Origin of the sequence: Aliivibrio fischeri, from assembly GCF_009727955.1 — a bacterium.
GTDB classification, from domain to species: domain Bacteria; phylum Pseudomonadota; class Gammaproteobacteria; order Enterobacterales; family Vibrionaceae; genus Aliivibrio; species Aliivibrio fischeri_A.
The window spans coordinates 172114-225328 of the sequence record NZ_WOBR01000007.1; the positions used below are offsets into that span (position 1 = coordinate 172114).

Consider the following 53215-nt stretch of genomic DNA (forward strand, 5'->3'; position numbering starts at 1 on the left):
GGCCACGCTGTATCAAAAGCAAACTGCGCATCTTTTAAGCCAACTTTAACCTGAAAAATACCATCATATTTAGTGTAAGGAAAATCATCCAACTCACCATACCAAAGCAGTTGAACGGTTTTAGCATTACCACCTTGCACAGCCGCAGACAAATAATCAGTAAGATCTTGGCCTAATGCTAATGTTGGCAAATAGCGCCACGTCTGATCTGCATTAAATGCATCTGCTTCAGCATAAAAAGAAAGTACAGATGGTTTATCTGTTGGGAAATCTAAGCGGAACTCCCCTCTTGCTTGTAAGTCAGGTGTAGAAACATAAATGTAATCAGACCATAAACGCCAGCCGTCATTATTCACTTCCCAATAAGCGGTAACATCACCGTCTTTAATATTTAATGGCGCTTGGAAAACATCACCATAAGGAAGAGTATCATCAACCAAAGACAGTTTTGCTTTACCTTTCTCTTCGTTGCCAGTAATTAACACATCCAACTTATGAAACCCTGGAAGAAGCTCCCACTGGTTCATTCCAGCAGATAAAATCGATGCTGAATAATTCAATCCCGTTGTTTTATCCAATTCCACGCGGATATCATTCACGCTGCCTTTTGGATTTAACGTTGTCAGTAGATCTGTCACATTATCTTGAGAAGGCGGCAATAATGTTTTCAACCCTAGCGCACTTTGCAAATCAATATGAGCTAAATTTAAAACCCATTTTTCAGGTTGCCAAGAAAAACTGCCGGTAATTTCAGGCCATTTATTTCCTTGATGCTTAACCTGTACATCCGTTGCAAAAACATTCCACCCTTTATTATCAGGTTGAAGCTCAAACACGCCGCCTTCTACACTAACCTGATGAATACTTTTATCTTCAACCCAATTTAAATACGAAGGAGACGCTTCAACTAATGCATCAATTGGTTGGCCATTTTTAAAAGAAAACCAAGCATTTACTGATACTTCACCTTGCGTTATTCCATATTCTTTTTGGATAGAATCAGTGATCCAAGGCGTCACTTGAATATTTTTAGCTTCAACATAAAAGTGACCATCTAAACTTTTAAATGATCCTTTTTCTTTGAAATTAGCAATGACTTTAAGTTGATTGATTTCACTACCAATAACACTGACGATGCCTTCTGCTAAGTGTTTTCGACGTTCATTACGCCATTGAAGAGAGTCAATCTGAATGGTTTTTTCGTTACCATCAAGCGCCATGAAAGCAACTTGAGAACTTTTTATGGAGAAGTGATTTAAACGAACGAGAAATAAGTCTTCTAAACGTTTAGCTAAAGACTCATCACTCTCTTTTTCTGCTTTTATATCTTCCTCATTTTTCCCTAAACTTGAAGGACCTAACGAAGTAAGATCTGCAGTCAACTTATCAATTCTTAAATCAGCAAATTGAGGTTGCTGTGCCCATAATGAAGATAAAATATTAAGTTGAATCTCAACCGCTCCCACTGAAATTATTTCATCGCCAGTGCTTGGATCAACTGCGGTCAATTTTCTAAGATTTAATGACGGGTTGGTATTTCTCCAACGTCCTTTAACTTCACCAATAGAGATAGAAAACCCTGTCGTTTCTGAAAGGAAAGTTTCAATTTCGGGCTGATATTGGTTGAGAGTAGGTAGAAAAAGGCGCAGGCTGGTAATGACTAATGCTGCTAGTAAAAATACCAGCAGCAATAATCCCATCAAGCAACGTTCAAAACGAATTAACTTAGTGGTCACTTATTTTTCTCTTACATCATAACGACGTCAAACTGCTCTTGAATATAAAGAGGTTCAGCTTGAATTTTAACTTGTTTACCAATAAAAAGTTCGAGTTCAGCTAGCGCATGAGACTCTTCCCCTTCAAGAGCATCAGCAACAGCTACCGAGGCATAAACAACAAACTTATCAGAGTCATACGCTCGGTTTACACGCGTGATTTCACGTAAAATTTCATAACATACGCTTTCCACGGTTTTCACTGCTCCACGACCTTCACAAGTAGGGCATTGACCACATAAGATATGTTCAATACTTTCTCGAGTTCGTTTACGCGTCATCTCAACTAAACCAAGTTGTGTAAAACCATTGATATTGGTTTTTACACGATCTTTTTCTAAAGCAGTACCTAAAGATTGGAGAACTCGGCGACGATGCTCTTCACTTAACATATCAATGAAATCAATAATGATGATTCCACCTAAATTTCGTAAGCGAAGTTGACGAGCTATCGCTTGTGTAGCTTCAATATTGGTATTAAAAATGGTTTCTTCTAAATTGCGTCGACCAACAAAAGCACCAGTATTTATGTCCACAGTGGTCATAGCTTCGGTTTGATCGATAATCAGATAACCGCCAGATTTTAATTCAACTTTACGATCAAGTGCTCGTTGAATTTCATTCTCAGTTTCATACATATCAAAGATAGGCTTATCACCTGAGTAATATTCCAATTTCTTTGTTAATTCAGGTACGAATTCTGTTGTAAATTCTTTTAGCTTCTCAAATGCTAGCTTTGAATCCACACGGATAAGGTCTAGCTCTGTACCAACAAAGTCACGTAAAATACGTTGGTCCAAACCTAGCTCACCATAAAGCATTGATTTTGTTTTATTCTTTTTACGACGTTCAATTACTTTATGCCATAAACGTTTTAAGAAAGCAGCATCTTGTGAGATCTCAGCCTCACTCGCACCTTCAGCTGCGGTTCGAATAATAAACCCACCAAACTCATCACAATAATCAGAGACGGTGTCTTTTAAACGATTACGCTCTTTCTCGCTTTCAATACGTTGAGATACACCAACGTGACTTGCTCCTGGCATAAATACCAAGTAACGAGAAGGTAGAGTAATATCTGTTGTCAGACGAGCACCTTTTGTACCAAGCGGATCTTTTACTACTTGTACAACGAGATCTTGTCCTTGGTGGACAAGCTGTGAAATATCCCTTACTTGGAATTGACGTTTTTCATTTTCAGAAACACATTCTGTATGAGGGACAATATCTGAGGCGTGAAGAAATGCGGCTTTATCCAAACCGATATCAATAAACGCAGCTTGCATGCCCGGTAATACTCGGCTTACACGGCCTTTATAAATATTACCAACAATACCGCGCCTTGCTTCTCTTTCTACATGAACTTCTTGAAGCACACCGGCTTCAATCATCGCAACTCGAGTTTCGCTCGGAGTTACGTTTATTAACAACTCTGTACTCATTTGGAGCACCTCACTAATTTTACAAAAATTGGTGTAAGAGCTGATCTGTTTCCATCAAAGGCAGTCCCATGACAGCGTGATAGCTGCCATCAATACGCGAGACAAATCGCCCACCACTACCTTGAATACCGTATGACCCTGCTTTATCGCAAGGTTCACCACTTTCCCAATATTGTTCTATTTCTTGTTCAGAAAGCGTTTTAAACCATACCTGAGTAATTACTGTTTTGGTTCTTATTTTTTCAGGTGTGGCAATCGTTACAGCAGTCATTACTTGATGTTGACGACCAGACAGTGCCAAGAGCATTCTCTTAGCATCTTCAAAATCTTTTGGTTTTTCTAAAATAACACCATCGATAACAACGATGGTGTCAGAGCCCAATACTGGGGTATATTTACTCTTTGTTTTTTCTATCGCTTTAACGCCAGCTTGAGCCTTATCTTTAGATAAACGCTCAACATACATCAATGCCGTTTCATGTTCTTGATGTATCTCTTCAACATCCACCGATAACACATCAAATTGATAACCTAATTGCGTTAACAACTCTTTTCTTCTCGGAGAACCTGACGCTAAGAAAACTTGCGCTTCCATTCTTGCTTTCCTATCGAATTGACCAATGACGGCGAACTCTTCGCATTAATAAAAACAACCAAGGCCATAGTAGGAAGTTTAACACGCCTGCCCATAAAAAATGTGCGTTAAAAGACACATCATGAACTAAAAACTCCCCCATAAACTCTAATATTTTCCCTAATAGGGTTAAACCAGAGAATATTGCAGCTTGTTGCCATAAGGCTAAGTTTCTCAAGACCTTAAAGTTAGCAGCAACCAAATAAACCAATATCGCCATGGTCATACCACGGATGCCTAATGTTGTTCCTAGTAATAGATCCCATAAGATCCCAAGCACCATTGCCGTTCCCACATTCACTCGATGTGGTAGAGCTAGCACCCAATAAAAGGTCACTAAAATGATCCACGACGGTCTTAGAACCTCTAAAGCACCAGGCCAAGGAGCTGCTTGTAACGTCAATGCGATTAAAAAAGAAAGCCAAATAATGACCCTTCCACGCATTAAATGACTACTCGCCATCAGACATCTCCTTTGGTGCTAGTTCATTTCCTGTTGGCCATACAAGTAATAAATAACGTAATTTATCAAACTCAACCGTAGTTTCTATATCAATAGAAGCAAATGGGCGTTTATTATCATTATCTATTTTAGAGATATACCCAACCGGATACCCTTCAGGGTAACGTTGACCTAAACCAGAAGTTACCAATAAATCCCCAACTTTTAAGTCAGTATTTGTTGGTATGTGCTCAAGTTGCATCATATCTAAGTGACCTTTGCCCGATGCAATAACACGAATGTCATTTCTAACTGCCTGCACAGGAATTGCATTATTTGCATCCGTTAATAACAACACTCGGCTGTTATGTGCTCCAACATAGTTAATTTGCCCAACGATACCTTTATCACTGATGACTGGCTGACCTTCATATACGCCATCAACGGAGCCTTTATCTATCATTACTTGATGTGTATAAGGTGCGGAATCCACCGCCATTACTTCCGTTACCATCTTTTTCTCATCACGAATAAATGGTGAACCAAGTAAATTACGTAAACGACTATTTTCTTGTTTCAGCTGCTCCATTAGCAACAAATTACTGTTTTGAACAAACATTTCTTGTTTAAGGCGCTGATTTTCAAGCATGAGAGTATTACGGCTATTAAACCGTTCATACATGCCATTAAACATAGTACGAGGAAGGTTTGCCGCATAATGAATTGGGGAAACAAAGCTATTTAATAGGTAACGTATGTCGGAAAAGGCATTTAAACGACTATCGGCTAACATTAGGCTAGCCGATACCATTACTGCAATAAACAGGCGAAATTGTAGAGAAGGACCTCTACCAAAGATTGGAGTCATATCCACTCACCCGTTAGTTGTTATTACTCTTCACTAAATAGATCGCCACCGTGCATATCGATCATTTCTAATGCTTTACCGCCGCCACGAGCAACACATGTTAGAGGCTCTTCAGCAACAACAACTGGAATCCCCGTTTCTTCTGTTAGAAGACGGTCTAAATCACGAAGTAGTGCACCGCCCCCCGTTAATACCATACCGTGTTCTGAAATATCAGAAGCCAATTCAGGTGGACACTGTTCTAGTGCAACCATTACCGCAGATACGATACCAGATAGAGGCTCTTGAAGTGCTTCAAGGATTTCGTTCGAGTTTAGTGTAAAGCTACGAGGCACACCTTCTGCAAGGTTACGACCACGCACTTCAATTTCACATACGTCATCACCAGGGTAAGCCGAACCGATTTCATGTTTAATACGTTCAGCAGTTGCTTCACCAATCAAGCTGCCGTAGTTACGACGAACGTAGTTAATGATTGCTTCATCAAAACGGTCACCACCAATACGTACAGATGATGAATAAACCACACCGTTTAGAGAGATAACAGCAACTTCTGTTGTACCACCACCGATATCAACAACCATTGAACCTGTTGCTTCAGATACTGGAAGGCCAGCACCGATTGCAGCAGCCATTGGCTCATCAATAAGGAACACTTCACGTGCGCCTGCACCTTGTGCAGATTCACGGATAGCACGACGCTCAACTTGTGTAGAACCACAAGGAACACAAACTAATACGCGAGGACTTGGACGTAACACGCTGTTGTCATGCACTTGCTTAATGAAGTGCTGAAGCATTTTTTCTGTTACGTAGAAGTCAGCAATAACGCCATCTTTCATTGGGCGAATTGCAGAAATGTTACCAGGAGTACGGCCTAGCATCTGTTTTGCATCATGACCAACGGCAGCTACACTTTTAGCTGAACCTGAACGATCTTGACGAATAGCAACCACTGAAGGCTCATCAAGAACAATGCCTTGACCTTTTACATAGATAAGTGTGTTGGCAGTACCTAGATCAATCGATAGATCGTTTGAAAACATGCCACGAAGTTTCTTGAACATAATCTTCGTATTTCCTGAAAACGTGAGAATAAGATAAATTTTATTAAATGTACCAATGCCTAGCCGAATCAGCAAGGTATTGCTACAGAATCCTGAAGCAAATCAGGATTTTTATTCATTTTTTAGTTAGAAGTACCAATAATGTTACTTTCACCACGAAAAATAACACGATCATTACCTCGATACACCCCAAAAGTGACAAGCGTCGAAGGATCTTCATCTCCTTTACCTCGCCAATTGAATTGTAACCAAGGTTGTAGGTATAAACCCGATGGTTTTAATTCACAATGTGTATGCTTTTCACTTAATTGTGGCGAACCTTCAGATAAGCACAACCAAAAGCGGATTTGCTCTCTCAACTGATTGTTATCGGGTTCTGCTCTTAGATCAATTGAGTTAAGACCAGATTTAATACCACCAGTTCCCATTAATTTCGCAGCACTTTCCTTATCAGGTTCTGGCCAAATAGTTTGCTTATAATAAGATGAACCATTAAATATGGCTGCGTCATCTTCTTTACTTAAAATAAAACGCTGACCATCCCAATATTCAACCCTAAGGGGCACTGATACAGATTGTCCTGAAGCAACGCCTACATTATCTAATACCATTCGCCCATAACGAACATCCGGTTGAGATAAAAGTTCTGCCTCTACTAATTGTTGATCTTTAATGAAGGAAACAGGATCTACACCACTAATTTTTAGGCTTAAACTTGTGATTTCTGAACTTGAGTGCCCCGATGTATTAAACGGGCCATCGACCACCGTAGTACGATTTCCAAATGAAGGTGCCCCCTCTTTTTTTGACCACATCACAGCATGATCTAAATTCGTAACTTGCCATACAGCCTTATCACCCCAATGCGTTTCATCTAAATCCACATCAGTAATATTTAAGCGAGAAGCGTATTCCCCAACCAATGAGAACCTAGATTTTAACTCATCGTTAAACTGACCATAGTTGGTGACCTCTGAATCTAAAGCACTATAAGCAGTAACTTGAAAATCCACATTTTTAAAAAATTGATCCATATATACAAAGCTACCCTCTGATGTGCCTTGCTTTTGAGGATAATCCCACTCGGTATTTGTGATAGAAAAATATGCAGGGTAAAAGCGCCCTACCTTAGAAGCCGTTGACGGAATATTAAACCCAGAACGGTTAAAGTAATCATTCTGGAAAACATCAAAACTTAATGTACCTACTTCATTCCAATTTATCTTAGTTGATGAGTTTTGGTTCTCATTTGTCACTTCTTTATTAAAATCCGCAATAGGTTGTCCATCAACAGTAACGACGCCGATAGCACCTGATTGTGGGTAATATACTTGAGAAGATAGATTTAACTTAGCGCTCCCTTCACTATGAGTAATATAGCTTGGCGTCACAGTCTGACTGCAAACTAAAGATGGGTTATCATGATCTGGAATTCCATTTCCATAAGTTCCAGAATCTAATTCTTTAATCCAATTCACCGCTTTTAAATAAGCATTAAAATCAGTTCCAGAAGCCAAGTAAGCGCCATTAAGCTCATCGATATAAGACGGTAATGTAGATGATTGGTCACACAATGCTGCGGTAAAAGGACGGAAATAAAATTGCTCTGAGGTCGTAAACGTATCACCTTGAATATTTGCACTGGCTGTTAATTTTGCCTTTCCAGCATCATTCAATCGAGCTTGAAGAGAACCATCAGCTTGATTTTCATCTCCACCGGCAACACCATTCACAAATGAAATCGATACACTTTTGTTTGCTTCAGCCCAGCTGCTGCCTTCTTTTTTGATTTCAATTCTCTCATTACTTGTCGCAGGTAAGACTGAATTCGAAAAAGTAACATTAATGTCCGTTGTTTCTTTAATTATTGTGCAACTGAGTGCATTTTCATATTCATTTTCTTGTCCGCGTATCATTAATCTAAAAGGATAAGGACGCCCTGCTACTTGATTGCTATCAGAACCATCAACACCTTCTGATGGAACAATGCTGATTGCTTTAGCGATAAACTCATACGGTCCTTCTGTCGTAGTTAGATTTTCACTACTAACACTGGCTGAAACGTTATAAGAATTTAAGAATTTACTATGAATATATCGAGTAACCACAGCAGGACCGCTTGATGGAAACACCGTTTCAAAACGACTGTCATCAGCATGGTTACACTCGGGAGTTGTAATGTTTCCATCGTCACTCCAACACGCTGAGTTTCTATCTCCAGTAGCAACCGGGGTACTGGTTACTTGTAATTCTTGTCCTTTACCTTCAATCACATCACCATTGGTATCAACAAGAGAAAAATCAATTTCTATACCGTCACAAGCAAGTCCTTTCCCTGAAGTTGGAGAGATGACGAGTTGGATATCATTGCTTGGGTTGATGCACTCACTTTCGCCGATTATTCGAGAATTAGATGATAAACTTATTTTCTTTGCTGTAACCGCCCCATGAACAGAAATATTACCGTTAAGAGTTACCTTATTTTCACTATATAAATGCGCTTTTAATAAATTCGATCCCGACATTATTATATCGGTATTAATTCCATGAGCTAAAATTAATAGATTATCTGGCTTTGCTTCATGGTTATAAACGGCACTACCAGAATCTGTCCATTTTTGAACATGAATGATAGTTTTTTCTATATTTGAAAAATATATATCCGCAAAACCCGTCGCATAAAATTGATTAACCCAATAAACCCCAGGTTCAATAACTACCTGAATATAATCAGCAGCATTCCCCCCCCTCAAATTTATCGATGTATAATGGCCAGGGGTAATAGTAATATCATCTATCCCATCAATAGAGCCATCCGCTCCTGTAAACTCAAGTGGTATTGATAACTGAGGAACCATTAAAGAAGGATCTGCAATACAATCGCCACTTTCTCCGTTACCGTCTTCACATGTATTTCCAGACTTTAAGTTCATAGAACCAAGAGGAAATCCAACCTTTCGATTCGGAGTCTCAATGTAAGAACGATTACGTCCCTTTTCACCATCAACGATTAATTGTTTTGAGCCACCACCATCAAACCAAGTTTGAGCAGTAGATGGAAAATACTGACACATATCATCAATCGTATTTAATTCTTTCTTTACTTCTGCATTAGAATTCATAGAAAAGCAAAATAAGGAAATACAACTAATAAAGTAAATACAAATTCTATTCATCAATTAATCTCCTTTGCCCATACTTCTTGAACTCGTGTAACTTGATCAATACCAGAACCACAAGTTACTGAACTTGTAATTTTAAAATATTGAATCTCTTCACTGTGATAATTCACCGTATTTGTCACGCATACCACTTCTGGCTTTTCTTTACAGCCACTCTCATCCGCTCTCATATTAGGACGACGAACCACGCCATTACAGATACTTGTATTAGCACCAGAAACACCAATAGGAAAAAGTTGAGTTAGCCCCCATTCAGCACCCGAATGCGCTAAAAACCATGCTTGAGTACCCAATACTTCTTTAGAAAGCGTGTCATGATTACTATTTTCTACTTTCAATAAATTAAGAGATAAAAAGCCAACTACCACCATGACAACAATGGACATAACCAACAAATTACCCTTCTGCTTTCTTTTATTAGGGAACATTTATCACCTGCACATCATGTTGATATTGAGTAATTTCACCAAGGTCATTTTTAAAAGCTAACACTAACTTCATTATGCTATTACGTTGAATTGATGCATTTTCAAAAGAGAAATGACCGTTATGAACCTGATTAATGAGTTGTGTATTTGAACGAAAAACACCATCTCCCACAATGCAATATTCAATAGGATTAGGATGATAGAAAAATGCGCGTTCAGAAACTGAATTTGATATGAAGGCTGGATTATTATTACTTGAGAACATAACCGTTGATACGCCACCAGAAATACCAACGCTATCTACCATTACGTATCTATGGTTTTCTTCTTGAAGTAAATCATCTTGGGTACTTGGGTTAATTATCAAGCGTAGATTATTCGTATTCAAAGGAACTTCTGACAATAAAACTACGTCGATTGTTTTTTGATTTATCAAAGGAAAAGACAAATAAAATGCACTGCGTTCAATGGGAACAAAACTAATACACTGATTATTTGAAGTAACGTCGATGCTATTAGGAACCGCGTGACGTAATTCACGACTTAACTTTTCAATTAAGAATTTAGCCTGCATTTGATTATCTTGACGATCAATGCTGTCGTTATAACTTTGAAAACCAAGTTGTAGTGTATTACTCGCAGCCAAAGCAACAAGTCCAACAACAACAATGGTTAAAATAAGCTCAATTAACGTAAACCCTAATGCACGTTTCATTAGTAATTACCTCGATACGCACTAAAAGTGTACTTGGCATGGTTACTTCCATAGAGGGTTACTCTAATAAGCTTATACGGTGTTATTACCGTACCTGAATTATCAACATCGTTATAGTTAACCGTTATTTCAACCGTAAAATTTTTATACTCATCGGCATTAGAGACACCAATAAGATCACCTAATTGGTATTGCGGCAAGCTAGTTGAAGAACATACAGAGAGCTCCCCCCAACAACCAATAAAGTCATCAACATCATTAAATGTTGCTGCAATGGTTTCAGCCCCATCCTTACCTAAATTCGTAGAGCAACTAATGAGTGTTCCACTGCCATCCTTTTCACCACATCGATATTGACCACCATTAGGATCACTATTTTCATCAAACTGACGGCTTAAAATATCCGTTACTACAGAATGACCAAGCGTGGCGGCTTGTGCTTGATAAGTCGCCTTATGAGATATGGAAGAAGAAGTAAACACACCAGATACCAAGATCGATAATGCAAATCCTAAGATCACAATGCCTACGATCGACTCAATCAAGGTTAACCCTCGTTGTACATTCAAGCCCCTTTTCATATTTTACAACTCGTACTTTGCAAAGAACGATACATAAAGCCTTCGTTATTGATACAAACAGAACGGCTTTCATTTGTTGATGGGGTTGTAATCGTGATACGGCAATCTTCTTGAGTGCAAAGAGTTAAATCTGATGATGCCGGAATTGTTGGTCGTCCTAATAAGTCAAACGAAAGCTCAGAAATAGTCACCGCACCACTTGCCGTATTAAAAACATAACTTAAACGGATCATATCTAGATTTTCACGATCATTTTCTTTGGAGTAATCGGATAATACGGCACTCGTCATCCCTTGACTTTGACACGCGGAATCCACACCAAATTGATTTGATGCAATGTGAACAGAACGACACGCATTATTGATATGAGAAGTATTCGTTTGCATCGATGCAATTTGAACATGACGTAAAATAGACAAAACTTGCTCTTGGGCTGCAGCTGATGAAAAACGGCTTGCTCCCATGTATTTACTGGCGGTGTAAACTGCAATAATCGCAAGTAGCAGGATCACAACGATAAGCTCCACCAAAGTAAAGCCATTCCTATTTTGTCGTTGTTTTATTTGATTTTTTTTGAGAGGAAAAGTCATCATCCGTTACCTTATAATCTCCTGTTACTAGGATAACGGAAATTATAGATATAGCGAATGGTTTGTTATTTTTAGATACAAAAAAACCAGCGGAGATCGCTGGTTTTTAACTAAAGAGGTTGAATTAGATTAACAACCAGTATCAGTAACGATTGTTGATACGCCAGAAGATTCTGTTGTTGCTTCTCCGTATGTAACAAAACAGTTAGTTGCTGTAATTGTTGCAGCTGTTGCTGAATCAGCTTTAAAACCAACAACTAAAGTTGCACCAGATACTGCACTGCTCCAATCTTCAGATAGACCAACAACCGCTTCACCAATACCCGTATCTTTAGCCATTGGGTAACCGTATTTTGTAGCAATACCATCAACATCAGTTTCTGTTGTAGCCGTTTCTTTACCATCAATCGCCGCTTTACCATAAACGATACCAGCTGCACCAGCCATTGCACCTTTTAGACCTTGCAGAGATGATGCACGCGCATCAGATTGCAGGTTTAAGAATTTAGGTGCTGCAGTTACTGCAAGAATACCTAAAATCACGATAACAACCACTAACTCGATAAGGGTGAAACCACCTTGTCTTTTCATGTTACTTCTCTCTTTTATTATAAAATCGATAGCACAAAACCAGTGCCATCATTATTGTTAAAACCCAAAAACTATTAACGCAAACTGTCAAAACGCCATCGGTTAAAACAGATTTATTCACCCATACATCGCTATCCTAGCTCATCTACAGGCGCTTAAATTACTTATTGTAATGTCACGACAACACGACCTGATTCAGGCTCGTAAGTAAAAAAGTGACCTTCATTTTCTTGTTGTGTGTATTTACATTGACTACGGCTATTCTCACTGATCACTTCAGCAAGATACTTACCTTCATTATCATTTTTATCGTCTGTCACATGCGGTGCATTCTGTAACAACATTTCCATCAACAAAATACACTCTTTTGATGTTAATGATGCTGGGTAACTGCCCGTATCATTACCATCCAAATCTTCTCTTGGTGCAATTGGATAACCTGGACGGTAGTTTGCTTGATTAGCTTGAGAAGGATCCGTTAACCAAAATTCAGTACCATCATAGCTAACCGCATTGTAACCATCAGTTTTTGGTCGAGCTTCCGCTTCCCACTGTGCTCTTGCAGAAAGAACAGCCGTAGCGTAACCACCAGCGACACCTTCAATACTTGCTTTTTTCGCTTCAAGACTGACATCTAAAAAACGAGGTAATGCCACTGTAGCTAATAGACCAATAACAACAATTACAATCACCAGCTCAACCAGTGAGAAACCTTTTTGTGTCTTCATTGTACTGCTTCTCTCTATTCTTAATTTTTCCATGAATTGTAAGGGATTATACAAAAAAAAATACGGCGTTCGTCAAAAATTTGCCACTTATTTTTTATCTATAAATCCGACACTTACTTTTAATGCATCTTTTACTAACATTACCGAAACCACCTTACCATTTGCCATACTATAGTCACAACGATACTGCTCTTTTTTTACTAATTCCGGTTTTTTAATTTCGATGCTGTCCGCATAAATTTTGTCTTTATTGGGTAATAAAAGATGTAACCATTGTAAACAGTCAATCTCATCATCTTCTTTAAGTACAATTGGCCACCCTAAAGAGCTGAACCTGACGTCTATATCATCTTTTACCATTGTCTTAGGTTGCCCATTAACAACCCAATAATTTTTAAACTCATTTGCCGAAGAGAGTATCTCCCTACTTGTCATAATGATTGCTGTATCTTCTACTTCGGGTTCTATTTGCTCCCAATTAATAAAAATCACAGCTAATAAAATAATGACAAGCGCGCCCCATAAAATTCGGGTTGCTGACATAATTAGGTTCCCTTTACTACATCCAACATGTTCCACATCGGTAAGAAAATACCTAATGCTAAAATCAAAACCATGCCTGACACGATGACCAATAAAATCGGTTCAATTCGTGCAGTTAACGTCTTCAAATCATAATCCACTTCACGATCATAAAAATCAGAGACTTCCAATAGTAAATCGTCTATTTGACCCGTTTCTTCACCAACCGCAATCATCTGTTGTACCAAAGGAGTAAAGATCCCACTTTGTGCCGCTGTCGCTGACATGCTGGTACCCGACTCAATGCCTGCTTTCATTTCTAACAATCGATTCTCTAGATATTTATTCCCTAGAGACTCTGCTGATAATGCAAGGGATTGATTTAATGGAACCCCCGACTTCAACATCAATGCAAATGTTCTTGAGAAACGAGACATTTGAGCTCGAGTGACAATACCTCCGACGATCGGTAGACGTAAACGAAACTTATCCCATTTTTCTCGGCCTTCAGCTCGGCTAATCCAAGCTTGAAAAGCAAACATCGCGCCAGTCATTGCGCCAATTAATAAATGCCAATAATTAACAAAGAAACTCGATGTTGCGATAAGTATTCGAGTTGGCAATGGTAATTCCACACCAAAACGAGCAAACATCCCTGCAAACTGAGGGATCACTTTGATATTTAGTACAAACATCGCAAGCAAGATAAAAGTTAAAACAAATACGGGATAACGCATTGCTGACTTAATTCGCTTACGGGTCTCCATTTCTTGTTCGTAATAATTAGCCAATTGCATGAGAGATTGGTCCAATCGACCGGTATTCTCACCAACATGGATCATTGAAACAAACAAAGAGCTAAACACTTGTGGGTGTTGCTGCATAGATACAGACAAACTTCGCCCGTTAGTTAAATCAGTAGTAACCTCTTCTAACGTTGTTTTTAATAACTTGTTATTACTGTTCTGAGCTAAGCCATTCATAGCCCTTAATAAAGGGACACCAGCTTTGGTTAAGCTGTACATTTGGCGACAAAAAATAACCAAAACTTCTAAAGGAATACTTGGCTGCAACCATTTTTTCCAATCCATAGAACGAGATGTTCCACCAAATTTATTGGCTTTTATCCCTGTAGGAATCACTCCATCATTCATCAATTGCTCAGCAGCAGACTCTTGAGATGTCGCTTCAATGGATCCTGAAACAGATTCTCCTCGAAGATTTCTTCCGCTGTATTTAAAAATTGCCATGATTTATGCCTACATCAATATTGGTTGATGAGAAGACGCGTGATCCCCTTCACCTAATACCATCACTTCATCCAAGCTAATCACACCACTTATCGCTAACTCCATAGCAGAAGCAAGCAGTGGTTTATAATCAGGATTTTGACGTGCTTTTTGTGAAAATCCAACCGCATCATTTGCTCTTAGTGCGTCCATCATAGGTTGATCCAACTCTAATAATTCAAACACACCAATACGACCACGATAACCTGTTAAATTACAGCTTTGACATCCGTTACCACGTTGGAAATTTACTCCTACTTGATTTGGAAAACGGCTTTGAACCCATTGTTTTCTTGCGTCATCCAATTCATCAGGAGCTGAACATTCAGGACATACTTTTTTTACTAGACGCTGAGCTAATACCGCACGAACGGCACTAGCAACAAGATAGCCTGGCGCGCCCATATCCATCATACGTAAAGCACTATCAACAGAATCATTGGTGTGCAATGTAGATAGCACAAGGTGACCGGTTAAAGCGGCACGTAAACCAATTTCCACCGTTTCTTGATCACGCATTTCACCAATAAGGATGATATCCGGATCTTGACGTAAAAACGTTCTTAAGATTTTTGAAAAACTTAAATCAATTTTGCTGTTTACTTGTACTTGATTAACGCGAGGTAAACGATATTCAACCGGGTCTTCTGCTGTAATGATTTTTTTACTTGGCTGATTTAATTCACTTAAAGCACCGTATAATGTCGTCGTTTTACCAGAACCTGTTGGTCCTGTAACTAGGATCATGCCATACGGACGACGGAGTTGTTTACGCAGACGAGTAAGTAAATGTTCCGGTAATCCAGATTGTTCTAACTCTTGAACGCCTGATGTCTGATTCAATAAACGCATAACAACCGACTCACCATATTGAACTGGCATTGTCGATAAACGAATATCCACAGACTGACCACGAGATTTGATATTAAATCGTCCATCTTGTGGCAAACGTTTTTCAGAAATATCCAAATTCGCCATCAGTTTTAAACGTAAAACCAATGCTGAAGCGATATTAACTTCATTTAATAATGTTTCGTGTAATACCCCATCAATACGCTGACGTAAACGCAGAACTCTTTCATCTGGTTCAATATGTATATCTGAAGCACCGACTTGAATCGCATCTTCAAATAATGAGTTAATCAGCTTAACAACGGTAACTTCTTCATTATCATTATCTGATATACCAAAATTAAAATCGTCGTTTACTTGGTGTTCTGAATGCAACTTCTCTGCAAATGACGCAATTTCTTTGGTTCTACGATAGAAACGATCAAAGCTATCCACTAATTGTCTTTCAGAAGCAATTACCATTTCTACCTGATATTGCTGAAGCTGTGAAAACAAGGCTTCTTGAGCAGACAAATCAGCAGGATCACTCATTGCTACTCGAATCGTATTACCTTGCTGACTAAGAACTAATGCACGCAAGCGACGAGCATGTACTTCAGGCAACAATTGCACGGCTGCTGCATCAATTTCAGCACGGTTCAAATCAACTAAAGGGACACCCAATTGCTGAGATAAAAACGTCAGCATTTGTTTTTCACTCAGGAAACCTAACTGAATTAATGTTGCCCCTAACTTTCTCCCTGTTTTCTTTTGAGTCGAAAGAGCCTGTTCGATTTGTTCTTCAGTAACAATGTTTTCTTCGACTAATAGATCACCAAGTCTTTTTCTTAACTTAAGACGCATTACTCAATTCCTTCCATTGTTGCTAATAATTTAATTCGATCACGAACAAACGCTTGAGATGAGCGAGATAAACCCGGCTTAATTAGTGCCGTTTGGTATGCTTCATAAGCAGGTTTTACTTTTGTTTCTCTTTCATAAACAATAGCTAAACCTAACCACCAACGGCCATTATCTGGTTCTTGGTTAACCAACATCTGATAACTTTCTTTTGCTAAGTCCATCAACTTCAACTGTTGAGCTAAGCCACCACGAGTTGCAAGATAATCAACTGACGCACCAACAGGGATATATTCCAATACAGAAAGAGCGGCTTCTGGCTGTTGCTCTTTTTGTAATAGACTCGACAGCGCTAATCTTAGCTCTACACTGTCATCGTTAAGCTTTATTCCTTGCTGAAGAATGGCCGCAGCTTCACTCACATCACGCTTACCATAAAGCAAAGCTGCGAGCCTTTTTCGTGACTCTTCATCACTAGGTTGATACTTAAGTACGGTGTAATACTCTTTCATCGCCGCTTTAAAATCGGATCTATCTAGTGCTTTTTTAGCCGCCTCTCTACTTCTATGAGCTAGTTCTGATGGCAATAATTCAACTTCTTCAACTTGCAACATTTCATTGGCTTGTGCTTGCTCTTTTGGTGTTGCAGGAACAATTGATGTCGACTTTGATGTTGGTTTAACAATCCCTGTCGATGTTATCAATTGTGGTTTATCCACTATAGAGTGATTCTGAGCAGACTTACTACGACCCGAAGCGCTCACTTCAATCTTATCCGCCGATATTGGCTTCTCGGCATAAATAGAACTCACCGCTAATGTTGATTCTTTTTTTGTTGGTGAAATCAATAATTGAGTTGTTTTAATATTACTCGAAGCGTGTTCACTCACTTCTGTCGTTAGAACTTGCTGTTGAGTATGAGCACTCTTTTTCAGATCTACATTTTGCTCTGTCGATTCACTTAATGTTGACCACCCAATTAACGACAAAGAACTAAGTACACCAATAGCAAAGAAAAACGATGCTTTGTATTTTGACTCAATATTCGGTATATCCGCAGGAGACAATGAGTGCTGTTTTTCTTTTTTTTCATCTTTCTGAGTTATATTTAATAACGCTTTATTAGTCACACTCACGATATTCTCCATCCCCAAAACTTAGGGAAGTAATGCTTAGGTTTAACAGTATCAGCCGTATCAATGATGGCGTTAAATACGGCTTTAGAAGACACTTTTACTACTTGCTCTGAAAAAGTAATTAACAAAGATTTATGGCAAATCTGATTAATTAAGCGAGGAATCCCATTAGTTGCCTTCCATATCGCTTTCATTTGACTTAGTGAAAATGGATTATCATCACAGCCTGATTCAGTCATCCTATATCGAATATAAGCGACAGTTTCATTAATATTTAATGCTCTTAATGATGCAGAAAAAGTAATTCGCTGCCTTAACTGTCTTAAATTATGCTGCTGTAATCTCTCATCCAATTCAGGTTGCCCAAACAGCACTATCTGTAGCAATTTTTTATAGTCAGTTTCTAAATTACCAAACAAACGCAAAGTCTCTAATGCTTCATCACTTAATGCTTGTGCTTCATCAATGAATACAACGACTAATTTCCCCTCAGCATGTAAATCAATAATTTTTTCATGAATACGGTCAATCAATGCAATGTCATCACCACTTTGATCAAGCCATAACTCTTTTGCTAGAGCTTGTCGAAGTTCATGACCATTCATTACCGGATTAGGAAGGTAAAGCAATTCAACATTAGAGGGCAGCTCATTAATCAACATTCGACAGACTAATGTTTTTCCTGTGCCCACTTCACCAGTAACTTTAATTATTCCCTCGCCCATAGATATCGCAGATAACACGGTATTAATCGCCTCATAATGAGGCGATAATCCATGAAACAGTGAGGTATTGGGTGTTAGCGTAAATGGTAACTGCTTTAACCCAAAATGAGCTTCATACATGCTGGTATTTGATTACTCCTCGGGGAACCATTCTTGCAATAGATCACGAGAACGTTCTAATTCTTCTTGCCAAGTATCCACACCAACAACTGTTGGTTTTAATAAAATAACCAATTCCGTTTTTTGAGTTAACTGGCTAACATTTCTAAATAAATGCCCTAATGCTGGAACATCACCTAATAATGGAACTTTTGATACTTGGTCAACAGTTTGTGATTTCATTAAGCCACCGATAACAACTACATCACCGCTTTTTGCTCGGATCACAGAATCAGATTCACGAATAGAACTTTTCGCTAATGGCAATTTCAATACACCACCAACATCACCTAGATCAATCTCTTTTATCTCATTCTCAACATCAATAACCGATGGGTGAACATGTAACATGACATTACCTTTATCATCGATCTGAGGCGTTACATCTAAAGAAATACCAGAGAAGAAAGGCGTTAATGTTACTTCTGGAGAGGCATTAGAGTTATCACCACTACCAGTAACACTTGATACTTCAGTTACGTAGTACTCGTCACGACCAACTTTAATCACGGCTTTTTGGTTATTTGCAGCAGTCACTCTCGGACTTGAAAGTACATTTAAGTCACCTTGTGTATCCATAAAGCTTAATACGGCTTGGAAATTACCATCTGAAACTGTAATGTTTGTCTGACCACCTAATAATGTTCCAATGGTATCCATTCCAGGCAATGCACCTTGAACAAGCCCTGGAGTCTGTCCAAAAACAACATCAGTACCGCCTAACGATGCTGTCAGATTCGACCAATTAATGCCTTGCTGATAACCATCACTTAATGTGACTTCAAGTAATTTAGCTTCAAGGATAACTTGACGTTGTAATCGCTTATGAGAAGTACCTAAAAATTGTTTTACTTTACGTAACTCATCAGGAGAAGCAGTAATAGTTACCACACTTGCTTGAGGAGATACGACAACACTTCGATCAGCTCCATTTCCTATCATTACAGAAATAGCGGTTTCTAACTCTTTCCAAAAATCGCTCTCACTCGTTGTTTCAATCTCAGTTCCACCCGTAGCAGAAGATGACGACGATGATGAATTATTGTTCGATTTAGAACTTGAATTATTATTATTTGATGAATTACTGTCCGAATTGGTAATCGACCCTGTCGTAATCGTTGTTAATGAACGTCCTTTACGAGTTAGCTGTAAATAATCGACAGGAATAGTCTCTGTACGAATTGTCGCTGGGTAAACTTGTAATACTTTTCCAGCTTTAACGATATCGTAACCATATAAGTCTTCAACCGATGAAAGAACATCATCCATCGTAACATCACTCAAGTTCATCGTAATACGACCAGAAACCTGAGGGTGAATAACGACACTGTATTCAGTTCCTTTAACTAAACTCGTAAAAAATGCTTTTGCGCCTACACCATTTGCTCTGACTCTGAAACGCTTAACTGGCTCTTCAACCTCAACATGAGGCGTGTTTAGATCTGGCATTAAATCAGCTTGCACCGAAGCGGGTAAATCAGCAAGTAGCTGACCACCATTTTCATTAATGGATTTATCTAAGGTCTGCTTAATTTCAACAGGATCACGATGACCCATTGAGCAACCCGTTAAAGAGGCAACCATGAAACCAATGATGACATTACGTACTTTCATTACTGCAAACCTTAATTTTTAATATTTTGTGGAAATAGAGAAAGTTGCCATTGCTTACCCGCACGACCAATCGAAACGCTTTCTTCACCAATGGTTAATAATGTATAACCGGAGACTTTATCGCCTCTTTTCATTGATTTATCATCTAATACGGCATAACAATCAGACTCTGCATTGCAATTTATTGCCTGCAAAGAAGGGAAATATTGACGTTTTTTTATGACCTTTTTTTGAACTGGAGCAGGAGAACTCCAACTTAATGGTTCTGTAGGATCATGCCCCAATACAGCTTCAAATGCCGATACATAAAGTGGTAAAGACATAAGAATAAAAACTAAAAAGCGATTTTTCATATTAACCACCAATAAACCCACGACTTGAACCAAGTGTGTAAACTTCGATTGTGACCTCTGCAATAGGATATTTTTTCACTTCATAATGAAAGTTACGCCAGTAATATTTTACAGGTAGCGCCTCTAAGTGAGAGAGGTACTCTTCAATATCAAAATATTCTCCAGACAAAACAATCTTCACCGGATGAATGTAATAACCTGCATTATTATTCTCATCAAGTAAGCGTTCGGATGGCAGTGTAGTCATAGACTGTAGCTTTAATTTTGACGATTTCTTTAATACTTTTTCTAATAGAGAAGCCATTTGGCTTGGAGAAACCAATGACGCGACACGGCTAAAAAGCAGGTCGGCTAAATCCTGGCTCTCTATCATTAATTGCTGATATTGTTTATTAATTTCAACATTAGGATCTTTCTTTAAGCGAAATTCAGCTAATTCTATCTGCTGTTTTAGAGATGAAATAGAATTAGTAATACGCACTACTTTTTGTTGGGATTGATGAAATTGCTCAATTTTAGGTTCAATAAACAAACTTAAAGAAATGAAGATTACCGCAACCCAGCCAACCAATGTAATGAGTACTTTTTCTCTTTGCGACAAAGCACCAAATTTCTCTTTTACTTGATTCCAATTACTCATGATTACCCTCTGATGCCTTAGTATTTAAAATAAATGACACCAGACCTTTATCGTCTGTTTTTATTTCAAGTTGATCAAAAGTACGCCCAACTAAATGCAATTCACTATCAAAGCTCTGAACCCAGCGAGGAATAACATCAGGTGTACGAGCATAACCAGCAAAGTTAACCTTATCGCCAGAGATATAAATTTTATTAAGCGATATGTTTCCTTTGCCTAATTGAGTCAAGCTACTCATCACACCGGAGTAACCTACTTGCATTCCCTCGTCAAAATTATCAATCACCTTTAATGAGGCTTTTTTCGATTGAATATCATCATTTAATCGCTTAATCGCAGCTAACTTAGCTGCCGAAGGTTTGTGACTCTCTAATTTTTTATTTAACGTAACTAATTCTTGTTTATAACTACTTTCTTTTAATGAATTCGCGTTTATCGTTGCCTCTAGATTGTAAATTTGCCATTGGTAGTACCCAACAACGGCAATACTTAACGCTAGCCCTACCCCCCAACTGATCATCACATTTTGTAATGTAAAATAATCAACTTTAGGCTTAAGACTTTCATGAAATAAATTAATACTTGGAGTATTAAATAAAGCTAACCAAGCTAAAACCTCACCAGAACGAAAAGCTCTTGGTTCATCCACAAGCAATGACGCAACCTGCACACCCAATCGATTCTGTAGTTCAAGCGCTAAAAGCGCATCATCTTCATCATCGCAACGAAAATACAAATTATTAATACTTACGCCATGCAACTGAGAGCTTAAGTAGTCAAGTGAACGTTGTAATTCCAATGCCAAACTGTCCATTTGAAAACTATTAGTTTGATCGCCCGTTAATGGCGCGACAATACCACGTAAAGAACGGTTAAGATGTAGATGCCCATTATTAAACGCTAACAGCTTAAAATCAGCAGATTGACTATGGTTTAATAACATAAAACTGCCTTCTTCAGGCTTAGAGTAAGCCCAAACTAATTCATCAGGTGCTACATTATTTATTTGAATAGAAAGAGGACTTAATGAGTCAATCAATGTATGAAGTGTAGCAACTTGAGAGATATAGACCTGCAGCTTGCCATTGATCGTTTCTATACCATCAGCAACAATATCAGCAATACGATCGGTAATAAGATCTTTTACCAAAAATGGTAAAGCCCCCGTTAACTCTTCTTTTGGTAAGTTAGGATTATCTATTTGAAAAGATTGATATAGGTGAGACCCTAAGATTACATTAGCACTAGAATTCGTAACTCCAGCCTTTTCGCATGCTTCAACAATAACGTCTTTCCACGCTTGAGGCTGGCTTGTTGGAGTAAAATAATGCTCTTTAAGCTCATCAAATCCATCACTTTTCGCAATATAAATACCACCCTGCAATATTACAATTGACGTAGTAGTTTTTACTGAACGAGATAGTTTCAGCTTTTTGAATGCATCCATCATTTTCATTGATTGCTCGACTTTTCTTACTTTACTTACAACGTTCTTATAAAGAACACAAGTGACGCGCAATCATACAACATTCTATTCTTTTAGGATACGACCGTTATTAACAAAATAAGAGAATTTTATTTACTCCAACGGCTTCTTCTCTTAGGCATGGATATCTTTTCTTGACGATGATATAACGCCGTTTCTGATTCAAAAAATCGCCCTTGCCCACCTTCAACGCCAAGATCTTTTAATAAACTAAATTCCTTTTCTTTTTCAATACCAACAGCAATCACTTGAGCCCCTGTGGTTTCACATGCACCCAACAAACTACGAACAAATAATTGATTCTCATATCTCTGATGAATGTCCTTCATTAAACTACGGTGAAGTTTTACAAAATCGACATTCAAATCTTTAATATAATGAGTGCTTACAATTGTTCTTCCCGCTTGTTCAACCACCAATTGACAACCAAAACTTTTTAACATTTTTGCGACGGGTCTTACAGCATCTAAATAGGTAACAACCTGACCTTCAATTAACTCAAAACTTAGTCGTTGAAGCTGAGCTCTTGGCGTTTGTAATAGGCGATTTCTTAATTGACGAATAAATGCAGCATTAGTAATACTCTTAACCTGTAAATGAACAGAAAACGAATGCTGGTTTAATTCAGGATCACTTAATAGAGGGAAAACTTGTTTTAAGACCGCACTATCAAGTTTAACTTGATACCCCACTTGTTTAATTGCAGGCAAAAAACGTGAAGCTTTAATTTGAACACCATTTTCATCTTTTATGCGTGAAAATAACTCTAAATGAAGAGGTACAAGTTCATTACCCTCAAATAAAAAAGTGGGTTGCTTATAAATAATTAATTTATCTTGCTGAAAAATAGCATCAAATAAGGTTCTCCACCGAACACTACCTAGGCTCTCAGCTAGTTGCTGCTGCTTTTTAAATAACGACCAAGTGTTATTGTTTTGGAGTAAGGCGCTACGATGAGCCATATCAAGCTCTTCCATCAAACGACCACGTCGTTCACCACTTACAAACATACTAACCCCAATATGGCACCAATTATCACGGTCCAAACTACGAGGAGGGTTAATCTTTTCTATTAACTTTAAACATTGGGCTGCTAATGATTTCGCTTCTTTCAACGATTGCTGAGGAACCAATAAAGCAAAATCTGATTGATAATAACGAGAAAGTACGCTGTCACTATAACGTTGCATGATATTATTTAATTGCTTTCCTACCTCAACAATTAATTCATCACCAACAGCACTTCCTTGCTCTTCAACTAATTCTTCCCAACCATTAATACGGAGTAATAATAAAACCCCTTGGCTTTGAGATTCCTGTAAAATAGACTCTAATTTACTATCAAATAACACTCTATTCGCCGAGCCTGTTAATTGATCTAAAAAAGTATGAGTTCGAATAAAGGTATCAAAGCGACTGCGTTCTTTTCTTGCATCTTTTAATTCTGCAATAATATTATCTAATGCTAAACTTGCTGTGGCTGGCCATTCTTCTTCGCTACCAATTGAATAATCGTCAAGTTTTCCAGCCAATAACATCCGACCTCTTTCTTCTAATAACTCAGAACCATGTAATTGCTTTCTAAGCCAAACAACCCCCCATAAGAGTGAAACAACGATAACCGCAATAGCAGCAGTAATAGAAAACAAAGCTCCTAATGAATAAGTAAAAGCACTGTAAGGAGGTACGGATTTAAAGGAAATTTCGTATCCTTTATTAATTTGTAATGGAAGGGTTTTGTGATACAACAAACTATCATCAGGAATAATAGCCAAGCTTTGAAAAGAATATACAGGCCCAGTAGTAGAAGAAAGCTCCATGCTAACAACATTACTGGCTTTAAGTAATTTAGGTAACCACGTTTCCATGGATTTGGCTTTTTCAGGATTCACTAACTCTTCATCAACAGTGGTAACAACCCCAGCTAGATAATGATCGAGATATTCAGTGCCAATTTGTTTAACAGAAATAGTACCACCAATAAATAATATAAATATTGCGGCAGAAACCATTAAAGTAACAAACGAAATTAAGCGGTTACTTAAACGTAAACTAGGTGTTTTTCTCATTAACCTCTTCTTCCTTGAAGAAAATAGATTGTGAATTAAGACACAAATTCATTGATAAATTTAGAACATTCTCTAAATACGTATTAGATATAATACAAATATTTTACTAATAACTCTATACAATACGCACCGTTGCTAGCACTAAACTTTACATAAACCAGAGTAATTCTACTCAACTAATCAACCTACATTAAGGTATTAACGTGAATATTGAACTTAACTCCAAAAAGCTATTAATGTTTTTTATTTCAATTATCGTATTCCTTGTTATCGCAAATGGTTTTGCCATTATTTCTGAACATTTTTTATCATACTCTCATATGGAGACTATTATTCGTCTCTTTAACGTAGATAGAGAAATGAACGTTCCAACCCTATATTCATCTTGCGCGATGATTTTCGCGAGTGTGTTATTGGCGCTAATAGCCTATGTACACTTCAATAAAAATGAACAATATCTAGCTTGGGGTGGATTAAGTGCAATCTTTTTGTTTTTAGCTTTAGATGAAATGACCGAACTGCATGAGATGTTAGTAGGGCCTGTTCGTAGTTCATTAAATACAACAGGAATCCTCTATTTTGCGTGGGTCATTCCCTATGCCGTATTACTCGTGATTTTTGCTTTAACTTATTTCAAGTTTTTATTTAGACTTCCATCCACCACTCGTAACCGCTTAATTCTTGCAGGTATTATTTATGTTTCTGGAGCTCTAATTATGGAGCTCATCGGTGGTAAAATTGCAGAGCAATACGGTACTGATGCATTGCTTTATGCCATCAGCTACACTATTGAAGAAACTCTTGAGATGCTTGGTATTGCAACATTAATCTACACAGCAACAACTTACATTTCAGAGCAGTTTCCAGCTCTTTCTGTTCAAATAAAAGATTAGAACACCAGATAACTAACGGATAAAAAAAAGCCTCGATATCATCGAGGCTTTTTTATTTTAAATCAGTTAACACGCATCCGATTTTTAGAACGGAATGTCATCATCAAAATCCATTGGCGGCTCATTATATTGAGGTTGAGCAGCTTGCGGAGCTTGTTGTTGAGGAGCTTGCTGTTGCTGAGGTGCAAAATTATTCTGTTGCGCAGGCTGTTGAGGCTGTCCCCAATTACCTTGCTGTTGTTGACCACCAGCTGGAGCACCTTGTCCACGACCACCAAGCATTTGCATTACGCCGTTAAAGCCCTGAACAACAACTTCTGTTGTAAAACGGTCTTGACCATTCTGATCTTGCCATTTACGAGTTTGTAATTGACCTTCAACGTAAACTTGAGAGCCTTTACGTAAGTACTCACCAGCAACTTCAGCTAATTTACCAAACAGAGCAACACGATGCCATTCAGTTTTTTCACGTTGCTCACCAGTTGCCTTATCACGCCAAGTTTCAGACGTTGCAATTGTAATATTCGCTACCGCACCGCCACTTGGCATGTAACGGATTTCAGGATCTTGCCCTAAGTTACCAACAAGGATAACTTTATTTACACCACGGCTGGCCATAGTTTGCTCCAGATTATTAAGGGGGAAAACGGTTTTCACCCGGTTATATATACAGTAGTCATCAGTCTAACACGTTCATTGTGAAATCTGATACCCCTAAACAGAGAAAGCATACTATAGTAATAAAAATTAGAGAGTAATTTCTCACAATTTAGCGTTCAATTTATTAGAAAATTCATCAAGTTCACAAAAGATGAGATTGCGCTCCCAACTATCAAAATATATGATGTCATTTTTTTGACGAAACGCTAACTTTACAAGTTTATTCATCATTTATAATGGTGATTACTCCCCCCTAATGCCCAGGAGCGATATGAAACAACAAAATATAAAAATGATAAGTGATAGTTATCGTACCTTAACAAAGGCATTTGACTTTATAGCAATTAACTTATTACTTACCTCTATTCTATCTTTTTATGGACTTGAAGAAACTGCTGTCGATCTATCTGCTGGTCTCTTATTTTCTACTATTTTTCTACTTATTAGTGAATATTCAGGTCTGTACACCATCAATACAAAAGTTGAGCTAAAGAAATATCTTTTAAGACTAACTTTCTCTTTACTCCTTACTGTATCAGTCTTTTTTATATTAAAACTGCGCTTCGCAAATTTAGAAGGCATGAAGATCAGCAATCTAAACTCTCATATATCCCTTCTTTGGTATATTTGTGTTTGGACTGTTCTCTCTCTTTCTAGAACCATTTGCACCTTAAGCTACACCTACATTGTCATACCAAGGTTAAAGACTAATAAGATCGCAATCATCGGTTTAACACCTGCTGGTCTTTCAATTGAACAAGCATTAATTTCAAAATACAAAAACCAAAAAATTAGTATTGAATTTTATGATGATCGTTCAAGCAGTCGTTTTAGTTATGTAAATAAAAGCGGTTATGCCGGTAAAGTGTCAGAACTGATTGAAAAAGTAAAAAACGATGAAATCCAAAGTGTGTATATTGCACTACCTATGGTGGCCAAAGATCGTATAAAAGACATCATTCATCAATTATCAAACTCAACCGTTAATGCTTATATTGTTCCAGATCTCTACACTTATAAGCTAAGTGTTTCTCAAATAAAACGCATTGGAAATGTACATACATTTAGTATTTTCAGCTCACCATTTGAAGGGCTAGGAGCGATAATTAAACGCATTGAAGATATTGTTATCGGCTCATTGATCACATTATTAATTCTACCGGTTCTATGTATTGTTGCTTTAGGTGTGAAATTAAGCTCTCCAGGCCCTATCCTATTTAAACAGGACAGATATGGCCTAGGCGGTAAAAAAATTAAAGTATGGAAATTCCGTTCAATGAAAGTAATGGAAAATTCTGAAGTGGTTACTCAAGCCACCAAAAATGATCCTAGGGTGACTCGCTTTGGGAGCTTTATTCGCAGAACATCATTAGATGAACTTCCACAATTTATTAATGTATTACAAGGAAGTATGTCTATTGTCGGCCCTCGACCTCATGCTGTTGCACATAATGAGGAATATCGAGTATTAGTCGACAATTACATGGTAAGACATAAAATTAAACCCGGCATTACTGGACTGGCACAAATCAATGGCTACCGTGGAGAAACTGATACATTAGATAAGATGGAAAAGCGTGTAGAGTATGATATTAAATACTTACAAAACTGGTCTCTATCAATGGACCTTAAGATTATATTCTTAACTGTTTTTAAAGGATTTGTGAGTGATACGGCCTACTAAAACGTCCATATCTTTCAACAAACTTATACTGCTTACTACTTCATTAGTAAGCAGTTCTTGTTATGCTTATCTAACACCAAAACCACATATCGGTCCGGCAGGCGTAGAATACCAAAGTAATGTTGCTGTAGATTATGGCTATGATGACAACGTAAATTATCAGTCAGACCATACGCCACATGTACAATCTGATTTCTTTAATGTTAAACCCTTTGTGCAATTAAAAGGGGTTCATAATGCAGATATCTATACCTTGCAATACACAGGCGACTATAGACAGTACCAAGAAAATAATACGTCCGATGATTACTATGACCATCACATTGTATTTATTGGCTCATGGAAAAAAGGATTGAACAACGATTTACTTTTCACCATAGAAAATACAACAGGTCACGAAAATCGAGGCGAAGGGTTAACTGATGGCTTATCTGCTGAACAGTTTCAAAAATATGGTATTACTGATGTTTTAGAAACAAACATGTTTCATACAGAATTACGCTATAGTATTGATAAGCAAGATAGTATTGGAAAGTTAAGCTTTGCAGTTCAGTACAAAGACTTTACTTATGATGACAGAACTTCCAATTCTGCATCAGGGAGTATCTATAATTTTAACCAATACATTGAAGATCAAGAGTGGGATCAGACAACATTCACTATTGAACTATTTGATCAAGCATCCAGTCGAACTCGTTTTCGTTATTCTATCGTTAGTAACTTAAGACACTACAAAATTAATAACCTTAAAGACACTAATGAAACGTTTTTTATCGCTGGCATTAAAACGATAAGAACAGGAAAAACAACGATAGATGCCAATATTGCTTGGCTTTATAAAGATTTCCCCAACAATCCTGATTCAGAGAATTTTGGGGGATTAAACTGGGATATAGACATCAAATGGAGCCCAGTAAGACACTCAAGTTTCCATTTTTACACAGATCAATCAGTAGAAGACCCCACAGAAATTGGTGGTTATGTTCTAAATACTGAATATGGAACCAATTGGGAGCATTTCTGGTGGTCGAACAGACTTTCCACCACATTAGGTTATCGCTATAAAACCAGCGCAGATAAAGATAAAAGCTCCGATAAAGTTGAAACAAAAACAGAAGCGATAGCTAAAATTACCTATAAGTTTAGACCTTCGATTCAATTTGAACTGAGCTACCAACAACTTGTGAATGAATCTAATAAGGAATTCGATGATTTCACCATTAATTCAGTCGAAACGGTTACTCAAACGTTAGGCTATGATAAATCACTTATTATGTTTACAACTAAGGTGCAAATTTAGATGAAACCCTTATTTATTTCTTTTTGCCTATTTCTATCTTTTGTTTCTAATGCGTTTGCATCTGAAGCTCAAGACACGCCTTCAAATACACAAGAAAAAGCAAAAACTGAACAATCTCAACCTAAAGAAGATCTTGGTTATATTTTAGGTGCTGGAGATACGATTCAAATATCTGTATTCAAAGAGCCTGAGATGACAACGCGCTTAAAAATACACCGTGGTGGTTATGTTAACTTCCCTTATCTTGGTGAAATAAAACTATCAGGCAGAACCCCAACACAAATTGAAGAAGATATCGAAGCAAGGTTAGCTGACGGGTACATCCTACAACCAATGGTAACAGTCAGCATTGAAGCATTTCGCAAGTTCTTTATCAGTGGTGAAGTAGCAAACCCAAATGGGTACGAATTTCAGCCTGGCCTAACTGTTGAACAAGCTATTGCTATGGCTGGTGGTTTCACAGATAGATCTGATCGAGATTCTATAAACGTACGCTCAGCAGCAACAAATGAGTTAATCGAAGATGTAGCTCCAACCTACCCTGTAGGTCCGGGCGATGTAGTTATTATTGAACAGAGTTTTTTCTAAATTATGGCACTATCAATTATTGAAAATGGCAAAAAGCTAGAAAGTACAATCGATTTTTCAAACTTTTTAAAAGAGTTTAAAAAATATCGTCTGCGCGTACTACTCGTTGTTTTGGCTATAACATTGGCTGCATTTCCGTTAATTAATGGAATGACACCTCAATATACAGCAACAGCAACTATCGTTTTAAAAGCCAAAACAGATAACTCCACTCCAATTGATCAAGTGGAAGATTTTGATGCAACTCAAGCTGAATACTACCCAACTCAAGCTGAATTACTTCAATCAAAAACCGTTATTGAAGCAGCCGCTAAAAAATTAGATCTTATTAATCATCCGATCTTTGAAGCTGAGGATAAAGATGAAAACATTCCTCAATCAGAGGAAGAACAGCTTTATTCAATAGTAAAAGCAATTAAGAAAAAGTTGTCCATATCTCCAGTTCGTTTTAGCCAATTAGTTCATGTTTCTTATGAATCCAAAGATTCTGATATGTCAGCATTAGTTGCTAATGCTGTAGTTGAAAGCTATATCGAGCTACAAGAACAAAGAAAAATAGAAAAAACTCAACAAGCTCAACAGTGGAATAACACCCGTATGAGTGAGCTAAAAGAGAAGATTAAACAACAAAAAGCCAATATTGATAAGTTTTTGTCAGATAATGGGTTACTTACCTATCAAGGTGTTGATGGCTTTGAAACAGAGCAACTAGCGTTAGTTAACGATCGACTTGCAACCGCAAAAGAAAAACGAATCACAGCCAAAGCTAATTACAATACAATAAGCGAAGCTCTCGGTTATCCTCTAGAAGACGTAGCTACTTTACCAAGTATTTCTAACCATGCTCAATTACAAGATCTTCGAATTGCGTTAATTCAAGCAAAACGCACCTTATTCGATCTTCAAAAAATGTACGGCCCTAAAAACCGCCAAATATTAGAAGCTAACGCTCAAATAAAAGCGATTGAACTCCAAACGACAGCTCTTTTAAAAGAACTTAAAACAGGGTTATACAAAGAATACCAAGCTGCGATTGAAAGAGAGAACAAATACAGAGCTTTACTCGCTGAGCAGAAAAAAGATTTCACAGCACTAGCGGCTAAAAAAGATACTTATAATACTATGAAGCTGGATCTTGATAAGACTCAAGAGCTGTATGAAAAAATATTTTTACGCAGTAAAGAACAAGAACTAACCGTTTTATATCGTGAACCAGTTGCTCGTTTGCTTGATGCTGCTACACCACCTCATAAACCAAGCAAACCTAATAAAGCACTATTGCTAATTATGGTTTGTGCTATGGCGATCATCTTTAGTCTTCTATTTATCATCATAAAATCAGCGTTAAACAAATCAATCAATAACTTAACTCAAGTTAATACCCGCTTAGGCTTGCAAGGTATAGGAGAGCTAATCACTCTAAATTATATTGATGAGCTAGCTTTGTTTACTAAAAACTTCTTTAAAAATAATTATTCAGCAGAAACTGTTCATGCTATTCGCACAACCATTCTTTTAGATGATAAACCTTGGCCTATCATTGGTTTAGCATCGACTGAATCCACTGAAAGTAATGAACTAAATAGTTATCTACTTGCATATTCATTTTCACAAGACAGATCAACCTTACTTATTGATTTAGATTATAGAAAAGAAATTTCATTAACTGAAGCTATCCTAATGCAGAAAGAAAATGAAATAGATGCTAAGAAAACAGAGAATAATAATGACCTCGAAACCCTTCCTACATCCACTGTAATGGGTGTTGCAGAGGCATTAGAGCAAAAACACCCAATCAACGATTGTCTGATAAAAATTGAAAATAACTTAACATTTTTACCTCGTGGCACATTAACAGAAACACCATTAATCACCTTAGCTTCAGAAGAGCTAAGTAGCCAACTAAAAGAGTTAAGCAAACAATTTGAACAAGTTATCGTTAATTTACCAGCAATGACAGAAAGCAAAGATGCTCAACTAATCGCTCGCCACCTATCAGGTGTAATTTACACTGTGCAAGCTGGTGAACTGAGCGCTAATCATATCCTTGCTAACATTGAAAAAATTAAACAAGTTCAAACACCAATTATGGGTGTAATACTTACTGATGTTCAAAACGACGAATTAGAAACAGAAGAAGCCAAGCAACAATTAATCCACCAAAATGATGACATTTTAGGTTAATAATATGAGCTTGCTAAAAAGTATTACTACGATAGCAGGAGCATCAGTGATATCTCAGATCATTGGTGCAATTTCAATTTGGTTGATATCTCATAAATACAATATGTCACAGGTCGGCATTTATGCACTTGTGTACAGTATTGTTTTAATTGGAGCACAAATTTGTACTTTTGCATCACAGTTATTGTTACCAAAGCAAAATGACAATAATTTATCGCAAAATATCGTATTCTCTTTACTCCAGAGTATGCTTATAGCTCTTCCTTACAGCTATATCATGACGCTATTTTTTGAGCAAAATGGATACATACTCTATGTTCTAACATTTTGTCATGCTTGGATTCTTGTATCTGAAAATTTACTACTACGTGTAGAAAAAATCCGTTTATTAGCCTTCCAGCGGATCTCAGTGTCATTATTGGTTATCGGCGCTATATTCTTCACTCCGAATATTGGGTCATTCTATGTTTGTTGGGCTGCAGGATTATTATTCCTTATCTGCGCATGGTTAACCTATTCGGTCTCATTTACTCAAATTTCTATATCTCACTTTTCATTTTCAAATAATTTAGCATTTATTAAAGAAAACCGAGCTCATTTATCAGGGATTGGGAGTGCAGAAGTACTTGCTATGGCTAACAATAACCTACCAACACTATTAATTAACTTTTGGTTTTCTCCATTAACCGCTGGTTATTTTGCTGTAGTTAATCGTTTTTGTTTGGCTCCAGTGACCATTGTTGGCAATGCAGTCAGAAACTCAATTTTTTCTAAGTGGTCAATTGATTTTCGAAATAATACCTTCAACTTTCATGAGTTTAAAAAAGTTCGCTTAATGTTATTGGTATTAGGTCTAATAGCGACCGCTGGTGTATTAATTTTTTATCCTTTAATCATGCAATTAGGTTTTAATGATGAATGGCTAAGCTCGGTACCAACCTCTCGTTATATGCTTCCTTATTTATTACCGGCACTGGCAGTGTGTCCTCTGACAGTCATTGAATTGGTATTTGGTTCACCAAAATATTTCCTTCGCATTCAAATTGAGCAATTACTAGTAATCGTGCTCGCTTTTGTTGTATTCCCTTACTTCCACAAAGATTATGCTTATTCTGTTTTATTATTTGCGGTTCTATCGTTTATTCGTTACGCCTTTATTTATTTAAAAGTAAACAAAAGAGCACACCTTTTAGCTAAGGAAGATGCTTAATAATGAAAATGAATACGGGCTTATATCTTCAAATCTATGCCATATTTACCCTTGTATTTTGCGGCTCGACACAATATTTCACAGGTGTTTCTGCTGTTTTATGGCTGCCGTTTTTGCTCGCTTTCACCATGACGGGGTTATTATTACTACAAGTTCGTTATTCTCCCCTGAATTTAGACCATAAAGAAATGATCATCTTGATACTATTTCTTGGCTTTTTTGGCATAGCATTAGTTAGCACTTACTTACAAAATGGGGTTACGATTACAATTGTAGGTTTAAAGAATGAACTTGCACTCTCATTAATACTGTTTTGTTTATTACTTCGGTTTTGTCGCGAATCACAAATATATAGAGTAACAAAAACACTCTATTGGATTTTCTATGCTCAATTTCCCGTTGTCTTGTATCAAGTGTTTGTTATTTTACCTCAGAGAGTTGCATCTGAAGGTGAATTTGAAAAGTGGGATTCCGTCGTAGGTACCTTTGGCGGCGACCCTATGGGGGGAGGAAATACCGCTGCGATGGGGTTATTCTGTTTATTGATAATGCTATTAAAACTTTCAGAATATAAACATGGTTTAACAACAATAAAATCAACGATTTTACATATTGGTGCCGCGTTCACTCTCTGTATTTTAGGTGAGATTAAATTTGTTATTTTACTCTCCCCTATACTACTAGCTTATGTATGGCTTGCTCCAAGTTATATTAAGGGAATGAAAAGTTATGATATTAAAATTATCTTAGCTATTGTGAGTGGCATGCTACTACTCATGAGTATTGCTATCTTACTGCTTTCTCTTTCTTACTCATCCGCTTTTGGCAGTGATCCAACCAAAGGGCCGTTAGATATATTCATTGATTCATTAGAGTATATTTTTGATCCTAACTACATAATGCCATCAGGTGAACTCGGTCGAATGACCACTATTTTCTTTTGGCTAGAACATAACGATTTATTCGGTTTACCAAGTACGCTATTTGGTTATGGATTAAATACCACAAACCACGGTAGCGCTGTAGCTCCCGGTTTTTTAAATGTGGTTTTTAATGTCATTCTCGATTCAACAGCTCTTAGTGTTCTTTTATGGGAATTAGGCATCATAGGTACGCTTTTTTTCATTTCAATGACAATTTATATTCTTAAGGTCTGTAAACCTACCCCCCTATTTAATCGCAAGGATGTAGCAAAAGAAGACATCAGGTTAATGAGCTATCCACCAGCATTTAACGCATTTGCTATCGGGTGTTTATTAAGCCTTCCATATAGTCAAATATTGATGCTTGTTCCCATGCTTCAATTTCTTTTTTACTTATCATTAGGCTCAAACCTAGTGATCCGAAAATCACTGATCACGGCGGCAGAAAACCATGACTAAACTTCCATTTATCTCAGTCATTATCAAGACTTATAATGAAGAAGCAGGCATAGAGAAAACTATCTCCAGCATCAAAAAAAATATGGGGACATTCCCCCATAAAATTATTGTCGCTGATAGTTTATCTACCGACAAAACTCAAGAGATAGCAACGAAAATGAATACAACCGTTGTTTCTCTAACCGATGCAAATGATCGCTGCTGCGGTGTTGGACATCAACTTGGCTACCTTTATAGCGAAGGTGATTTCCTGCTACTTCTTGATGGTGATATGGAATTGGAATCAGGGTTTATTGAACGAGGTGTATCCTTCTTACTTGAAAACACTCAATATGCAGGCGTTGCGGGCTCTGTAGAAATGGATGATGTTGATAGTTATGAATTTAAATCTCGTAAACAGCGCCTTCATCAAATTTACCCTATCGGTGATTGCTCACATTTAGGTGGTGGTGGTCTTTATCGAAAATCAGCCATTGATGAAATTGGCTATTTAACCAATCGTAATCTTCATGCTTATGAAGAGTCAGAGCTTGGAATGCGTTTAACTCACGCCGGGTATAAATTACATCGACTTAATGTTCCTTATTTTTTCCATACATCATATACCATGTCATCATTAGCATTAATGAAGCACCGCTGGAAAGGCGGCTACCTTTTTGCACCTGGAGAATTAGTGAAAGGTGCTTTTGGAACGCCGTTATTTTCACACGCTCTAAAAACCATTAAGAATGAAGCTATCTTTGCTGTCTATTTACTCATTTTATTCGTTTCATTACTTTCACTTAATCCAATGTTAATTGGAGCGACTTCCTTACCTTTATTCGCTTTCATCGGATTAAAAACAATAAAAAATCGTTCTATTAGAGATGCCCTTCAAAGCGTACTAAATCTTTCAGTCTTTGCAGCAGGATTAATTAGAGGATTATTTATCCCTTTAAAAGACCCAAAAACACCACCACCACATACCGTTATTAATGAGGGTAAAAAATGAAAATTCTATTAGTTAATAAATTCTTCTTTATGAAAGGTGGCGCTGAAACTGTTTATTTCCAAGAGCGAGATATGCTGCTTTCTGAAGGAGTAAAAATCGTCGAATTTTCAATGCAGCATGAAAAAAATATTGAATCCGAATACTCTGATTTTTTTGTTCAGAATGTCGATTATTATCAAGAACAGACCATAAAAGATAAACTCACAACAGCTATTAATTTCATTCATAACAAACAAGCATGTGAAAAGCTGCAAGCTCTATTAGAACAAGAAAAGCCTGATTTAGTACATTTTCATAATATCTATCATCAACTGACACCATCTATTATTAAAGTGGCTAAACAATTTGGCTGTAAAACGGTACTGACTGCTCATGATACTAAAATAGCTTGCCCAAGCTACACTATGTATCGCAATGGCCATACATGTGAAGCCTGTGTTCATGGTTCTGTTTGGAATGCAACTAAGTATCGCTGCCAAGAAGGGTCATTAAGTAAAAGTGTCTTATTATCTTTAGAAGCGATATATCAAAAAATCAGCAAAAATTATCAATACCTAGATGCTATCGTTTCTCCAAGTCGCTTTTTAGGGCGATTCATTCAACAAAAACTGCCACATAACCGCATTGAAGTCATCGTTAATGGTATTGATGAAAACGTTTCTTTAGAGGGAATAAAAGATAGTGGTTACTACCTTTACCTAGGACGATTAAGTCAAGAAAAGGGAGTGCCTACATTAGCAAAAGCTCATCAACTGATGACAGAAAAAGCTAAATTAAAAATCGTTGGAGATGGTCCTGTTTTTAATCAATTAAAAGAAAACTATCCAACCGCAGAGCTACTTGGTTTCAAAAGTGGTGAGGAGCTTTTAACGCTAATTAAAGAAGCTAAAGCCGTGATTGTCCCATCAGAGTGTTATGAAAACTGCTCGATGTCAGTAATAGAAGCTATGTCTTATGGGAAACCAGTTATAGGTTCACAAATTGGTGGGATACCAGAACAAATTCGCGATGGTATAGATGGCTATTTATTTGAAGCAGGCAATGCTCAAGCTCTGGCCGATCAACTGGATTTACTGGTTAAAGAACCAAAGAAAACCATTGAGATGGGAAAAAATGCAAAAGAACGCTTTTTAAGTAAGTACACGCTAACTAAACATAAAAGCGATTTACTAAATCTATATCAAGAACTATTAAAAGGATAATAACATGACAGATAAGATTACCGTCATAGGCACTCGAGGGATCCCTAACGTATTGGGAGGCGTAGAAACTCATTGCCAACATCTTTATCCTGAAATTCATCGTCAATTCAATACTGATATCTGCGTGATTGCTCGCTCACCGTATGTAGATTATAAAACATCTTCATATCAAGGTGTGAAAACTAAAGCCGTTTGGGCTCCTAAGAAAAAATCTCTTGAAGCAATTATTCATTCTACCTTAGCTTCTTTTTCTACTCTTTTTGATAAATCGAAAGTTGTGCACGTACACGCAATAGGGCCAGGGTTAGTCGTTCCTTTATTACGCTTATTAGGAAAAAAAGTAGTTTTTACTCATCATGGTCCAGATTATGATCGCCAAAAATGGGGAGGATTTGCCAAACGTATTCTTCAACTAGGTGAAAAGTTAGCAGCTACTTACGCAAATGAAGTCATTGTTATTTCAGAAGTTATTAATGACATCATCAAAGAAAAATACAATCGCTACGATGCTCATCTTATTTATAATGGTGTAAAACTACCAACACAATTGCCGCAAGAAAAAATTGACTCAGCACTTACTAAGTTTTCACTCACAGCAGGAAACTACTTTGTAGCTGTTGGTCGATTTGTTGAAGAGAAAGGGTTTCATGATCTAATTAACGCTTATCAACAAGCTAACCTTAATATTCCATTAGTTATTATGGGCGATACTGATCACCCAACTCCTTATAGTGAAAAACTCAAACAACAAGCAAGAGATGTTGAGGGAGTTATTCTTACTGGCTTTTTAAAAGGTGAAGAACTGCAAGCCATTTTCTCTCAAGCAAAAACGTTTGTAATGCCGTCATATCACGAAGGTCTGCCAATCGCGTTACTTGAAGCTATGTCTTACTCACTACCTGCGATAGTAAGTAATATTCCTGCTAACTTAGAAGTAAAATTAACTCCAGATACATATTTTCCTGTTGGTGATACCCAAGAGTTAACAAAGCAACTCGTTCAACATGCTAACAATGAGTATTACACAACCAATTATAAATCTTACCTTGAATATTATGATTGGGAGAAAATAGCAACTCAAACTATGGCAGTATATCAAAACGCGTTAACTAAGAAGGCATCAAGTGAACAATCATAAACAACAAAAGTTACTTGAGCATTTCTACTCATCTTTAGATGAGAATGTCATTGATGAGCTCACTGAAGGACAAAAAGAATCTATTGAACGTGCAATTATTGCGACGGGATTAGGTTCAAATAATCGTATTGATATTAGAAAAAGTATTTCTGTTTTTAATAAGCGATACTTTTTTGTTTTCCTGCTTGGTCGAGACTACCGACAACAATTACGTCAAGAATCACCTTTTGCATTATTAATGCTTACCTTTCTTATCTCTATCGGCATTTTTTGTATATTAGGACTGGCTATTTTTGCCCTGTATCTAATCAAATCGGCCTTAGGTATTGATATTTTCCACAATTTCTCATTCGGAGTTTGGGATTGGTTTAAAGAGCTTATGCAGCATTAGTTTTACATCTGATTTTCATGCTTATTAAAGAGAAAATCACATTAATAATGATACGGAGCTCTATTTTTAATGAAAGCACTTCATTTCATGCACCTAAGTCGATAAACTGCGTCGATAATAATGAGGCTCAAAATGAAGCCTCCACTAAATTTTTAAATATTGTCTTTCTAGGACTGAATTATGATCAAAAAATGTTTATTTCCTGCCGCAGGCTACGGCACACGCTTTTTACCAGCAACAAAATCAATGCCAAAAGAAATGATGCCTGTTGTAAACAAGCCTCTTATTGAATACGGTGTTGAAGAAGCAATCAATGCTGGTATGGACGGTATGTGTATTGTTACTGGTCGTGGTAAACATTCTTTAATGGATCACTTTGATAAGAACTACGAATTAGAGCACCAAATCAGTGGTACAAACAAAGAAGAACTTCTTGAAGATGTTCGCGAACTGATTGATTCAGCTCACTTCACTTATATTCGTCAACGTGAAATGAAAGGCTTAGGTCATGCAATTTTAACTGGTCGTGAACTTGTAGGTGATGAACCTTTCGCAGTTGTACTTGCTGATGACCTATGTGTGAACGAAGAACAAGGCGTATTGGCTCAAATGGTTGCTTTATACAAGCAATTCCGTTGTTCTATCGTTGCTGTAGAAGAAGTTCCAGACAACGAAACACACAAATACGGTGTGATTTCTGGTGAAATGATCAAAGATGATTTATACCGTGTTGATAACATGGTAGAAAAACCTGAGCCAGGAACAGCACCAAGCAACTTAGCTATTATTGGTCGTTACATCCTAACTCCTGATATTTTTGAGTTAATCGAGCAGACAGAACCAGGTAAAGGCGGTGAAATTCAAATCACCGATGCTCTACTAAAACAAGCACAATCAGGCTGTGTTTTAGCATATAAATTTAAGGGTAAACGTTTTGACTGTGGCAGCGTTGAAGGTTATATCGAAGCGACAAACCACTGTTATGAAAACATTTATCTAAAAGATAAAAAATCATCAGAATTAGCAAAAAAAGTAACGGGTAAAAAATAACCCCTAATACTTAAATAAATAATAACGCCCTATGTTTAGACATGGGGTGTTTTATTTTTATCTTTCTAATCCACCACCACTACACTGTTTTTTTATCCAGTAAAATACTTTTCTGTTTTCTTACTCTGTGCAATACTTAACCCTTAGTTATTTTTATTGCAGTGAGACTCCCATGGATAAAATTGAAGTTAGAGGGGCCAGAACCCATAACCTAAAAGACATCAGCTTAACTATCCCAAGAGATAAGTTGATTGTAATTACAGGACTTTCAGGTTCAGGTAAGTCTTCTTTAGCCTTTGATACCTTATATGCTGAAGGCCAACGACGTTATGTTGAATCTTTATCAGCGTACGCTCGTCAATTTTTATCTCTAATGGAAAAACCAGATGTAGACCACATTGAAGGTCTCTCTCCTGCCATTTCAATAGAACAAAAGTCCACCTCTCACAACCCTAGATCAACGGTTGGTACTATTACTGAGATCTACGATTATTTACGCCTTCTTTATGCTCGTATTGGTGAGCCTCGTTGCCCCGAGCACCATGTTGAATTAACCGCACAAACTATCAGTCAAATGGTAGACAAAGCATTAGAGCTACCTGAGGGCACAAAACTAATGCTATTGGCACCTATTGTTAAAGAACGTAAAGGTGAACATGTTAAAACCCTTGAAAACCTAGCAGCTCAAGGATTTATTCGTGCACGTATTGATGGTGAAGTTTGCGATCTTTCTGATCCACCAACACTAGAGTTACATAAAAAACACACCATTGAAGTTGTCGTTGATCGCTTTAAGGTTAGGAATGATCTTCAACAACGCCTTGCAGAATCGTTCGAAACCGCTTTGGAATTAACAGGCGGTATTGCCGTTGTCGATTATATGGATGACAGCGAACACGATCCTTTAATCTTCTCTGCGAACTTTGCCTGCCCACATTGTGGTTATAGTATGCAAGAGCTTGAGCCCCGTCTGTTCTCTTTTAATAACCCAGCAGGTGCTTGTGGTACCTGTGATGGGTTAGGCGTACAACAATACTTTGATGCCGATAGAGTCGTTTTAGACGATAAACTAAGTATTGCAGAAGGCGCAATTAAAGGTTGGGATCAAAAAAATTATTACTATTTCCAAATGCTAGGTTCACTTGCTAAACATTATGGTTTTGATTTATTCGCACCATTTAAATCCATTTCAAAGAAATTTCAAAACATAATTCTTAATGGCTCAGGCAGTGAAGAAATTGAATTTCAATACAGTAATGATCGTGGTGATCTACGAGTCAAACGCCATCCATTCGAAGGAATATTAAACACGCTAGATCGCCGCTATAAAGAAACGGAATCAAGTGCTGTTCGAGATGATCTATCCAAATATATTTCAACTCAATCTTGTTCAAGTTGTCACGGTACACGCTTACGTTTAGAGGCGAGAAATGTATTTGTGGGTGATACCACATTGCCTGAAATCTGCGAAATGAGCATTCAAGACTCAATGGCTTTCTTTAGTTCATTGACGTTACAAGGACAAAAAGCACAAATTGCCGATAAAGTAATGAAAGAGATTAACGAACGCCTTCACTTTTTGGTTAATGTTGGCCTTAATTACCTCAATTTATCACGCAGTGCCGATACCTTATCAGGCGGTGAAGCTCAACGTATTCGTTTAGCCAGTCAAATCGGAGCCGGTCTAGTTGGTGTAATGTATGTCCTTGATGAACCATCTATTGGCCTGCATCAGCGAGATAATGAACGCCTACTAAAAACGCTAAATCATCTCCGAGACTTAGGGAATACTGTTATCGTAGTAGAGCATGATGAAGATGCTATTCGCAGTGCCGATCATATTATTGATATTGGCCCAGGAGCAGGGGTTCATGGTGGCCATATTGTTGCCGAAGGTGATTATGAAGCCATCATTTCAAATCCAGAATCATTAACTGGCCAATATTTAAATGGAACAAAAGAAATAGCGGTACCAAATGAGCGTGTTAAAGCCGATCCGAAGAAACAAGTAGAACTTATTGGAGCCACAGGAAACAACTTAAAGAACGTGACATTAAAACTGCCCGTGGGATTGTTTACGTGTATCACGGGGGTTTCAGGTTCAGGTAAATCAACCTTAATCAATGATACTTTCTTTAAAATTGCTCATACTCAATTAAACGGTGCCACCACATCAGAACCAGCTCCGTATAAAAAAATTAAAGGTATCGAACATTTTGATAAAGTTATCGATATTGATCAAAGTCCAATTGGACGAACACCTCGTTCAAATCCAGCAACTTATACTGGTATTTTCACACCTATACGTGAACTATTCTCTGGAACACCAGAATCACGCTCTCGTGGTTATAAACCAGGCCGATTTAGCTTTAACGTTCGAGGTGGACGTTGTGAAGCGTGCCAAGGTGATGGTGTTATTAAAGTAGAAATGCACTTCTTGCCAGACGTTTATGTTCCATGTGATGTTTGTGCAGGTAAGCGATATAACCGTGAGACATTAGAAGTAAAATACAAAGGAAAGAGTATTGATGAAGTCCTTCAAATGACCATTGAAGATGCTCATACCTTCTTTGAGCCAGTTCCTGTTATTGCTCGTAAACTACAAACCTTAATGGACGTTGGCCTCTCTTATATTCGTTTAGGTCAGGCTGCGACGACTCTTTCGGGCGGTGAGGCTCAACGTGTAAAACTAGCAAGAGAGCTTTCAAAACGAGATACAGGTAAAACACTGTATATCCTTGATGAACCAACAACAGGTCTTCATTTTCATGATATACAACAATTATTAACAGTTCTTCATCGTCTACGTGAACGAGGCAATACAATCGTCGTAATTGAGCATAACTTGGATGTAGTGAAAACAGCTGACTGGATTGTTGATTTAGGTCCAGAAGGCGGTCAAGGCGGTGGTGAGATAATAGCAGAAGGAACTCCTGAAGATGTTGCACAAGTTGAAGGCTCTCATACGGCACGCTTCTTAAAACCGATGCTAAAATAACGTAACTCAGCAGAAAGTCCGCACTTTCACCTATGGATAAGATAGAATAAGGCCAACATTTTTGTTGGCTTTATTACATAAGGAAATAGTTGGAAAATGGCGACGCTCTTAACTCAAGGCACCCTATTAGAAGCAAAAAAAGTCAAAAAGCCTCTAACCAAATCTTTTTTACTCAGCCTTACTATTCTTTTCTTTTTTTGTGCTCACTTTTTTCAGCCAAATCCTGGTGGTTCAGGCCTTCACCTTGCATTTAATGCCGCTTCTTGGATCCCTGCGAGTGTCGCCATTGCCATCGCTCTTTTTCATATAGCAAAGCAAGGCATACTTAAATTTTCAACATTAAGCATCGTACTATTCATCTCGGTATGTTTATTATCAATTCCGTTACTTTATCAAGAGGCGTCCCCACACCTTGCTATCGGGAAATTTTTAGGTCTATGGGCTGGATTACTCTTTTTTATCACCCTACAACAGTTTTCATTTTCAAATAAACAGAAGCAATGGTTGTTATGGTGCATCATTGGTTCGGTTCTTATTGAAACTCTATTTGGTTATATTCAATATCTTTTTTTAGAAGCAGGGAATTCATTTGGTTATAACGTAATAGCAAATCGCCCTTATGGTATTTTCCAACAACCCAATGTTATGGCGAGCTTTCTCGTAACAGGTTTGGCCATTGCCTCTTATTTCCTTGCAAGACAACCTATAAAGTATCGAGAAAATATCATTGCATTAACCTTACTCTACGCAACAATCATATTCACTCTACCTTTAATTGTTGTTTTAGCTTCTCGTACTGGTTGGTTATCAGCGACTTTTAGTTTAGTTCTGCTTGTTCCTTATATGTGGAAATACTGCACTAAACCGCGTTTTATTTCTTGGCTGTTAGCGCTAGTAATTGGTTTTAGTGGAAGCTTTGCTCTACTCGATGTATCCAAAAATGATGATATTTCAAAGGTATCACTTGCTAGCCAAAAAGCGGATTTAGATAGTCCAAGAAGATACACCTTCCCCCAAGCTCTAGATATGTTTTTAGAAAAACCCGTCACAGGTTATGGTTACGGTAATTACGAAGCTGAATACATTCTTTATACAGCGAAACAACATCAATTATCTTCTGACTACAAACCGGGTCTACCTTCAATGGATCACCCTCATAACGAGATCTTATACTGGGGAGTTGAAGGTGGTATTGTCGCTATTTTAGGTTTATTACTTGCCGCTGGCGGTGTCTTAGCCAAAATACGACGCAGCAAACTGGATACTCAATTTGCTCTACTCGCTTTAATTGCACCCATCTTTATTCATAGCCAATTAGAATACCCTTTTTATCATTCAATGATTCATTGGTTTACTTTTATCACTCTTTTATTTTGGATTGACCAATTAAGCTGTAAATACAAAAAATATCGAATCAGTGACATCAGTAAAATCACCCTACGTGTAAGTTCATTAGTGTTACCGATTGTGACTGGTTTTTACATGCTATCGACGCTACATACAAACTGGGTATTAACTCAATTTGAAACCACAAAACCAATGAATCCAGAGATTTTAAGTCGAGTAACCAACCCTGTTGTGTGGGAGGATAGGTTCAATTGGGACGTACTTTCAACACAATTAAAAATCGGCATTATTAATAAAAAACCAGAGCTAATTAAACCCTATATTGAGTGGTCACAAGAATTAATAAAAACCAAACCAAGACCTGCTTTTTATCAAAACTTAATCATTGCTTATCAAGCGTTGGGAGATGAAAAAAGAGCGGAAGATATAAGAAGAGAAGCCATATTCCTCTTCCCAAAAAGTAAATTTGAATCCGTACAACTCGATGAGAAATTACGGATGACTAACTAAAAACGATTAGCATAAACAGCCACGAAATTAAGTGGCTGTTTTATTTAATATTTACTTTAAAACATCAGATAATGCTTTTAAACACAATGCGACATTCTCTTTTTTTGCTGCGTATCCCATAAGACCAATACGCCATGCCTTACCAGCAAGCTCACCTAAACCAGCACCGATCTCTAAATTATATTCCTCTAACAACAACTCTCTAACTTGAGTATCAGAAATACCTTCAGGTATATATACGGCATTCAATTGTGGTAAACGATACTCTTCATCAACAATAAATTTAATCCCTAACGCTTCAAGGCCTCGTTTTAACTCTTGATGATAATCAGCATGACGTTGCCAAGCCTTCTCAATTCCTTCATTCTTAAGCATTAATAGTGATTCATGCAAAGCGTATAAACTGTTTACTGGCGCAGTATGGTGATAACTACGTTTTCCTTCTCCACTCCAGTACCCAAGAACTAAACTCTGATCTAAAAACCAACTTTGTACTACCGAGGATCTCGATTTCATTTTAGCGACAGCTTTATCTGAAAATGTGACTGGAGATAAACCTGGAGTACAAGAAAGGCATTTTTGAGAACCTGAATAAACCGCATCCAATTGCCATTCATCGACTAACAGAGGAACGCCACCTAACGAGGTAACCGCATCCACAATGGTTAAACAATTATATTGTCTCGCAATTTGTGCAATCGCTTTTGCGTCACTAAGAACCCCAGTAGATGTCTCTGCATGTACAAAAGCAACAACACTAATATCGGGATTTTTTTCTAATGCTTGTGTCACTTTATCTAAGGATACAGGCTCCCCCCACTTATCATCAATAACAATAGGAGTACCACCACAGCGCTCTACATTTTGTCGCATTCGTTCACCAAATACGCCATTACGACATACTAATACTTTCTCGCCTTCTTCAACTAAATTAACAAAACACGTTTCCATCCCTGCGCTACCTGGAGCTGAAACCGCAATAGTAAAATCATTTTTAGTTTGAAATGCGTACTTGAGTAACTCTTTTACTTCATCCATCATTTTAATAAATAATGGATCAAGATGACCAATAGTTGGACGACTTAATGCCTGTAAAACTTGAGGAGAAATGTCAGAAGGACCAGGTCCCATAAGGGTTCTTTTCGGTGGTATAAAACTTTGCATTATAAACTCCTATCAATATGAGGTGATTAAAGAATAGACATAAGAAAAATTAAACTCAATTAGACTATTTGATTAGAGTGACTTAATTACGAAAAATAGCCCTATAAAGCTACTTTTTACCTAAAACAAAAGAAAAGCAAAAAAAGCATTACCAACAATTGACATTTGATTCATAAAAAAGCACATTATTGAAACGTATTTCATTTTGGAAATATAAAGAAGAGGAGCATTACCTAGGTAGCTTAATTTGTGGAGCCCAAACTCCAACACAAATTAGTGAGGGAGAGTAATGCCGAGATGATCCTATTGGGAGTAGGATTGTCGGTCGTTTAGGCTGAATCCTAACGATTGTCACTTAATTTATTAAGTGAAGAGCTTCTAGCAAACCACTCTTATTGCTATCGCTTCTTCACATTTATTTTTTACACTGGATGTAGTCGGGAGACAGGATAGTGAACCCTATTAATGTTGCCAAATTTGGCGGTACTAGCGTTGCAAATTTCGAAGCAATGACGAAAAGTGCAAGTGTCATTGAACAAAATCCAAATACTCACCTTGTAGTGATTAGCGCCTGCTCTGGTGTGACTAATCTTCTTGTTGAACTTGCTAATGGCGTTCAAGATAATCACAGAAAAAAAGCAATTCTTGAAGAATTAAAAACCATTCATTTTTCTGTATTAGATCAGCTCGCAGATCCACTTATTCCAGAGCGAGCTATCTTAGATATATTGGATGATATTGAAAAAACAGCAGAAACGGCAGCATCTCAATCAAATGATAAATTAACAGATCATCTAGTCTCTTGTGGTGAGCTCATGTCTACTCACTTATTCACTCAATTACTCATTGAGCGAGGAAACCCTGCAATACGTTTTGATATTCGCACTGTTTTACGCACTGATTCTCGTTTTGGAAAAGGTGAACCACAACTTCATGATATATCTCGTTTAGCTCAAGAAAAACTGACTCCTCTTTGTCAGCAACAGATTGTGGTAACTCAAGGGTTTATTGGTTCTGATAGCGAAGGAAATACAACAACTTTGGGTCGTGGTGGCAGTGACTATAGTGCTGCACTGATTGCTGAGTCTGTAGATGCATGCGGATTAGAAATCTGGACAGATGTACCAGGGATTTATACCACGGATCCTCGCATTGCTCCCAAAGCATCACCGATTCCAGAAATTAGCTTTAGCGAAGCCTCTGAAATGGCAAATTACGGTGCAAAGATCTTACACCCATCAACACTTCTCCCTGCGCTTCGTCATCAAATTCCTGTTTTTGTTGGTTCATCAAAAGAACCTGAAAAAGGAGGGACTTGGATTAAAGAAAAAGTTGATAGTACTCCTTTATTTAGGGCGCTAACCCTTCGTTGTAACCAAACGATGGTAACACTACATAGCCCAAGTATGTTCCATGCATATGGCTTCTTAGCTGAAGTTTTCAAGATTTTAGCTAAATACCAAATTTCTGTAGATTTAATTACAACTTCAGAAGTAAGCGTTGCTCTTACTTTAGATCAAACAAACACCAATGGTAAAGCTCCAGAGCTTCCACTTGAAGCACAACAAGAATTAGAAGAGTTATGTACTGTTGAAGTTGAACATAATCTTTGTTTAATCGCATTAATAGGTAACAAAATGAGCCATTCAAAAGGCTCAGCAAAACGAGTGTTTGGTACTTTAGAGGAGTTTAATTTACGTATGATTTGTTATGGTGCGAGTCAACATAACTTATGTTTCTTACTTCATGAGTCTGAATCTAAACAAGCCGTTAAAATCTTGCACAAAGAACTTTTTGAACAATAAGTGATACATACAAAAATGCCCATTACATTTAATGGGCATTTTTTAGTTTAAAAGGTCAGTTCACTATTAATTCAAATTTGGACCTAACCACTTCTCAGCTTCAAGCATATTCCAACCTTTACGATCGGCATAGCTTTCGGCTTGATCTTGCTGAATCTGAGCAATCGCAAAATAACGAGAATCCGGATGTGAAAAATACATTCCTGACACAGATGCACCGGGCCACATTGCATAGCTTGATGTTAAAGACATTCCAATAGATTCTTCAACATTCATTAGCTCCCATAAAGCCCCTTTTTCTGTATGTTCAGGACAAGCTGGGTAACCAGGAGCAGGACGAATACCTTGGTATTTCTCACGGATTAAATCGTCATTTGAAAGTGTCTCATTAGGAGAGTAACCCCAAATTTCTTTACGTACTTTTTCATGTAAATATTCAGCAAAGGCTTCAGCTAAACGATCAGCCACCGCTTGAATCATGATAGCGTTATAATCATCACCATTTGCTTTATATTCATCGGCTAGTTCACGCTCACCAATACCACCAGTTACAGCAAAACCACCGATCCAATCATTTTTATCCGACTCTTTGGGTGCTATGTAATCTGATAAACAGTAGTTAAAACCTTTCGGCTTCTCCGTTTGTTGTCGCAAATTGTGAAGTACTTTTGCAACTTTAGTGCGTGATTCATCAGTATAAACTTCAATATCATCACCAACACTAGAGGCTGGAAATAGCGCACACATTCCACGGGCTTTAAGTAACCCTTCTTTTTCAACTCGATCTAATAGATCATTTGCATCTTTAAATAATCGTTTAGCTTCTTCACCTACTTCTTCATGCTCTAAGATCTTTGGGTATTTCCCAACAAGAGACCAAGTCATAAAAAATGGGGTCCAATCAATATAATTACGCAATGTTGAAACATCAAAGTCATCAAATATATGTACACCAGGCTTTAGTGGGACAGGAGGTGTATAAGAAGCCCAATCAATAGCAACTTTATTCGCTCGTGCAGCCTCTAAAGTTACTGGCTTAGTTCGCGGTTGTTTACGACTATGCTGCTCCCTAACTCGTTCGTAATCAATATCTAGCTTCTCAACAAAAGAAGGTTTTAGTTCATTTGAAAGTAATGAAGTACATACACCTACAGCTCGAGAAGCATTATTAACGTACACAACAGGTTGAGAATAGTTTTGCTCAATTTTTACCGCTGTATGTGCTTTTGAAGTTGTTGCTCCACCAATCAATAATGGTAAATCAAACCCTTGTCGTTCCATCTCTTTAGCAACATGGACCATTTCATCTAATGATGGGGTTATTAATCCAGATAAACCAATGATGTCTACATTTTCTTCTTTGGCTACTTTCAAGATAGTTTCACAAGAGACCATGACACCAAGATCAATTATTTCATAGTTATTGCACTGTAAAACCACACCAACGATATTCTTACCAATATCATGAACATCACCTTTTACCGTTGCTAAAAGTATTTTACCGTTTGTTGCTCCAACTTCTTTAGACGCATTAATAAACGGTTCTAAATGAGCAACAGCTTGTTTCATTACACGAGCAGACTTTACTACTTGAGGAAGGAACATTTTTCCTTCACCAAAAAGATCACCGACGACGTTCATTCCGTCCATCAATGGCCCTTCAATTACTTCTATTGGCTTTTCTGCATTGATTCGTGCTTCTTCTGTATCTTCGACAATAAACTCTGTTATCCCCTTCACTAGAGAATGTTCAAGACGTTTTTCAACAGGCCAATCACGCCACTCTAAAGCTGATTTATCTTCAACTTTACCAACAGCTCGTTCTAAATACTCAGTTGCAATATCAAGTAAACGTTCCGTAGAATCATCTCTACGATTCAGTACTACATCTTCAACCGCTTCACGCAAATCTTCTGGTACGTTATCGTATATTTCCAACTGTCCTGCATTTACGATACCCATATCCATACCATTTTTAAAACAGTGATATAAAAATACGGCATGGATAGCTTCACGAACGTAGTTATTTCCACGGAAAGAAAAAGAGACATTAGAAACACCACCTGAAATCATTGCATGAGGAAGCGTTCGCTTTATATCACCAACGGCTTCAATAAAGTCTACTGCATAGTTATTATGTTCATCGATACCTGTAGCAACCGCAAAAATATTAGGATCAAAAATAATATCTTCGGGTGGGAAGCCAACTTCATCAACTAAAATATTGTAGGCATTGGTACAAATTTCAATTTTACGCTCACGAGTGTCAGCTTGGCCGACTTCATCAAAAGCCATAACGATCACTGCAGCACCATAGCGACGTATTAACTTGGCTTGATGTACAAACTTTTCTTTACCTTCCTTTAAAGAGATTGAATTAACTATCCCCTTACCTTGAATACACTTTAATCCAGCTTCAATTACTTCCCATTTAGAAGAATCAACCATCACTGGAACTTTAGATATTTCAGGTTCTGATGCACAAAGATTTAAAAAACGAACCATACATGCTTCGGCATCAAGCATGCCTTCATCCATGTTGATATCGATAATTTGAGCACCATTTTCCACTTGCTCTTGAGCAACACTTAGTGCTTCGTCATAAAGCTCTTCTTTAATTAAGCGTTTAAAACGTGCAGAGCCAGTAACATTTGTACGTTCACCAACATTAATAAACAAAGACTCTTTTTCTATTGTTAAAGGCTCTAACCCGGAAAGACGACAAGCGACGGGTAATTCAGGTAATTGTCGAGGTTTCACACCTTCAACAACTAAAGCCATTTGACGAATATGTTCAGGAGTGGTGCCACAACACCCACCAATAAGATTTAAAAATCCGCTGCTTGCCCATTCCGCAACATGCTCAGCCATATCTTCGGGAGATAAATCATACTCACCAAATGCATTAGGTAAACCAGCGTTTGGGTGCGCAGAAACATAACATTCAGAAATACGTGAAAGCTCGCTTACATATTCACGTAATTCATCAGGACCAAGTGCACAGTTAAGACCAAAAGAAATAGGTTTTACATGTCTTAATGCATTATAAAAAGCTTCTGTTGTTTGTCCCGATAAGGTTCTTCCTGATGCGTCAGTAATTGTCCCTGAAATCATAACGGGCAAAGTAATATCAAGTTCTTCAAAAACAGACTCGACAGCAAAAGAACACGCTTTGGCATTTAATGTATCAAAAATAGTTTCGATAAGAATAAGATCTGAGCCACCTCTAATAAGTGCGCGAGTTGACTCTGAATAAGCTTCCACTAATTCATCAAACGATACATTACGAAAGCCAGGGTCATTTACGTCTGGAGAGATAGAACAGGTTCGGTTTGTTGGTCCAAGCACTCCTGCTACATAACGAGGTTTGTTTGGTGTCTTTTCTGTCCATTTATCTGCAACTTCACGAGCAAGCTTTGCTGCTTCAAAGTTAATCTCTTCACTAAGGCTTTCCATATCATAATCAGCCATAGCAATAGTTGTTGCATTAAAAGTATTAGTTTCAAGGATATCAGCACCAGCTTCCAAATAGGCTTCGTGTATATCTCTTATAATTTGTGGTTGTGAAAGAACTAATAAATCATTGTTACCTTTAAGATCACAATGCCATTTATTAAAACGTTCCCCTCTATAATCTTCCTCTTCAAATTTATAACCTTGAATCATGGTGCCCATACCACCATCAATCAATAAAATTCGCTCTGAAAGTTGCTTTTCTATTTGTACTTTTATTTTGCTTCCTGCCACGGTACAACCTCATCCATAATACGTTTCTGTTACAATCCTATCACACATTTTATAGAAATCTAGACGTCTAAAAGCATTTTTATTTCAACAAAATGAAAATAAAATTTGATATTTATCAAATAGAGCGGAAAATGATATAAATCACACTTTGTTACATTAAATAAAAATCTAGAGGTTAAGCAATGTCCGTATATAACACACTCTGCTTTCTCGCAGCGGCTGCAATGTTAATCGCATTTTTCAATAGTAAAATTGGAAAAATGCAAACAACCATTGCTATTACTGCAGGTTCCATGATGCTTTCATTAGGCATTATCATTGCCGGTCAAAATAACTGGTTTAACCTTAGGGAAGTAGCAACTGAGACGTTAACAGATATTAACTTTGAAGATTTTTTATTGAAAGGTATTTTAGGTTTTCTTCTTTTTGCTGGTGGCTTAGGTATTAAATTACAAAATTTAAAAGATCAGAAATGGGAAATAACAGTTCTCGCATTAGGTGCTACGCTGTTTTCAACCTTCTTTATCGGTTTTGTTTTATGGGCAATTTGTAATGTTATTGGGGTTAATTTAGATCTTATTTACTGCTTACTATTTGGCGCATTAATCTCACCAACTGACCCAATAGCCGTTCTTGCTATCGTTAAAAAGATGAATGCTCCACAAAGAATCTCAACTCAAATTGAAGGCGAATCATTATTCAACGATGGTTTTGGCCTTGTCATTTTTGTAACGCTCTTCACTATTGCCTTTGGTAATGAAACACCGACAGTAGGAAGTGTAACGGCATTATTCTTCCAAGAAGCCATTGGTGGCATCGCTTATGGGTTTGTTTTAGGCCTTGTATTCCATTACCTGATTAGCTCAACTAATGATCACTCAATGGAACTGTTATTAACGATAGGAATACCAACCGCTGGTTATGCTCTTGCGGAAGTGCTTCATGTCTCAGGCCCATTAGCAATGGTTGTCTCAGGTATTATGATTGGTAACTGGACTCGATTCATTGGCTTCTCGAAAGAGAGTGAAGACCATTTAGATCACTTCTGGGAACTGGTTGATGAGTTTTTAAATGGTGTACTATTCTTATTGATTGGTATGTCCATGTTATTATTTCAATTCCACCAAGAAGACTGGGTATTAATGGCGATATCTATTCCGTTAGTACTAGTAAGCCGTTATTTGAGCGTATTCATCTCTTATATTGGATTTAACCGATTCAGAACTTACAATCCATTATCTGTACGTATTTTAACTTGGGGCGGATTACGAGGCGGTTTAGCATTAGCAATGGCACTAGCTATTCCCGCAGGGATTATGGTAATTCCTGAAAAAAATATAGATGTAAGGGAAATTATTCTAGTTATGACTTATTCCGTCGTTGTTTTTTCAATCTTAGTGCAAGGTTCAACAATTACTCCTATGATTGATAAGGCTAAGAAGCTGGAAAAAGAAATGTAAAAGTTGAAATTAACAGAGGTACTTACTTTTAGTGCCTCTTTTTATACCCCCTGCCTCTCAGATCATCAATATAAAAGAATTGATATTCTAATATTCAAACGTCAACAACATTAAACCGATAATATCTTCCAAAAGCCATATATCTAATTCTGAATTCAACCGTTATAAATTAAAATTACTAACTAGAGCTTTTAAAACAGCTCCAACTATCTAACATTTCATGTTCCTTCATTTCAATCTATATCGTTCTAAAAAATTAATCTTTAATTAGAGCTTCTTCAAATAAGTGGCTACGTTAACGAGACTTTCTATCAACCTTGAAAGCGACACGTCCTCCGACGTGACTGACCGCTAAGCTCTCCAATAAAAAGTCTAACCAACTGAGCTACCACTTCACAATGTCTACTTTCACTCATCCATTTTTTACATCTGTAGCTACGTTAACGGGACTTTCTATCAACCTTGAAAGTGACACGTTCCCCGACGTGACTGGCCGCTAAGCTCTCCAATAAAAGCCTAACCAACTGAACTACCACTTCGCAGTGTCTACTTTCACTCATCCATTTCCCACAAACGTAAAAAAGCCCTAATCTTTCGATTAGGGCTTTTTTAAATAAGTGACTACGTTAACGGGACTTGCTATCAACCTTGAAAGCGAGACGTCCTCTGGCGTAACTGGCCGCTAAGCTCTCCAATAAAAAGCCTAACCAACTGAACTACCACTTCGCAGTGTCTATACTTTCACTCATCCATTTTCTACAAACGTAAAAAAGCCCTAATCTT

The 53215-nt window shown here is 37.5% G+C and carries 42 protein-coding genes and 1 riboswitch (1 of these 43 cut by a window edge); of the genes, 16 read left to right on the plus strand and 26 right to left on the minus strand.

Annotated features, from left to right (window positions below; genetic code table 11):
* The 23 genes from GNP81_RS11555 to csrD form a co-directional block, all read right to left on the minus strand.
* On the minus strand, positions 1-1736 hold the 5' portion of the coding sequence (locus GNP81_RS11555) for a YhdP family protein (RefSeq protein ID WP_336495452.1). It extends 2134 nt beyond the left edge of the window; only the first 1736 of its 3870 coding nucleotides appear in the window; it begins with the start codon at positions 1734-1736; the stop codon falls past the left edge of the window.
* An 11-nt stretch (positions 1737-1747) separates the two neighbouring features.
* Positions 1748-3217, minus strand: coding sequence for a ribonuclease G (gene rng, locus GNP81_RS11560; protein ID WP_063668486.1), 1470 nt, complete (start codon positions 3215-3217; stop codon positions 1748-1750).
* 19 nt (positions 3218-3236) lie between these two features.
* Positions 3237-3812: a Maf family protein gene (locus GNP81_RS11565; RefSeq protein ID WP_005417476.1), complete on the minus strand. Its 576-nt coding sequence runs from the start codon at positions 3810-3812 to the stop codon at positions 3237-3239.
* Positions 3813-3822: 10 nt separating this feature from the next.
* On the minus strand, positions 3823-4314 hold the full coding sequence (gene mreD / locus GNP81_RS11570) for a rod shape-determining protein MreD (RefSeq protein WP_005417474.1): 492 nt from the start codon (positions 4312-4314) through the stop codon (positions 3823-3825).
* Positions 4304-5161 (minus strand): rod shape-determining protein MreC, encoded by an 858-nt coding sequence (gene mreC, locus GNP81_RS11575; protein WP_005417473.1) that lies wholly within the window; start codon positions 5159-5161, stop codon positions 4304-4306. Before mreC ends, mreD begins: the two co-directional genes overlap by 11 nt.
* 23 nt (positions 5162-5184) lie before the next feature.
* On the minus strand, positions 5185-6228 hold the full coding sequence (locus GNP81_RS11580; RefSeq protein ID WP_005417472.1) for a rod shape-determining protein: 1044 nt from the start codon (positions 6226-6228) through the stop codon (positions 5185-5187).
* Between the two features lie 122 nt (positions 6229-6350).
* Positions 6351-9350: a DUF6701 domain-containing protein gene (locus GNP81_RS11585; protein WP_236798293.1), complete on the minus strand. Its 3000-nt coding sequence runs from the start codon at positions 9348-9350 to the stop codon at positions 6351-6353.
* Between the two features lie 53 nt (positions 9351-9403).
* Positions 9404-9838 (minus strand): MSHA biogenesis protein MshP, encoded by a 435-nt coding sequence (locus tag GNP81_RS11590; protein ID WP_196587437.1) that lies wholly within the window; start codon positions 9836-9838, stop codon positions 9404-9406.
* A complete protein-coding gene (locus GNP81_RS11595) occupies positions 9828-10553 on the minus strand; it encodes a PulJ/GspJ family protein (RefSeq protein ID WP_155672043.1) in 726 nt (241 codons plus the stop codon). The genes GNP81_RS11590 and GNP81_RS11595 overlap by 11 nt, the downstream gene beginning before the upstream one ends.
* The gene (locus GNP81_RS11600) at positions 10553-11122 is read right to left on the minus strand and encodes a type IV pilus modification PilV family protein (protein ID WP_236798294.1); all 570 of its coding nucleotides are present in this window, start codon (positions 11120-11122) and stop codon (positions 10553-10555) included. Before GNP81_RS11600 ends, GNP81_RS11595 begins: the two co-directional genes overlap by 1 nt.
* A gap of 8 nt (positions 11123-11130) precedes the next feature.
* Positions 11131-11727, minus strand: a complete 597-nt coding sequence (locus GNP81_RS11605; protein ID WP_054775772.1) for a type II secretion system protein — start codon at positions 11725-11727, stop codon at positions 11131-11133.
* Positions 11728-11853: 126 nt separating this feature from the next.
* A complete protein-coding gene (locus GNP81_RS11610; protein WP_155674810.1) occupies positions 11854-12315 on the minus strand; it encodes a prepilin-type N-terminal cleavage/methylation domain-containing protein in 462 nt (153 codons plus the stop codon).
* A 164-nt stretch (positions 12316-12479) separates the two neighbouring features.
* Complete coding sequence (locus tag GNP81_RS11615) at positions 12480-13043, minus strand: prepilin-type N-terminal cleavage/methylation domain-containing protein (protein WP_005417465.1); 564 nt, start codon at positions 13041-13043, stop codon at positions 12480-12482.
* Positions 13044-13130: 87 nt separating this feature from the next.
* Complete coding sequence (locus tag GNP81_RS11620; RefSeq protein WP_155672047.1) at positions 13131-13586, minus strand: type IV pilus, mannose-sensitive hemagglutinin protein MshF; 456 nt, start codon at positions 13584-13586, stop codon at positions 13131-13133.
* 2 nt (positions 13587-13588) lie between these two features.
* Positions 13589-14815 (minus strand): type II secretion system F family protein, encoded by a 1227-nt coding sequence (locus GNP81_RS11625; protein ID WP_155672048.1) that lies wholly within the window; start codon positions 14813-14815, stop codon positions 13589-13591.
* A gap of 9 nt (positions 14816-14824) precedes the next feature.
* Complete coding sequence (locus tag GNP81_RS11630) at positions 14825-16549, minus strand: GspE/PulE family protein (protein ID WP_155674812.1); 1725 nt, start codon at positions 16547-16549, stop codon at positions 14825-14827.
* Entirely contained in the window at positions 16549-17682 is a 1134-nt protein-coding gene (locus tag GNP81_RS11635) for a tetratricopeptide repeat protein (RefSeq protein ID WP_336495453.1), read from the minus strand. Before GNP81_RS11635 ends, GNP81_RS11630 begins: the two co-directional genes overlap by 1 nt.
* The gene (locus tag GNP81_RS11640; protein ID WP_155672051.1) at positions 17679-18527 is read right to left on the minus strand and encodes an ExeA family protein; all 849 of its coding nucleotides are present in this window, start codon (positions 18525-18527) and stop codon (positions 17679-17681) included. Before GNP81_RS11640 ends, GNP81_RS11635 begins: the two co-directional genes overlap by 4 nt.
* 12 nt (positions 18528-18539) lie before the next feature.
* Positions 18540-20180 (minus strand): pilus (MSHA type) biogenesis protein MshL, encoded by a 1641-nt coding sequence (gene mshL, locus GNP81_RS11645; RefSeq protein ID WP_155674814.1) that lies wholly within the window; start codon positions 20178-20180, stop codon positions 18540-18542.
* Between the two features lie 11 nt (positions 20181-20191).
* Positions 20192-20533: a type IV pilus, mannose-sensitive hemagglutinin D (MSHK) gene (locus GNP81_RS11650; RefSeq protein ID WP_155674816.1), complete on the minus strand. Its 342-nt coding sequence runs from the start codon at positions 20531-20533 to the stop codon at positions 20192-20194.
* 1 nt (position 20534) lies between these two features.
* Entirely contained in the window at positions 20535-21173 is a 639-nt protein-coding gene (gene pilO / locus GNP81_RS11655) for a type 4a pilus biogenesis protein PilO (protein ID WP_155665595.1), read from the minus strand.
* A complete protein-coding gene (locus tag GNP81_RS11660) occupies positions 21166-22629 on the minus strand; it encodes an MSHA biogenesis protein MshI (protein WP_155674818.1) in 1464 nt (487 codons plus the stop codon). Before GNP81_RS11660 ends, pilO begins: the two co-directional genes overlap by 8 nt.
* A gap of 119 nt (positions 22630-22748) precedes the next feature.
* Positions 22749-24728 carry an RNase E specificity factor CsrD gene (gene csrD, locus GNP81_RS11665; protein WP_155674820.1) on the minus strand — a complete coding sequence of 660 codons (1980 nt, stop codon included), beginning with the start codon at positions 24726-24728 and terminating at the stop codon, positions 22749-22751.
* A gap of 203 nt (positions 24729-24931) precedes the next feature.
* Here csrD and GNP81_RS11670 point away from each other — a divergent pair, with 203 nt between their 5' ends.
* A complete protein-coding gene (locus tag GNP81_RS11670; protein WP_336495454.1) occupies positions 24932-25621 on the plus strand; it encodes a hypothetical protein in 690 nt (229 codons plus the stop codon).
* An 84-nt stretch (positions 25622-25705) separates the two neighbouring features.
* On the opposite strand, the gene GNP81_RS11675 is transcribed toward GNP81_RS11670, so the two are convergent.
* Entirely contained in the window at positions 25706-26239 is a 534-nt protein-coding gene (locus GNP81_RS11675; RefSeq protein WP_011261155.1) for a single-stranded DNA-binding protein, read from the minus strand.
* Between the two features lie 313 nt (positions 26240-26552).
* Here GNP81_RS11675 and GNP81_RS11685 point away from each other — a divergent pair, with 313 nt between their 5' ends.
* From GNP81_RS11685 to GNP81_RS11745, 13 genes are all read left to right on the plus strand, one after another.
* Positions 26553-27965: an undecaprenyl-phosphate glucose phosphotransferase gene (locus GNP81_RS11685; protein ID WP_155674823.1), complete on the plus strand. Its 1413-nt coding sequence runs from the start codon at positions 26553-26555 to the stop codon at positions 27963-27965.
* Positions 27949-29265 carry an outer membrane beta-barrel protein gene (locus GNP81_RS11690; RefSeq protein WP_336495455.1) on the plus strand — a complete coding sequence of 439 codons (1317 nt, stop codon included), beginning with the start codon at positions 27949-27951 and terminating at the stop codon, positions 29263-29265. Before GNP81_RS11685 ends, GNP81_RS11690 begins: the two co-directional genes overlap by 17 nt.
* The gene (locus GNP81_RS11695; protein WP_155674825.1) at positions 29266-29853 is read left to right on the plus strand and encodes a polysaccharide biosynthesis/export family protein; all 588 of its coding nucleotides are present in this window, start codon (positions 29266-29268) and stop codon (positions 29851-29853) included.
* Positions 29854-29856: 3 nt separating this feature from the next.
* Positions 29857-32037 carry a GumC family protein gene (locus tag GNP81_RS11700; RefSeq protein WP_155674827.1) on the plus strand — a complete coding sequence of 727 codons (2181 nt, stop codon included), beginning with the start codon at positions 29857-29859 and terminating at the stop codon, positions 32035-32037.
* Between the two features lie 4 nt (positions 32038-32041).
* A complete protein-coding gene (locus GNP81_RS11705; RefSeq protein WP_155674829.1) occupies positions 32042-33247 on the plus strand; it encodes a lipopolysaccharide biosynthesis protein in 1206 nt (401 codons plus the stop codon).
* Between the two features lie 2 nt (positions 33248-33249).
* A complete protein-coding gene (locus GNP81_RS11710; RefSeq protein WP_155674831.1) occupies positions 33250-34629 on the plus strand; it encodes a capsular biosynthesis protein in 1380 nt (459 codons plus the stop codon).
* Positions 34622-35620, plus strand: coding sequence for a glycosyltransferase family 2 protein (locus GNP81_RS11715; RefSeq protein ID WP_155674833.1), 999 nt, complete (start codon positions 34622-34624; stop codon positions 35618-35620). The genes GNP81_RS11710 and GNP81_RS11715 overlap by 8 nt, the downstream gene beginning before the upstream one ends.
* Positions 35617-36822, plus strand: a complete 1206-nt coding sequence (locus tag GNP81_RS11720; RefSeq protein ID WP_155674835.1) for a glycosyltransferase family 4 protein — start codon at positions 35617-35619, stop codon at positions 36820-36822. Before GNP81_RS11715 ends, GNP81_RS11720 begins: the two co-directional genes overlap by 4 nt.
* Before the next feature lie 4 nt (positions 36823-36826).
* Positions 36827-37960 carry a glycosyltransferase family 4 protein gene (locus GNP81_RS11725; RefSeq protein ID WP_155672061.1) on the plus strand — a complete coding sequence of 378 codons (1134 nt, stop codon included), beginning with the start codon at positions 36827-36829 and terminating at the stop codon, positions 37958-37960.
* Positions 37947-38351, plus strand: a complete 405-nt coding sequence (locus tag GNP81_RS11730) for a hypothetical protein (RefSeq protein WP_336495456.1) — start codon at positions 37947-37949, stop codon at positions 38349-38351. Before GNP81_RS11725 ends, GNP81_RS11730 begins: the two co-directional genes overlap by 14 nt.
* Before the next feature lie 180 nt (positions 38352-38531).
* A complete protein-coding gene (gene galU, locus GNP81_RS11735; RefSeq protein WP_005417439.1) occupies positions 38532-39401 on the plus strand; it encodes a UTP--glucose-1-phosphate uridylyltransferase GalU in 870 nt (289 codons plus the stop codon).
* Positions 39402-39573: 172 nt separating this feature from the next.
* Positions 39574-42399, plus strand: coding sequence for an excinuclease ABC subunit UvrA (gene uvrA / locus GNP81_RS11740; RefSeq protein ID WP_155674837.1), 2826 nt, complete (start codon positions 39574-39576; stop codon positions 42397-42399).
* A 96-nt stretch (positions 42400-42495) separates the two neighbouring features.
* On the plus strand, positions 42496-44256 hold the full coding sequence (locus tag GNP81_RS11745) for a PglL family O-oligosaccharyltransferase (protein WP_155674839.1): 1761 nt from the start codon (positions 42496-42498) through the stop codon (positions 44254-44256).
* A gap of 51 nt (positions 44257-44307) precedes the next feature.
* On the opposite strand, the gene GNP81_RS11750 is transcribed toward GNP81_RS11745, so the two are convergent.
* Positions 44308-45420: a pyridoxal-phosphate-dependent aminotransferase family protein gene (locus GNP81_RS11750; RefSeq protein ID WP_155674841.1), complete on the minus strand. Its 1113-nt coding sequence runs from the start codon at positions 45418-45420 to the stop codon at positions 44308-44310.
* Between the two features lie 211 nt (positions 45421-45631).
* Positions 45632-45806: riboswitch (Lysine riboswitch) on the plus strand.
* Between the two features lie 66 nt (positions 45807-45872).
* On the opposite strand from GNP81_RS11750, the gene lysC reads away from it, so the two are divergent.
* Positions 45873-47225 carry a lysine-sensitive aspartokinase 3 gene (gene lysC / locus GNP81_RS11755; protein WP_336495457.1) on the plus strand — a complete coding sequence of 451 codons (1353 nt, stop codon included), beginning with the start codon at positions 45873-45875 and terminating at the stop codon, positions 47223-47225.
* Positions 47226-47291: 66 nt separating this feature from the next.
* On the opposite strand, the gene metH is transcribed toward lysC, so the two are convergent.
* Positions 47292-50972 (minus strand): methionine synthase, encoded by a 3681-nt coding sequence (metH, locus tag GNP81_RS11760; protein WP_336495458.1) that lies wholly within the window; start codon positions 50970-50972, stop codon positions 47292-47294.
* Between the two features lie 182 nt (positions 50973-51154).
* Between metH and GNP81_RS11765 the strand changes: the two genes are divergently transcribed.
* Positions 51155-52432, plus strand: a complete 1278-nt coding sequence (locus tag GNP81_RS11765) for a cation:proton antiporter (RefSeq protein WP_155674843.1) — start codon at positions 51155-51157, stop codon at positions 52430-52432.
* Positions 52433-53215 lie beyond the last annotated feature (783 nt).

Excerpts from the sequence above, each read along its gene's own strand:
- GNP81_RS11705 (WP_155674829.1), top strand. The coding sequence starts at position 32,042 with ATGAGCTTGCTAAAAAGTATTACTACGATAGCAGGAGCATCAGTGATA.
- GNP81_RS11590 (WP_196587437.1), bottom strand. The coding sequence starts at position 9,838 with ATGTTCCCTAATAAAAGAAAGCAGAAGGGTAATTTGTTGGTTATGTCC.
- GNP81_RS11650 (WP_155674816.1), bottom strand. The coding sequence starts at position 20,533 with ATGAAAAATCGCTTTTTAGTTTTTATTCTTATGTCTTTACCACTTTAT.
- GNP81_RS11595 (WP_155672043.1), bottom strand. The coding sequence starts at position 10,553 with ATGAAACGTGCATTAGGGTTTACGTTAATTGAGCTTATTTTAACCATT.
- GNP81_RS11765 (WP_155674843.1), top strand. The coding sequence starts at position 51,155 with ATGTCCGTATATAACACACTCTGCTTTCTCGCAGCGGCTGCAATGTTA.
- GNP81_RS11700 (WP_155674827.1), top strand. The coding sequence starts at position 29,857 with ATGGCACTATCAATTATTGAAAATGGCAAAAAGCTAGAAAGTACAATC.
- GNP81_RS11615 (WP_005417465.1), bottom strand. The coding sequence starts at position 13,043 with ATGAAGACACAAAAAGGTTTCTCACTGGTTGAGCTGGTGATTGTAATT.
- mshL (WP_155674814.1), bottom strand. The coding sequence starts at position 20,180 with ATGAAAGTACGTAATGTCATCATTGGTTTCATGGTTGCCTCTTTAACG.
- GNP81_RS11605 (WP_054775772.1), bottom strand. The coding sequence starts at position 11,727 with ATGATGACTTTTCCTCTCAAAAAAAATCAAATAAAACAACGACAAAAT.
- uvrA (WP_155674837.1), top strand. The coding sequence starts at position 39,574 with ATGGATAAAATTGAAGTTAGAGGGGCCAGAACCCATAACCTAAAAGAC.
- GNP81_RS11660 (WP_155674818.1), bottom strand. The coding sequence starts at position 22,629 with ATGAAAATGATGGATGCATTCAAAAAGCTGAAACTATCTCGTTCAGTA.
- GNP81_RS11630 (WP_155674812.1), bottom strand. The coding sequence starts at position 16,549 with ATGCGTCTTAAGTTAAGAAAAAGACTTGGTGATCTATTAGTCGAAGAA.
- galU (WP_005417439.1), top strand. The coding sequence starts at position 38,532 with ATGATCAAAAAATGTTTATTTCCTGCCGCAGGCTACGGCACACGCTTT.
- mreC (WP_005417473.1), bottom strand. The coding sequence starts at position 5,161 with ATGACTCCAATCTTTGGTAGAGGTCCTTCTCTACAATTTCGCCTGTTT.
- GNP81_RS11695 (WP_155674825.1), top strand. The coding sequence starts at position 29,266 with ATGAAACCCTTATTTATTTCTTTTTGCCTATTTCTATCTTTTGTTTCT.
- GNP81_RS11620 (WP_155672047.1), bottom strand. The coding sequence starts at position 13,586 with ATGTCAGCAACCCGAATTTTATGGGGCGCGCTTGTCATTATTTTATTA.
- csrD (WP_155674820.1), bottom strand. The coding sequence starts at position 24,728 with ATGAGAAAAACACCTAGTTTACGTTTAAGTAACCGCTTAATTTCGTTT.
- GNP81_RS11585 (WP_236798293.1), bottom strand. The coding sequence starts at position 9,350 with ATGAATTCTAATGCAGAAGTAAAGAAAGAATTAAATACGATTGATGAT.
- GNP81_RS11565 (WP_005417476.1), bottom strand. The coding sequence starts at position 3,812 with ATGGAAGCGCAAGTTTTCTTAGCGTCAGGTTCTCCGAGAAGAAAAGAG.
- rng (WP_063668486.1), bottom strand. The coding sequence starts at position 3,217 with ATGAGTACAGAGTTGTTAATAAACGTAACTCCGAGCGAAACTCGAGTT.
- GNP81_RS11625 (WP_155672048.1), bottom strand. The coding sequence starts at position 14,815 with ATGGCAATTTTTAAATACAGCGGAAGAAATCTTCGAGGAGAATCTGTT.
- GNP81_RS11720 (WP_155674835.1), top strand. The coding sequence starts at position 35,617 with ATGAAAATTCTATTAGTTAATAAATTCTTCTTTATGAAAGGTGGCGCT.
- GNP81_RS11685 (WP_155674823.1), top strand. The coding sequence starts at position 26,553 with ATGAAACAACAAAATATAAAAATGATAAGTGATAGTTATCGTACCTTA.
- GNP81_RS11640 (WP_155672051.1), bottom strand. The coding sequence starts at position 18,527 with ATGTATGAAGCTCATTTTGGGTTAAAGCAGTTACCATTTACGCTAACA.
- GNP81_RS11745 (WP_155674839.1), top strand. The coding sequence starts at position 42,496 with ATGGCGACGCTCTTAACTCAAGGCACCCTATTAGAAGCAAAAAAAGTC.
- GNP81_RS11610 (WP_155674810.1), bottom strand. The coding sequence starts at position 12,315 with ATGAAAAGACAAGGTGGTTTCACCCTTATCGAGTTAGTGGTTGTTATC.
- GNP81_RS11725 (WP_155672061.1), top strand. The coding sequence starts at position 36,827 with ATGACAGATAAGATTACCGTCATAGGCACTCGAGGGATCCCTAACGTA.
- GNP81_RS11580 (WP_005417472.1), bottom strand. The coding sequence starts at position 6,228 with ATGTTCAAGAAACTTCGTGGCATGTTTTCAAACGATCTATCGATTGAT.
- GNP81_RS11715 (WP_155674833.1), top strand. The coding sequence starts at position 34,622 with ATGACTAAACTTCCATTTATCTCAGTCATTATCAAGACTTATAATGAA.
- GNP81_RS11675 (WP_011261155.1), bottom strand. The coding sequence starts at position 26,239 with ATGGCCAGCCGTGGTGTAAATAAAGTTATCCTTGTTGGTAACTTAGGG.
- GNP81_RS11750 (WP_155674841.1), bottom strand. The coding sequence starts at position 45,420 with ATGCAAAGTTTTATACCACCGAAAAGAACCCTTATGGGACCTGGTCCT.
- pilO (WP_155665595.1), bottom strand. The coding sequence starts at position 21,173 with ATGAGTAATTGGAATCAAGTAAAAGAGAAATTTGGTGCTTTGTCGCAA.
- GNP81_RS11710 (WP_155674831.1), top strand. The coding sequence starts at position 33,250 with ATGAAAATGAATACGGGCTTATATCTTCAAATCTATGCCATATTTACC.
- mreD (WP_005417474.1), bottom strand. The coding sequence starts at position 4,314 with ATGGCGAGTAGTCATTTAATGCGTGGAAGGGTCATTATTTGGCTTTCT.